This is a genomic window from Pseudomonas sp. NBRC 111130 (assembly GCF_001320485.1).
Lineage (GTDB): Bacteria > Pseudomonadota > Gammaproteobacteria > Pseudomonadales > Pseudomonadaceae > Aquipseudomonas > Aquipseudomonas vlassakiae.
On the sequence record NZ_BCBG01000042.1, the window covers coordinates 1 to 46,867 of the forward strand.

The 46,867-nt window shown below is 63.6% G+C and carries 46 protein-coding genes; 20 read left to right on the plus strand and 26 right to left on the minus strand.

What is annotated here, in order from left to right; all coding sequences use genetic code 11:
• The first annotated feature begins 159 nt into the window (after positions 1-159).
• On the plus strand, positions 160-597 hold the full coding sequence (locus APH33_RS17910; RefSeq protein ID WP_054886435.1) for a CBS domain-containing protein: 438 nt from the start codon (positions 160-162) through the stop codon (positions 595-597).
• A gap of 6 nt (positions 598-603) precedes the next feature.
• On the opposite strand, the gene APH33_RS17915 is transcribed toward APH33_RS17910, so the two are convergent.
• The 3 genes from APH33_RS17915 to APH33_RS17925 all read right to left on the minus strand — a co-directional run bounded on the left by APH33_RS17915 (position 604) and on the right by APH33_RS17925 (position 2,073).
• Positions 604-1,242, minus strand: coding sequence for a hypothetical protein (locus APH33_RS17915; RefSeq protein WP_054886436.1), 639 nt, complete (start codon positions 1,240-1,242; stop codon positions 604-606).
• A 68-nt stretch (positions 1,243-1,310) separates the two neighbouring features.
• The gene (locus APH33_RS17920; RefSeq protein WP_054886437.1) at positions 1,311-1,553 is read right to left on the minus strand and encodes a DUF2789 domain-containing protein; all 243 of its coding nucleotides are present in this window, start codon (positions 1,551-1,553) and stop codon (positions 1,311-1,313) included.
• 61 nt (positions 1,554-1,614) lie between these two features.
• A complete protein-coding gene (locus APH33_RS17925; RefSeq protein ID WP_027916942.1) occupies positions 1,615-2,073 on the minus strand; it encodes an aminoacyl-tRNA deacylase in 459 nt (152 codons plus the stop codon).
• A gap of 97 nt (positions 2,074-2,170) precedes the next feature.
• On the opposite strand from APH33_RS17925, the gene APH33_RS17930 reads away from it, so the two are divergent.
• Together APH33_RS17930 and APH33_RS17935 are read left to right on the plus strand one after the other, a co-directional pair.
• On the plus strand, positions 2,171-3,517 hold the full coding sequence (locus tag APH33_RS17930) for a nodulation protein NfeD (RefSeq protein WP_054886438.1): 1,347 nt from the start codon (positions 2,171-2,173) through the stop codon (positions 3,515-3,517).
• 2 nt (positions 3,518-3,519) lie between these two features.
• Positions 3,520-4,272: a slipin family protein gene (locus APH33_RS17935; RefSeq protein ID WP_054886439.1), complete on the plus strand. Its 753-nt coding sequence runs from the start codon at positions 3,520-3,522 to the stop codon at positions 4,270-4,272.
• A 115-nt stretch (positions 4,273-4,387) separates the two neighbouring features.
• Here the strand turns inward: APH33_RS17935 and APH33_RS17940 are convergent, their stop codons facing one another.
• Both APH33_RS17940 and APH33_RS17945 read right to left on the minus strand, forming a co-directional pair.
• Positions 4,388-5,020 (minus strand): LysE family transporter, encoded by a 633-nt coding sequence (locus APH33_RS17940; RefSeq protein ID WP_054886440.1) that lies wholly within the window; start codon positions 5,018-5,020, stop codon positions 4,388-4,390.
• A 152-nt stretch (positions 5,021-5,172) separates the two neighbouring features.
• Positions 5,173-7,083, minus strand: a complete 1,911-nt coding sequence (locus APH33_RS17945; RefSeq protein ID WP_054886441.1) for an ATP-binding cassette domain-containing protein — start codon at positions 7,081-7,083, stop codon at positions 5,173-5,175.
• 50 nt (positions 7,084-7,133) lie between these two features.
• On the opposite strand from APH33_RS17945, the gene APH33_RS17950 reads away from it, so the two are divergent.
• On the plus strand, positions 7,134-7,616 hold the full coding sequence (locus APH33_RS17950) for a TIGR02444 family protein (RefSeq protein WP_054886442.1): 483 nt from the start codon (positions 7,134-7,136) through the stop codon (positions 7,614-7,616).
• On the opposite strand, the gene APH33_RS17955 is transcribed toward APH33_RS17950, so the two are convergent.
• Positions 7,592-8,650, minus strand: coding sequence for an AlgP family protein (locus tag APH33_RS17955; RefSeq protein ID WP_054886443.1), 1,059 nt, complete (start codon positions 8,648-8,650; stop codon positions 7,592-7,594). The genes APH33_RS17950 and APH33_RS17955 overlap by 25 nt on opposite strands.
• A gap of 224 nt (positions 8,651-8,874) precedes the next feature.
• On the opposite strand from APH33_RS17955, the gene APH33_RS17960 reads away from it, so the two are divergent.
• Positions 8,875-9,540: an FKBP-type peptidyl-prolyl cis-trans isomerase gene (locus APH33_RS17960; RefSeq protein WP_054886444.1), complete on the plus strand. Its 666-nt coding sequence runs from the start codon at positions 8,875-8,877 to the stop codon at positions 9,538-9,540.
• 9 nt (positions 9,541-9,549) lie between these two features.
• Here APH33_RS17960 and APH33_RS17965 read toward each other — a convergent pair whose 3' ends face one another.
• From APH33_RS17965 to APH33_RS17995, 7 genes are all read right to left on the minus strand, one after another.
• Entirely contained in the window at positions 9,550-10,020 is a 471-nt protein-coding gene (locus APH33_RS17965; RefSeq protein ID WP_054886445.1) for an Rsd/AlgQ family anti-sigma factor, read from the minus strand.
• A gap of 231 nt (positions 10,021-10,251) precedes the next feature.
• Positions 10,252-10,758, minus strand: coding sequence for a disulfide bond formation protein B (locus APH33_RS17970; RefSeq protein ID WP_054886446.1), 507 nt, complete (start codon positions 10,756-10,758; stop codon positions 10,252-10,254).
• Between the two features lie 221 nt (positions 10,759-10,979).
• Positions 10,980-12,218 (minus strand): heme biosynthesis HemY N-terminal domain-containing protein, encoded by a 1,239-nt coding sequence (locus APH33_RS17975; protein WP_054886447.1) that lies wholly within the window; start codon positions 12,216-12,218, stop codon positions 10,980-10,982.
• Positions 12,215-13,315 carry a uroporphyrinogen-III C-methyltransferase gene (locus tag APH33_RS17980; RefSeq protein ID WP_054886448.1) on the minus strand — a complete coding sequence of 367 codons (1,101 nt, stop codon included), beginning with the start codon at positions 13,313-13,315 and terminating at the stop codon, positions 12,215-12,217. The genes APH33_RS17975 and APH33_RS17980 overlap by 4 nt, the downstream gene beginning before the upstream one ends.
• 31 nt (positions 13,316-13,346) lie before the next feature.
• Complete coding sequence (locus APH33_RS17985; protein ID WP_054886449.1) at positions 13,347-14,129, minus strand: uroporphyrinogen-III synthase; 783 nt, start codon at positions 14,127-14,129, stop codon at positions 13,347-13,349.
• On the minus strand, positions 14,126-15,067 hold the full coding sequence (hemC, locus tag APH33_RS17990) for a hydroxymethylbilane synthase (RefSeq protein ID WP_054886450.1): 942 nt from the start codon (positions 15,065-15,067) through the stop codon (positions 14,126-14,128). The genes APH33_RS17985 and hemC overlap by 4 nt, the downstream gene beginning before the upstream one ends.
• A 172-nt stretch (positions 15,068-15,239) precedes the next feature.
• Entirely contained in the window at positions 15,240-15,989 is a 750-nt protein-coding gene (locus APH33_RS17995) for a LytTR family DNA-binding domain-containing protein (protein WP_054886451.1), read from the minus strand.
• 309 nt (positions 15,990-16,298) lie between these two features.
• On the opposite strand from APH33_RS17995, the gene argH reads away from it, so the two are divergent.
• Positions 16,299-17,693 carry an argininosuccinate lyase gene (gene argH, locus APH33_RS18000; protein ID WP_027916957.1) on the plus strand — a complete coding sequence of 465 codons (1,395 nt, stop codon included), beginning with the start codon at positions 16,299-16,301 and terminating at the stop codon, positions 17,691-17,693.
• Positions 17,694-17,827: 134 nt separating this feature from the next.
• On the opposite strand, the gene APH33_RS18005 is transcribed toward argH, so the two are convergent.
• Entirely contained in the window at positions 17,828-18,490 is a 663-nt protein-coding gene (locus APH33_RS18005) for a glutathione S-transferase (protein WP_054886452.1), read from the minus strand.
• A gap of 147 nt (positions 18,491-18,637) precedes the next feature.
• On the opposite strand from APH33_RS18005, the gene APH33_RS18010 reads away from it, so the two are divergent.
• From APH33_RS18010 to APH33_RS18020, 3 genes are all read left to right on the plus strand, one after another.
• Complete coding sequence (locus APH33_RS18010) at positions 18,638-18,937, plus strand: hypothetical protein (protein WP_054886453.1); 300 nt, start codon at positions 18,638-18,640, stop codon at positions 18,935-18,937.
• Positions 18,938-19,006: 69 nt separating this feature from the next.
• Positions 19,007-19,252: a TIGR02647 family protein gene (locus tag APH33_RS18015; protein ID WP_054886454.1), complete on the plus strand. Its 246-nt coding sequence runs from the start codon at positions 19,007-19,009 to the stop codon at positions 19,250-19,252.
• A gap of 209 nt (positions 19,253-19,461) precedes the next feature.
• A complete protein-coding gene (locus tag APH33_RS18020) occupies positions 19,462-22,326 on the plus strand; it encodes a class I adenylate cyclase (RefSeq protein WP_054886455.1) in 2,865 nt (954 codons plus the stop codon).
• A 118-nt stretch (positions 22,327-22,444) separates the two neighbouring features.
• Here the strand turns inward: APH33_RS18020 and rnk are convergent, their stop codons facing one another.
• The 3 genes from rnk to cyaY all read right to left on the minus strand — a co-directional run bounded on the left by rnk (position 22,445) and on the right by cyaY (position 23,534).
• The gene (rnk, locus tag APH33_RS18025) at positions 22,445-22,855 is read right to left on the minus strand and encodes a nucleoside diphosphate kinase regulator (protein WP_054886456.1); all 411 of its coding nucleotides are present in this window, start codon (positions 22,853-22,855) and stop codon (positions 22,445-22,447) included.
• Positions 22,856-22,987: 132 nt separating this feature from the next.
• Positions 22,988-23,200 (minus strand): DUF1289 domain-containing protein, encoded by a 213-nt coding sequence (locus APH33_RS18030; protein ID WP_054886457.1) that lies wholly within the window; start codon positions 23,198-23,200, stop codon positions 22,988-22,990.
• Between the two features lies 1 nt (position 23,201).
• Positions 23,202-23,534: an iron donor protein CyaY gene (gene cyaY / locus APH33_RS18035; protein ID WP_054886458.1), complete on the minus strand. Its 333-nt coding sequence runs from the start codon at positions 23,532-23,534 to the stop codon at positions 23,202-23,204.
• A 216-nt stretch (positions 23,535-23,750) separates the two neighbouring features.
• Between cyaY and APH33_RS18040 the strand changes: the two genes are divergently transcribed.
• The 6 genes from APH33_RS18040 to APH33_RS18065 are packed head-to-tail and all read left to right on the plus strand — an operon-like array spanning position 23,751 to position 28,355.
• Positions 23,751-23,954 (plus strand): lipoprotein, encoded by a 204-nt coding sequence (locus APH33_RS18040; RefSeq protein WP_054886459.1) that lies wholly within the window; start codon positions 23,751-23,753, stop codon positions 23,952-23,954.
• 9 nt (positions 23,955-23,963) lie between these two features.
• Positions 23,964-25,211, plus strand: coding sequence for a diaminopimelate decarboxylase (gene lysA, locus APH33_RS18045; RefSeq protein WP_054886460.1), 1,248 nt, complete (start codon positions 23,964-23,966; stop codon positions 25,209-25,211).
• A 4-nt stretch (positions 25,212-25,215) separates the two neighbouring features.
• Entirely contained in the window at positions 25,216-26,046 is an 831-nt protein-coding gene (gene dapF, locus APH33_RS18050) for a diaminopimelate epimerase (RefSeq protein ID WP_054886461.1), read from the plus strand.
• Positions 26,047-26,059: 13 nt separating this feature from the next.
• Entirely contained in the window at positions 26,060-26,764 is a 705-nt protein-coding gene (locus tag APH33_RS18055; protein WP_054886462.1) for a DUF484 family protein, read from the plus strand.
• Complete coding sequence (xerC, locus tag APH33_RS18060; RefSeq protein ID WP_054886463.1) at positions 26,764-27,663, plus strand: tyrosine recombinase XerC; 900 nt, start codon at positions 26,764-26,766, stop codon at positions 27,661-27,663. Before APH33_RS18055 ends, xerC begins: the two co-directional genes overlap by 1 nt.
• Positions 27,660-28,355 (plus strand): HAD family hydrolase, encoded by a 696-nt coding sequence (locus tag APH33_RS18065; protein ID WP_054886464.1) that lies wholly within the window; start codon positions 27,660-27,662, stop codon positions 28,353-28,355. Before xerC ends, APH33_RS18065 begins: the two co-directional genes overlap by 4 nt.
• A gap of 107 nt (positions 28,356-28,462) precedes the next feature.
• On the opposite strand, the gene sutA is transcribed toward APH33_RS18065, so the two are convergent.
• The 3 genes from sutA to glnK all read right to left on the minus strand — a co-directional run bounded on the left by sutA (position 28,463) and on the right by glnK (position 30,940).
• Positions 28,463-28,792: a transcriptional regulator SutA gene (sutA, locus tag APH33_RS18070; RefSeq protein WP_054886465.1), complete on the minus strand. Its 330-nt coding sequence runs from the start codon at positions 28,790-28,792 to the stop codon at positions 28,463-28,465.
• 428 nt (positions 28,793-29,220) lie between these two features.
• Positions 29,221-30,555 carry an ammonium transporter gene (locus tag APH33_RS18075; RefSeq protein ID WP_054886466.1) on the minus strand — a complete coding sequence of 445 codons (1,335 nt, stop codon included), beginning with the start codon at positions 30,553-30,555 and terminating at the stop codon, positions 29,221-29,223.
• 46 nt (positions 30,556-30,601) lie between these two features.
• Complete coding sequence (gene glnK / locus APH33_RS18080; protein ID WP_002555808.1) at positions 30,602-30,940, minus strand: P-II family nitrogen regulator; 339 nt, start codon at positions 30,938-30,940, stop codon at positions 30,602-30,604.
• A 375-nt stretch (positions 30,941-31,315) separates the two neighbouring features.
• On the opposite strand from glnK, the gene APH33_RS18085 reads away from it, so the two are divergent.
• Positions 31,316-31,579, plus strand: coding sequence for an accessory factor UbiK family protein (locus tag APH33_RS18085; RefSeq protein ID WP_054886467.1), 264 nt, complete (start codon positions 31,316-31,318; stop codon positions 31,577-31,579).
• A gap of 59 nt (positions 31,580-31,638) precedes the next feature.
• On the opposite strand, the gene APH33_RS18090 is transcribed toward APH33_RS18085, so the two are convergent.
• Complete coding sequence (locus APH33_RS18090; protein WP_054886468.1) at positions 31,639-33,651, minus strand: DUF4034 domain-containing protein; 2,013 nt, start codon at positions 33,649-33,651, stop codon at positions 31,639-31,641.
• 250 nt (positions 33,652-33,901) lie between these two features.
• Between APH33_RS18090 and APH33_RS18095 the strand changes: the two genes are divergently transcribed.
• Positions 33,902-35,392: a YifB family Mg chelatase-like AAA ATPase gene (locus APH33_RS18095; protein ID WP_054886469.1), complete on the plus strand. Its 1,491-nt coding sequence runs from the start codon at positions 33,902-33,904 to the stop codon at positions 35,390-35,392.
• Positions 35,393-35,421: 29 nt separating this feature from the next.
• Here APH33_RS18095 and APH33_RS18100 read toward each other — a convergent pair whose 3' ends face one another.
• The 3 genes from APH33_RS18100 to APH33_RS18110 form a co-directional block, all read right to left on the minus strand.
• Positions 35,422-35,850, minus strand: a complete 429-nt coding sequence (locus tag APH33_RS18100; RefSeq protein WP_054886470.1) for a DoxX family protein — start codon at positions 35,848-35,850, stop codon at positions 35,422-35,424.
• Between the two features lie 73 nt (positions 35,851-35,923).
• Complete coding sequence (locus tag APH33_RS18105; RefSeq protein ID WP_177332421.1) at positions 35,924-36,289, minus strand: response regulator transcription factor; 366 nt, start codon at positions 36,287-36,289, stop codon at positions 35,924-35,926.
• Positions 36,286-37,266: a response regulator gene (locus APH33_RS18110; protein WP_054886472.1), complete on the minus strand. Its 981-nt coding sequence runs from the start codon at positions 37,264-37,266 to the stop codon at positions 36,286-36,288. Before APH33_RS18110 ends, APH33_RS18105 begins: the two co-directional genes overlap by 4 nt.
• A 239-nt stretch (positions 37,267-37,505) precedes the next feature.
• On the opposite strand from APH33_RS18110, the gene APH33_RS18115 reads away from it, so the two are divergent.
• A complete protein-coding gene (locus APH33_RS18115) occupies positions 37,506-42,554 on the plus strand; it encodes an ATP-binding sensor histidine kinase (protein ID WP_054886473.1) in 5,049 nt (1,682 codons plus the stop codon).
• Positions 42,555-42,608: 54 nt separating this feature from the next.
• Here APH33_RS18115 and ycaC read toward each other — a convergent pair whose 3' ends face one another.
• Positions 42,609-43,235 carry an isochorismate family cysteine hydrolase YcaC gene (gene ycaC / locus APH33_RS18120; RefSeq protein WP_054886474.1) on the minus strand — a complete coding sequence of 209 codons (627 nt, stop codon included), beginning with the start codon at positions 43,233-43,235 and terminating at the stop codon, positions 42,609-42,611.
• An 84-nt stretch (positions 43,236-43,319) separates the two neighbouring features.
• Entirely contained in the window at positions 43,320-43,682 is a 363-nt protein-coding gene (locus APH33_RS18125) for an AraC family transcriptional regulator (protein ID WP_054886475.1), read from the minus strand.
• 179 nt (positions 43,683-43,861) lie between these two features.
• On the opposite strand from APH33_RS18125, the gene APH33_RS18130 reads away from it, so the two are divergent.
• Both APH33_RS18130 and APH33_RS18135 read left to right on the plus strand, forming a co-directional pair.
• The gene (locus APH33_RS18130; protein ID WP_054886476.1) at positions 43,862-44,836 is read left to right on the plus strand and encodes a GlxA family transcriptional regulator; all 975 of its coding nucleotides are present in this window, start codon (positions 43,862-43,864) and stop codon (positions 44,834-44,836) included.
• A gap of 131 nt (positions 44,837-44,967) precedes the next feature.
• Complete coding sequence (locus tag APH33_RS18135) at positions 44,968-46,755, plus strand: monovalent cation:proton antiporter-2 (CPA2) family protein (protein WP_054886477.1); 1,788 nt, start codon at positions 44,968-44,970, stop codon at positions 46,753-46,755.
• Positions 46,756-46,867 lie beyond the last annotated feature (112 nt).

Consider the following 46,867-nt stretch of genomic DNA (forward strand, 5'->3'; position numbering starts at 1 on the left):
ACCTGTGGGAGCGGCTTTAGCCGCGAAGAGGCCGGTACAGGAAACGACCATGACGTTTTTCAATCGACTCCATGCCGTTTCCTGCATTGCCGTGCAGGCTGGCGTGCCGGATGCTTTATTTACTCAAAGCGCTCGTCTTTTCCACCCGCAGAGGCCCGTATGAAGACCGTCGAACAAATCCTCAAGACCAAGTCCCAGCACCAGACCGTGTACACCATCGGCCCGGATGACTCGGTGCTCGACGCCCTGAAACTGCTGGCGGAGAAAAACGTCGGTGCCTTGCCGGTCGTCCAAAACGACCAGGTAGTGGGTATCGTCAGTGAGCGGGACTATGCACGCAAGCTGGTGCTCAAGGGCCGCTCCTCAGCCGCCACGCCGGTGCGCGAAATCATGAGCGCGCCAGTGATCACGGTGGAGCCGAAAAAGAGCCTGGACTACTGCATGCAACAGATGACCGACCGCCATCTGCGCCACCTGCCAGTCGTCGAGGACGGCAAGTTGCTCGGGCTGCTATCGATCGGTGACCTGGTGAAGGAAACCATCGCCGAGCAGGCCGGCCTGATCAAGCAGCTGGAAGGCTACATTCGCGGCGAATAGCCGGCCTCAGTGGTAGGCGCGCTCCAGTTCGTCCAACTGATGGTCGAAGCTGCGCAGGCGCGCCGACCAGGTGTACACCAACACTTCCAGATCCCGGTTGAGCACGGCGGTATTGCCATGGCCGTTGCTCGACGGCTCGCACAGATCCAGCTGATACCGCTCGCGGGCCATGGCCGTGGCCACGCTGGACAGGTCGCGGGCATTGGCCAGCCAGTGGTGATGATGGTCGTGGATTTCCCGGTCGAGCGCCCGGCATTGCCGCTTCAAGGCATCCAGGCTCTGCTCCAGCGGTGTACCCTTGAGCTCGCCCATCACTTCCTCGAAGGTGCGCCCGGAATGCCAGTAGCTGCCCCAGAAATAGCGGTCGAACACCGTCTCGACGCGGCGCAGTGCAACCTTGGTGTCCCAGATGGTGAGCAACGTTCGCCCCTGAATCACTTCACGCTTGTTCAAGCGTAACTGCTGCCAGGCAATCCAGGTCAGGGCCAGCAACGCCACCGCGCCAGTGACGGCGGCGGCGGCGTAGAGAAACTGGATGGCCTGGTTCATTTGCTGGGTGTGGCGTATGCCGTAGAAGTAGCCGGCCGTCAGGGTGCCCAGGATCGTCACGGAGCACCAGAAACCTGGTGCGTAGGGATCTTTCATCACGCTATCCCCTGTTGTTTTTCCTGAGCATAGCAACGGCCGATCACTCGTCAGGTGCCGCTCGGCACTTATTTTTTCTTGGGATGAAGTGCCTCGTTCAATTGGTCGATCATAGGTATCCAGTCAGCATCGGCGGTATAGCTTTCCTTGAGAAACGCCCGCTGTCCTTCTGTCCAGAAAGGCGCATCCACCAGCTTCACACCGTCATCCAGCGGCGAGTGCGTGGTGATGAAGCGCTCGATTTCGACTGGGTCGTCAGGCAGGCCCAGTTGCTTGAAGATTTCCGAGAAGTGGTGGTTCGGTTTTTCCATGTTGCCTCCTTAGCACCGGGCCGGCCAGCAATACGCCCGGCCCGGCATGGGTTGGTTGTCATCAGCACAGTTCTCGTACTTCGGCTTGCGGTACCAGTTTCAGGTACTGCTCCATGCTCATGTGGATCAGGTGATCGTGGTCACCTGCCTCCAGGTAGACATCGCCTTGGCGGGTAAGACTCGAATCGAGCAGCATCTTTATCTGATAGGCGTCACCCATAGCCGGGATGGCGCCCCTTTCGCAATCGCCGAACAGCATCGGCAAGGCGCTTTCGCGGGTCAGTTGCCAGGCGCCAGACATGCGCACCTTGCTCATGTCCATGTGCCGATTGGCCGGCAGCACGGCCATGATGTAGTTGCCATGACGGTCGTCCAGCATGACCGACTTGGCCACCCGCTCGGCAGGTACGCCCGCCGTGCGCGCTGACTCCAGGCTGGTGGCCGAGTGTGGGTGGGGAATGATGTCGTAGTCGCAGTTGGCCTGGTCCAGGCGCTGCTGCAGGGTCTTGGCCATACGCATGATGCACCTCCGGTTTCGCTCCCCCAACCTTCAATTTTAGGCCGTGCCGGCAGGCATGGCTAAACTTAAAGCAGAGAGGTCAACGAGGTGACGACAGGTGATCACTCGATGTTGCCGCTGGCTGCTGCTGTTGCTGCTCGGCCTTGCCCCGGCGGGCCTGGCAGCGCCCGGTAGCGTCTGGGTATTGGGCATTGATGACGCCATCGGCCCGGCCAGCGCTGACTACCTGATTCGCAACCTTGAACAGGCCAAGGCCCAAGGTGCCCAGTTGGTGGTGCTGCGCCTGGATACCCCCGGCGGGCTGGACAGCGCCATGCGCCTGATGATCAAGGCTATTCTGGCAAGCCCCGTGCCGGTCGTCAGTTACGTTGCCCCCAGCGGCGCCCGTGCCGCCAGCGCTGGCACCTACATCCTCTATGCCAGCCACGTCGCCGCCATGGCCCCCGGGACCAACCTCGGCGCCGCCACACCCGTGCAGATCGGTGGCCTGCCCGGTGCGCCGAAGGACGACAAGGCCAAGCCGAGCGACGATGAACAGACCCTGGCCCGCAAACAGGTCAACGACGCCACCGCTTATATCCGGGGCCTGGCCCAGCTACGCGGGCGCAATGCCGACTGGGCGGAGCAAGCGGTGCGTGAGGCGGTCAGCTTGCCGGCCTCTGAAGCACTGCGCCTGAACGTGATCGACCAGGTAGCCAACGACCTGCCTGCCCTGCTGCACCAGATCGACGGCAAGACCTTGGTCGCCGCCGGCCAACCACAGCGGCTTCAGACCCGGGATGCTGCCGTGATCGAACACCTGCCGGACTGGCGCACGCGCCTGCTGGCCGTGATCACCAATCCCGGTGTGGCGCTGATCCTGATCATGATCGGGGTATACGGCCTGTTGTTCGAGTTCATGAACCCAGGTTCCGCACTGGGCGGAGTGGTCGGCGGCATCTGCCTGCTGCTGGCGCTGTATGCCTTGCAGCTATTGCCGGTGAGCTTCGCTGGCGTGGCACTGATCCTGCTCGGCATCGCCTTCATGGTCGCCGAGGCGTTCCTGCCCAGTTTCGGCGTGGTCGGCTTCGGCGGCATCGTGGCCTTCATCGCTGGCGCCGTGATCCTGATCGACACCGACGCCCCGGGTTTCGGCATCCCCTTGGTGCTGATAGGCACCCTCGCCGTCCTTTCGGCCCTGCTGATCGGCGGCGTAGCAGGCATGGCCATCAAGGCGCGCCGACGGGCGCTGGTCAGCGGTGACGCCGGCCTGGTCGGCAGCCTAGTGACGGTGACCCAGGTGATGGCGGACAACCCGTTCTGCGGCTCGGTCCATGCCCAGGGCGAACAATGGCAAGTCCAGTGCACCACGCCGCTGCAGGCCGGGCAGAACGTCCGGGTTACAGCACGCCATGGCGTGACGCTGGAAGTGAGTGCCGCCGCGCCCGCGGCGCAAGGAGACTGACGATGTTCATGCAAGTGGGTTTTGGTGCCGTGCTGATCGTGCTGGCGATGCTGTTGCTGTCGACATTCCGCATCCTGCGCGAGTACGAGCGGGGCGTGGTGTTCCAGTTGGGGCGCTTCTGGCAGGTCAAGGGGCCGGGGCTGATCCTGCTGATCCCGGTCATCCAGCAGATGGTCCGGGTCGACCTGCGTACCGTGGTGCTGGATGTGCCGCCACAGGATGTGATCACCCGCGACAACGTGTCGGTGAAGGTCAATGCGGTGGTGTATTTCCGCGTGCTCGACCCGCAGAAGGCGATCATCCAGGTCGAGGATTTCCTCGTCGCCACCAGCCAACTGGCCCAGACTACTTTACGTGCGGTACTGGGCAAGCACGAGCTGGACGAATTGCTGGCCGAGCGCGAGCAGCTGAACCTGGACATCCGCCAGGTACTGGACGCACAAACCGACGCCTGGGGCATCAAGGTGGCCAACGTCGAGATCAAGCACGTCGACCTCAACGAGTCGATGGTCCGCGCCATCGCCCGTCAGGCGGAGGCCGAACGGGAACGGCGGGCCAAGGTGATCCATGCCGAGGGCGAGCTGCAGGCGTCGGAGAAGTTGATGCAGGCCGCGCAGATGCTCAGCAAGGAGCCTGGGGCGATGCAGTTGCGTTACATGCAGACGCTGGGGACGATTGCCGGGGACAAGAGCTCGACCATTGTCTTTCCGTTGCCGGTCGACTTGCTCAAGGGGTTGGTCGACAGGCAGAAATAGCTGGGGGCGCTTTGCGCCCCTTTCGCGACACAAGGCCGCTCCTACAGGAGATAGCGTTCCCTTGTAGGAGCGGCCTTGTGTCGCGAAAGGGCTGCAAAGCAGCCCCACGGATTTGTCAGATTGGCGCCCGGCGCAGCGTGGCGAGGAAGGTCGCCGCGCCGATGAACAATCCGGCAAATGTACGGTTCAGGCGCTTCTGCTGCTTGGGCGTGCGCAGCAGGCGCAACACCCGCGAAGCCAGCCCGGTGTAACCCGCCATCACCAGCATGTCGACGCTGACCATGGTCACGGTGATCGCGATGTACTGTGGCAGCAGTGGCGCGTGCGGGTTGATGAACTGCGGCAGCACCGCCAGCATGAACACCAGCGCCTTGGGGTTGCTGACGTTGACCAGGAAGCCACGGAACACCAGGCTCAGCGGCTTGCCGATCGGGCGCACGCCCGATTCATCGGTCATGTCCATGGGCAGGGCACGCCATTGCTTGTAGGCCAGGTAGACCAGATAGCCCACGCCGAACCATTTGATGACCTGGAAGGCGGTGGCGGAAGCGGCGAGGATGGCGCCGACGCCGGCGGCAATGATGGCGATCTGCACGATCAGGCCCAGTTGCAGGCCCAGGGCATTCCAGTAGCCACGCCAGAAGCCGTACTGTAGCCCGCTGGACATCGAGGCAATTGCCCCGGCACCTGGCGACAGGCTGATCACCCAGCACGCAGCAAAGAAGCCCAACCACACTTCCATCGACATCACACACCTCGCCTCAACGATTGTTGCAAAACGTTAAGCTAAGGCGTTGGCGAAAAAATAACCAGTAAATTCTGCGGGATTCCATCGCCTGCACTGGCCTCTGTGGGAGCGGCTTTAGCCGCGAAGAGGCCAGTGCAGACGATAGTTGCCTGTCAGGACAGTGCTTCCAGTTCAGCCTGCATGCTTTCAAGGGTTTCCAAGGCCTCCATCCAGGCCTCTTCCAACTCACCCTCGCGCTGCTTCAACTTGGTCTGCCGCGCCAGCAGATCACGCAATTCATCCTTGCGCGCCGCCTCGTACACACCACCGTCACTCAACGCAGTCTCGATCTCGGCCAGTTGCGCATGCACCTGGTTGAGCTCGGTCTCCAGCTTGTCGGCCGCCTTCTTGTGCGGTGCCAACTGCTGGCGCAAGGCTGCCGCAGCCTGGCGCTGGGCCTTCTTGTCGGTCTTGTCCGGGTTGACCGGGGCGTTGCTGGCCGGCGCACTACGCTGGCGGTACTCGACCAGCCAGCGGCTGTAGTCGTCGAGGTCGCCATCGAAGGTCTCGACCTTGCCATCGGCCACCAGCAGGAAGTCGTCGGTGGTGCTCTTGAGCAGGTGACGGTCGTGGGAAACCACCACCACGGCACCGGCAAACTCCTGCAGGGCCATGGTCAGCGCCAGGCGCATTTCCAGGTCGAGGTGGTTGGTCGGTTCGTCGAGCAGCAGCAGGTTCGGCCGCTCCCAGGCTATCAGCGCCAGGGCCAGGCGGGCCTTCTCACCACCGGAGAAGTTCACCACCGGCTCGTCGACGCGGTCGCCGTGGAAGTCAAAGCCACCCAGGAAGTCGCGCAGCGTCTGCTCGCGCTCGGTGGGTGCGATGCGCTGCAGATGCAGAAGCGGGCTGGCCTTGTCGTCCAGCGAGTCGAGCTGGTGCTGGGCGAAGTAGCCGACGGCAAGGTTCTCGCCACGTACCAGGCGGCCCGACAGCGGCTCGAGTTCACCCGCGAGGTTCTTGATCAGGGTCGACTTGCCGGCGCCGTTGGGCCCGAGCAGACCGATGCGTGCTCCCGGGACCAGTTGCAGCTTGACCTTGTCGAGGATCGCCTTGTCGCCATAGCCCAGGCGACCTTCGGACAGGCTCAGCAGCGGGCTGGAGATTTTCTGCGATTCGCGGAAGACGAAGTCGAACGGCGAATCGACATGCGCCGCCGACAGCTCTTCCATGCGCTCCAGGGCCTTGATCCGGCTCTGTGCCTGGCGGGCCTTGGTGGCCTGGGCCTTGAAGCGGGCGATGTATTTCTCCATGTGCGCGCGCTGCGCTTGCTGCTTCTCGTAGGCCTGCTGCTGCTGCGCCAGGCGCTCGGCACGGGTGCGCTCGAAGGCGGTGTAACCACCTTTGTACAGGTTGAGCTTGCGCTGCTCGACGTGCAGCACATGGTCGACCACGGCATCGAGGAAATCGCGGTCGTGGGAAATCAGCAACAGCGTGCCCGGGTAACCCTTGAGCCAGTCTTCCAGCCACAGGATCGCGTCGAGATCGAGGTGGTTGGTAGGTTCGTCGAGCAGCAGCAGGTCAGACGGGCACATCAGCGCCTGGGCCAGGTTCAGGCGCATCCGCCAGCCACCGGAGAAGTCACCGACCCGGCGGTCCATCTGCTCGTTGGTGAAGCCCAGGCCCGCCAGCAATTTACGAGCGCGGGCATCAGCGGTGTAACCGTCGGCAACTTCCAGCTCACTGTGCAGGCGCGCCAGCGCAGTGCCGTCATGGGCCTGCTCGGCAACGGCCAGCTCGGCCTGGACCTTGCGCAGGCGGGCGTCACCGTCGAGCACATAGTCCACCGCCAGGCGGTCGAGCGTATCGACCTCCTGGCGCATGTGGGCAATGCGCCAGTCGCCGGGCAGCTGGCAATCGCCGGCATCAGGCGACAGCTCGCCGCGCAGCAGGGCGAACAGGCTGGATTTTCCGGCGCCGTTGGCGCCGATCAGGCCGGCCTTGTGACCGGCGTGCAGGGTCATCTCGGCGCCTTCTAGCAAGCGCTGCGGACCACGCTGTAAAGTGAGGTTGGATAGTCTGATCATAGTGGTCGCGGAGTCTACCAGCTTCCTCGGCCCGCAGCGTGAGTGGAATCATGTACACCGACCTGTGGAATCACGCCTTGGCGCTGTATGCCCGCCCGGGAGTGGAAGCGGCTTGTCTGAATGTTCAGGCGATGGGGGGCGACGTCTGCCTGCTGCTGTGTGCAACCTGGTTGCAGGCGCGTGCAGTGCCCTTCAGCGAAGAACGCGCCCAGGCCCTGCGTGCGATTGCCGGACCATGGCAACACGATGTGGTGGCCCCTTTACGTAGCCTGCGCAAGCAATGGCGTTCGCCTGCACAACACGATACGCACCTGGCGGCGTTGCGTGAGCAGTTGAAGAGGCTGGAGTTGGAAGCGGAGAAGCAATTGCTGCAGCGGCTGCAAACCTGTGCGCAACAATGGCCCGTAGGCTCGCTAGAGCCTACGGACGATTGGCTTGACCGGCTGGCACCGGCCCAGGCACGCGGCCACGACGCGCTGGTTGACTTGCGCGTCGCGGCGGCAGCGCTTCAGGAAGCCGAAGACGGCGTCTGAGCTGGAGTGCTGGTGGATACCGAGGCAGTAGCAGGAGCGGCCGAGTTGGTCGCTGGCGCACTGGCAGCAGGTGCAGCCGGTTTGGCTTCTGCAGGTTTGGCGGCAACGGGTTTTGCAGGGGCCTTCGCTGCAGGTTTTGCAGCGGGCTTGGCCGGCGCTTTGGCTGCCGCTGGCTTGGCCGCCGCAGGCTTGGCTGTTGCTGGTTTGGCTGCCGGCTTGGCGGCCGCTTTGGCTGCTACCGGTTTGGCTGCCGCAGGCTTGGCTGGAGCCTTGGCAGCAGCAGCTTTGGCGGCTGGCTTGGCAGCAGTGGATTTTGCAGCGACAGGTTTGGCGGCCGGCTTCGCCGAGGCGGTTCTCGCCGGCGCTTTGGCTGCTGCAGGCTTGGCGGCCGCTGACTTGGCTGGGGTTTTGGCAGCAGCAGGTTTGGCGGCAGCGGTTTTAGCTGGGGCCTTGCTGGCAACCGGCTTGCCATTGGCAGCGCGAGCAGGTGCCTTGGCGGCGACTGGCTTGGCAGCAGCGCGGGCTGGAGCCTTGGCAGCGGCTGGTTTGGTCGGGGCCTTGGCGACCGCTGGCTTGGCGGTGCTGCGGGCCGGTGCTTTGGCAGCAGCGGGTTTGGCAGTCCTGGCCGCCACGGCACGCTGGTCGAGTGCCTTGCCTGCAGCCTCGCGCACCTTGCCCACTCCTTGAGCCAGTTTCAAACTTTCCTGGGCATCACGCTTGAGTTGTTGAATGTAAGTACGGGTCTGGGTCTGGCGTTCCTTGAGCGAATCGAGCAGTTCTTCAAGTTCACCGATCACCTTTTGCGCCTTGTTCTGCGCCTTGGCTTTGCCTGCCTTCGCCGCGTCCTGCAACTTCAGGCGGCCGTTATGCAGTTTTTCCTGGGCTTTGCCGCGCTGCTTTTCCAACTTGGCCAGCAATTTCTCCGCATCAGCCAGCGCTTGTGAGCAGGCCTCTTCCAAGTGTTCGAGCAGGCTGCCCGAAAGTTGCTGGAGCAGGTGTAACGGCGTACTTACTGGCTTCTTTTTAGCCGACATGGTTTACCTCCTGGCTGACGAGATTGCGGCTCATACTATGCTTCTGCTGCTACCGCCGCTAGGGCATGTTGACAGTATTGAGGGTGCCGCGTTGCATGCCTGGGCAAAGTTGTTATCTTGCAGCTCCGTGCAAGTGTAGTTGCTCAACAAAACGTTGCTGATATTTACACATGTCGAGGCAACAACGCTGGCATACTTCCTTGCTCATCGAGCTGGAGTTACCCATGCCGCGTTATCTTGCTTTTGGCCTGTACCTGATGGCGCCATTCGCCCTCGCCGCCAACGATACCGCCCCTGCCAACGATCATGATCTGGCCTACAGCCTCGGCGCCAGCCTGGGGGAGCGCCTGCGTCAGGAGGTGCCCGGCCTGCAACTGGATGCGCTGGTAGAAGGCCTGCGCCAGTCCTATCAGGGCCAGCCTTTGAAACTCGACAAGGCACGGATGGAGACCATCCTCCAGCAGCATGAGGAACAGGCCGGTGCCGCCGCCGAACAAGCCGAGGTGACCAAACTCCAGGCCATGGAAACACGCTTCATGGCCAACGAACGGGCGCGTGCCGGTGTGCACGAACTGCCCGAAGGCGTGCTGTACAGCGAACTGAAAGCGGGGAATGGTGCGCAGCCCACAGCCGGCGGCAAAGTGCAGGTGCGCTATGTCGGCAGGCTGCCGGATGGTTCGGTGTTCGACCAGAATCAGCAGCCGCAGTGGTTCAGCCTGGACTCGGTGATCGACGGCTGGCAGGTGGCCCTGCCGCACATGAAAGCCGGTTCGACCTGGCGCCTGGTGATCCCATCGGCACGGGCCTATGGTGCCGAGGGCGTAGGTGATCTGATCGCGCCCTACACGCCACTGGTATTCGAAATCGAGTTACTGGCGGTCGGCAACTGACGCCGACCTTCAGGCTTCGACCGCACCCTCTTCCTTGTGCGCGTTATGCAGCACTTCGATCAGGCAGTCTTCCAGCTCGAAGCGCTCGTGCAACAGGCTGCCCAGCTTGCCGAGCTTCTCGGCGAAGCGCTCGGTGTCCTTGCACTCGCCCTTCTCGCAATGATCGTTGAAGGCCAGTGCGATCTGGGTAATGTCGTTGATCCGCGGGTTGATCTCTTCAGCCAGTTTCAGCGCCTTCTCATCCCCGAATGCCTTGGCTTCGGTGACCAGCTGCTCACTCACTTCGAAGTGCCAGGCTGACACGTAGTCGACCAGCACCGCACAGAAGTCGCGGTTCTTTTCCTTGTCGGCAAAGGCCGGCTTGGCGACGCGCAAGGTACGGAAAGCCTGGACAAGCTCCTCTCGCTCCTCGAGCCAGCGGTCGATCAGCTTGTGAACCCCGCCCCAGCGTTCCTGGGCGTTCTGACAACTATCGAGCATGGCGATCTCTTCCCTTCTGGGTAGATGCCGCTGCACCTCGCACCAAGACCGTGCAGCACAAAGGTGACATCAGCAGGACGGCATCGAGCAGTTGTGTTTTCAGTATGCGTGCTGGGAGATTATTCCCGCGCGTGCTTAGCATCAAGGTACGCAGCGGACAAAGTTCATACAAGCGTTTAATACCGTGAGACACCACCATTGGTCCGCTATTGGCCACCGGCATGCGCCAGGTCAAGGATTGCCAAGTGAGCGGAAACGATACGCCAGCAGGCAACTCAAGGGCAGCGCCGCCAGTAGCAGAAACGCCACCAGGCTCCATTCCGGCAGGGTCAGGTCGAGGAAGCTCCAGGACAGCGAGCGGCAATCAGGACCACCGAGCAGCAGTTGTCGCACAGCTTCACGCCAGGACAGCTCGAACATGCGCCCGATCGGCAAAGGGCACAGGTGGCTCGCATCACCTGCACCCTGCAACCACACATGCCGCGCCGCCAGCAAGGCGCCGCTGGCCGCGCTGAGCATTGCCGCTCGCGCATAAAGCCGAACCCCGGTTATACCGGGTGCATGCAGCGCCGCGCTCAGACAGACCAGCGCATAGATCCCCAACAATAGCCGCTGGCTGAAACACAGCGGGCAAGGCACCAGCTCAAGGACACTTTCGAGATAAAAGGAAGCGCCCAACACTGCCAGCGAAGCAAGGCATGCCGGAATGAAAAGCGTGCGCAGACTGGCCATCGGCATGGGGAAGAAAGGTCCCGGAAAAGTTGAAGTGGCTTGGAACGGTAGAGGAAAGGGCGGGCTTGTTTCAAGGCACTACTGGAGTGACAAGTCGCTGTATTGGAAGGGAAGTGTCCATAGACGCTGTAGGAAACTTCCCAAGAAGAGACTGCAAATCCAACTTATAACGCAGAACACGTTACCCGACCCATGAGCCCGCGCCGTTGCGCGGGCTCATGCAGGGCTCAGGCGCGTACAGCTTCTGGCAACGGCAGGGCCAGAAGACGCTCATCGAGCAGCCCAAGGCCCTCCTCGAACAACTGATTGCTGCGTTCGGTCTCGCCCAGGCTGGCGAGCAGGCGCGCAAGCTCGGCACAGGCTTCCGGATTACGCTCCATTCGCAGGCTGCTTTCGAGATAGTCGCGCGCCTTGCCCCACAGGCGGTTCTGCAAGCTCAGGCGGCCGAGGGTCAGCAGCAGGCTCGGATCGTCCGGGTGGGCCTTCAGCCAGCCTTCGGCAGCCTGTAGCTGACGCGCCGGATCATCACCCCGTACCAGGCCATACAGGCGCGCCAGATGGCTTTCGTACTCACGCTTGAGTGCGGTGCGCAGCACCTGCTCGGCTTCGCCCTGGGCACCCACCTGACGTAGCTGTTCGGCATAGGCCAGGACCAGTTGCGGCTCTTGGCGCTGGGCAGCGGTCAGCTGCTGCCAGGCACGCTCGAGGGCCTGACGGGCGCTTTGCGGATCCTCACCACGGGTGCTCGCCAGGCCAAGGTTCTGGCCCCAGGCGCGTTTCTCCAGCGCGGCCAGCTCATCGGCCGGCAACACCTTGTTCTTGCGCAGGTCGGGCAGCAGGCGGATCAGCGCCGACCAATCGCCACGCTCCAGATGCAGGCGTTGCAACAGGCGCAGGACCTGGGTGTTGTGCGGATGGCGCTCCTGCATGGCGAGCAAGGTCTCCAACGCAGCATCCCGCTCGCCACGGTCCATCTGCAGTTGCGCATGGGTCAAGGCAATGGCCAGTTCAGCCTGGGGCTGGCGCTCCAGCGCACGCTCCAGCAGGTTGTCGCTGTCCTCCTTGCGCCCCAGTTCGTTGGCGGCACGGGCGGCGCCAAGGTAATACAGCAACGGCTGGCGCTCGGCCTCGGCAGCACGATGCAGGTGGCGCTGGGCACTGGCCCAGCGGCCCTCGGCCAGGTCCAGCTGGCCCTGTTCGATGGCGATCCGCACGCGCCGGCTGCGGTTACGCCGCGACCACGGATTGACCACGCCACTGGAGGTCAGGACCAAGCTGACCAGATAACGCAGCAACAACAGCAAGACGACCACCGCCGCCAGCGCCGCGAGCGCCGCCCACAATCCGGACTGGTAACGGAAACCACCGTAGGCGATCAGCACATAACCACTGTGCTTGGCCACCGCGATGCCCAGCGCTGCGGCAACCACGATCGCCAGTACGGCCAGCAGGTAGACACGCTTCATGGCTTGCCCCCTTCAGCCTCGGCTGGCAGATGGCGGCGTTGAATGTACGCCTGCACCGCCGCCAGGCTTTCGCTCAGGTCCGGGGTCACTACCGAGACGGGCTGCTCAGCCAACGCGTTGAGGCTGTCGAGCATCGCCTTGCTTTGCGGGTTGTCGGCATTGAAGTTGGCCAGCAGCACGCTGCGGGCATCATCCAGGGCCTGGTTGTATACCTTGGCCTCGCCATTGAGCGCAGCCCACTGCGCCTGCTCGATGGTCAGGCTCAGGGCCAGGCGCAACTGGTTCAGTTGCTGGCCAGCCAGCAATGGCCGCACATTGTCATCGGCGTTGAAGTCGATCTGGAAGTACTTGGAGATTTCTGCCCACCACTGCGACAGGCGACTGGCCCCATCACCATCGGCTGTCAGCGCACCAAGCGCATCGGCGTTGCCGGCGAATTCGGGAGACTGGGCGCTGAGCTGTTGCACCAGCTCACGCTGGGCGGCGAGTTTGAGGAACAGACCGGTGCGGTCCGGCTGCTGGGTACTGTTGAGCGTGGCCAGGCTGCGCGCCAGTTGCTCGCGGGCGGCAAAGGCGCCAGGGTCGCTCTGTTCACGGAGGATTTCGTCGGCCCCTTCGACCAGGGCCTTGGCGCTGGTGATGTCCTGCAGCGCCGACAAGCGCAGGGTAGCCAGGCGCAGCAGGTGCTCGGCCTCGGCCAGGCGCCACTCCTTGCGGCTTTCGCCGAGTGCGGTTTCCAGACGCTGGCTCAGACGCTGCTGGTCGCCTTGCAATTGCGCCACCAGGCGGCGACGGTCTTCCAGCTCACTGGCGGCCGGCAGGCTGGCCAGTTGGGCACTGATCTGCTGCTCACGCTGCTGCAGCGCCGCGGCGCGCTGGCTGAGGGCTTCAAGGTGCTGACCCTGGTTCACCTCGCTGCCTTGCAGCTGCCGCACCTGCCAGACACCCCAACCCCCTACTGCGACCCCGGCCGCACCCAGCAACAGCGCCAGCACGGCCAGACCACTGCCAGAGCGCTTTACAGGCTTGTCGGTGACGGGTTGCGCCGGCTCCTGCGCCGACGGCTGATCATTGTTGGGCAAGACAGTTTCGCTCACGTATCCATCCTTTGCATGGGGGCGCCTCGCGCTAGTGCGAAGCGCCTTGAGAGGCAGGTACAGCGCTGCGCTGCACGGCTGCCAGCAAGGCCGTGGCACTCGCGCCACGGCAATCCACAACCTGTTGGGCCCCGGCGGCCCGGGCCTGTTCGGCGACCCGCGGGCTGGGCACGAACAACGCCAGCCTGGCTATCTGCGGCCAGTCGGCGCCAGCCATTTGCTGCAAATGTTCAAGACCCTGCCCACTGCTGACCACCAGGCCATTGAGGCGTTCCGCTTCTATGCGGCGCATCAGCGTGCCCGCCGGGTACGCCGGCAGGCAGCGACGATACAGTTCCAGATATTCGACACTAGCACCTTGCTCTGCAAGACGCTCGGCCAGCAGTTCGCGACCTCCGACACCACGAACGATCAGCACGCGCGCCTCAGGCGCCGCAGTAGCCTTGCGCAGGCCCGGGAGTGCGAGCAAGGCCTCGCTGTCATCGCCTTGCATGGGGAATGTCACCTGAAGACCTGCGCACTGCAGCACTGCTGCCGTCGCCTCACCCACGGTAAACCAGCCTGCGGGGGGCGCTTGCAAGCCAGCGCCCTGCAGCTGCCCAAGCAGCAGCCGGGCCGCCGGCTTGCTGACCACGATGATCGCCTGGTACTGCGCCAGCGCGGCCAGCTGCCGACGCTGCCCGTCAGCCAGCGCGACGGGCTCGATGGCCAGCAACGGCAGGCAACTGCTGGCCACACCGGCAACGGCCAGGCTCTGCGCCAGTGCCGCGCAGTCCTCTTCAGGCCGGGTCAGCAGCAGGCGCCAGGGGCTCACGGATGCCCGGCCTCGCCGTAGACTTCGTTGAGTATGGCTTCGGCACCCTGGCCCAGCAGGGCTTCGGCGACCTGCACGCCCAAGGTCTCGGCAGCCGCACGCGGCGCACGGGCATCCGCCACCAGCAAGGTCCCGCCACTTGGCTGGCCAACCAGGCCGCGCAACCACAGCTGATCGCCTTCGAGCACCGCATAGCAGGCGATCGGCACCTGGCAGCCGCCGTTGAGGCGCTTGTTCATGGCACGTTCGGCGACTACACGGTCGGCGGTATCGGCATGGTGCAGAGGCGCCAGCAGGGCATGGATTTCAGTGTCGGCGCTGCGGCACTCGATACCCACCGCGCCCTGGCCACCGGCTGGCAGGCTGTGGTCGACGCTGATGGTATCGCTGATGCGGTCCTCGAAGCCCAGGCGGATCAAGCCCGCGGCGGCGAGGATGATGGCGTCGTATTCGCCGGCATCGAGCTTGGCCAGGCGGGTGTTGACGTTGCCGCGCAGGAAGTGGATTTTGAGGTCCGGCCGACGCGCCAGCAACTGGGCCTGGCGGCGCAGGCTGGAGGTGCCGACGATGCTGCCGGCTGGCAGGGCGTCGAGGCTGGCGAAGGTGTTGGAGACGAATGCATCACGCGGGTCTTCACGCTCGCAGATGCAGAACAGGCCCAGGCCATCGGGGAAGTCCATGGGCACATCCTTCATCGAATGCACGGCGATGTCGGCCTCGTTGTCCAGCAGCGCTGTTTCCAGCTCTTTGACGAACAGCCCCTTGCCGCCGATTTTCGCCAGCGGTGCGTCGAGCAACTTGTCGCCGCGACTGACCATGGGTACCAGGGTCACCCGCAGACCGGGGTGCGCCTGTTCGAGGCGGGCTTTGACATATTCGGCCTGCCACAAGGCCAAGGCACTTTTACGGGTGGCAATGCGGATTTCGCGAGTGGACATGAAACGCCCCGATCCAGAGAAATACCGCTGATGATAACAGCATCACCGGCATCGCCAGCAGATGTGGATCAGCGTAACGGCCCTTCGCGGCTAAAGCCGCCCCTACAGGCGGCGCCGTACCTGTGGGAGCGGCTTCAGCCGCGCACAAGGGCGCAGCCGTTGCCATGCAGGCTCAGCCTTGGAGTGTTTGCATCATCTTGCGCACGCCCGCCACATGCCGGCGGCTGACAGTCAGGGCGTCGCCATCGAGGCCCTTGAGGAATAGCTGGAAATGCCCCAATGGCGTGCGCTGCAGGCGTTCGATGCGTTCGCGCGCGACCAGCGCATTGCGGTGGATACGCACGAATCGCTCGCCGAATTCGTCCTCCAACGCCTTGAGCGGCTCGTCGAGCAGCACTTCGCCCGCTTCGTGGCGCAAGGTCACGTACTTGTGGTCGGCAATGAAATAGATCACCTGGGGCAATGGAATCAGCTCGATACCCTTGCGCGTACGCGCACTGATATGGCTGCGCGGCCCACCGCCTTCGCTGCCAGGCCGCGTCAACGCCGCCAGCTGGGCACGGTTGGGCTTATCGGCCTTGCGCAAGGCATCGCGCAGGGCCTGAGGCTGGATTGGCTTGGTCACGTGGCTGAGGGTGCTGTCCTTGAACGCCTCGGCACCGTATTCGTCGTCGCCGGTACAGAACACCACGGACGGTGGCGCCTCGCGTTCGCACAGGCGAGCAGCGACCTGCAAGCCATCCAGGCCTGGCATGCCGATGTCCAGCAGAACCACATCCGGCTTGAGGCTTTCGATCAGTGTCAGAGCCTCCTCGCCGTTGGTGGCGCTGGGCTCCAGCACGGTGTAACCCTCCAGTTCAGCGAATAGCCGTGTGAGGCGTTCACGGGCTTGGGGTTCGTCATCAACGATCAGGACATTCATAATTGCTCTGGATTCCTGAGTGAGTCTCGCACAGGTATAGCGTAGACAAGAGCAGGTCGAGCGACGCTGCGGTCACGCTCTAGACCGATACGAAGGCCAAAGATTCACTGAGCCAGCAGAATAGCTGCCAGTCCTCTGTCCAACTGTAGACGGTCCGTGGAACACTGCCGTTCAATCGGTGATTATCGTCTTCGCCCACCTTTACCGATGTTTGCCACCGGTTTCTGTCGACCGATGTCCTGCGGTGTCAGGCCCAACCCTGCTATTATCGGCGCCACTTTTTCGTTCACGCCTGCATAGAGTGAATCCATGAGCACCGACAAGACCAATCAGTCCTGGGGCGGCCGCTTCAGTGAGCCCGTCGACGCCTTCGTCGCCCGTTTCACCGCCTCGGTCGACTTCGACAAGCGCCTGTACCGCCACGACATCATGGGTTCGATCGCCCACGCCACCATGCTGGCGCAGGTCGGCGTCCTCAGCGATGCCGAGCGCGACACCATCATCGATGGCCTGAAAACCATCCAGGGCGAAATCGAGGCTGGCAGCTTCGACTGGCGTGTCGACCTCGAAGACGTGCACATGAACATCGAAGCACGCCTGACCGACCGTATCGGCATCACTGGCAAGAAGCTGCACACCGGCCGTAGCCGCAACGACCAGGTGGCCACCGACATCCGTCTGTGGCTGCGTGACGAGATCGACCTGATCCTGGCCGAGATCACCCGTCTGCAGCAGGGTCTGCTGGAGCAGGCCGAACGTGAAGCCGAAACCATCATGCCTGGCTTCACCCACCTGCAGACTGCCCAGCCGGTCACCTTCGGCCACCACCTGCTGGCCTGGTTCGAAATGCTCAGCCGCGACTACGAGCGCCTGGTCGACTGCCGCAAGCGCGCCAATCGCATGCCGTTGGGCAGTGCCGCGCTGGCCGGCACCACCTACCCTATCGACCGTGAGCTGACTTGCAAGCTGCTGGGCTTCGAAGCTGTGGCCGGCAACTCGCTGGACGGCGTCTCGGACCGTGACTTCGCCATCGAATTCTGCGCGGCCGCCAGCGTGGCAATGATGCACCTGTCGCGCTTCTCCGAAGAACTGGTGCTGTGGACCAGCGCCCAGTTCCAGTTCATCGACCTGCCTGATCGCTTCTGCACCGGCAGCTCGATCATGCCGCAGAAGAAGAACCCGGACGTACCGGAGCTGGTGCGCGGCAAGAGCGGCCGTGTATTCGGCGCCCTGACCGGCCTGCTGACCCTGATGAAAGGCCAGCCGCTGGCCTACAACAAGGACAACCAGGAAGACAAGGAGCCGCTGTTCGACGCCGCCGACACTCTGCGCGACTCGCTGCGCGCCTTTGCCGACATGATCCCGGCGATCAAGCCCAAGCACGCCATCATGCGCGAAGCGGCTCTGCGCGGTTTCTCCACCGCGACCGACCTGGCCGACTATCTGGTTCGCCGCGGCCTGCCGTTCCGTGATTGCCACGAGATCGTCGGCCACGCTGTGAAGTATGGCGTCGACACGGGCAAGGACCTGGCCGAGATGAGCCTGGACGAACTGCGCCAGTTCAGCGACCAGATCGAGCAGGACGTGTTTGCCGTGCTGACCCTGGAGGGGTCGGTGAATGCCCGTAACCACATCGGTGGTACCGCGCCAGCCCAGGTGCGTGCTGCCGTCGTTCGCGGCAAGGCCCTGCTGGCTTCGCGCTAAAGCCCATTGCGAGGGCTTCGCCCTCGTTCGCGGGCATGCCCGCTCCCACAGGTATGGTGCAAGACTCAGGCAATGCACAATCCATGTGGGAGCGGGCGCGCCCGCGAATGGGCTGCAAAGCAGCCCCCGGTCATTCAGCGCTTGCCGCTGCGTACCATCTCCAGGAAGGCCGGCATCGAGGCCTCCTTGTCCGCCACGATCCGCGCCATGTGCGGGTTCTCGCCCAGCAGTTGCAGCAACGCCTTGGCCTGCGGGAAGTCCGCCAGGAAGTCGATACCCAGCACTTTCTTGCCTACTGCGCACGCAAGGTCCACCGAGAAGCAGAACATCAGGTCGGCCAGGGTCAGTTGCTCCCCCGCCACATAAGGCGCGAAACGGCCATTGCGCTTGAGCGTGGCAAACCCCGCCAGCAAGTCGGTACGCGCGCGCTCCTTGACCAGCGGCTCCACCGGCATGCCGAAGAACGACTCGGCGTAGCAGGTACGCGCCGGCAGCTCGATGTACAGTTCGATTTCCTTCACCAGTTCGCGCACCTTGGCCTGGCCGAACGGGTCGCTGGGCAGCAGCGCCTTGCCACCTTGGGTCTGCTCGATATAGTCGAGTATTACGCTGGTTTCGCTGAGGAAGCCGTGTTCGGTTTCCAGCACCGGCACCTTGCCCCGCGGGCTGACTTCCAGTGCCTGCGGCGCCTGCCCGCCGTAGAAGGTGACTTCCTCGAAAGGCAGGCCTTTCTCCAGCAGGGCCAGCTTGACCATGTTGTAGTAGTTGCTGACCGAGAATCCGTGAAGCTTGAGCATGGGGTTACAGCCTCCAGGCCGTGTGGGGATGGCTCGGCTGTTATAGACGCTACGCCGACGCCTGACCAGCGTCATGCACCCGGTCGATGACCGGGCATTGCCGACGCGGGCATGGCAAACTGTGCATCCCACCACAGGAGTAGCGCCATGAGCGAACACGACGAAATCGACAATGACGACGAAGCCTTCGCCGAAGCGACGCTGACCGAAGCCATCGAAAACCAGATCGAAAGCGGCGAGCCGCCAGCGGCCAAGGCCACCTTCAATAAACTGACCCTGGTCGGCTATGAGCGCGAAGACATCCTCAACCTCATGGCCCACGTGCTGGCCTTCGAGATCGACAACATGCTCCAGGAAGACCGCCCATTCAACGGCGAGTGGTATGAAACCGCCCTGCGCGCCCTGCCCGAGCTGCCGCCTGAGATGGATCAAGGCGACGACGAATAACCCGACTACACTCCAGGATCAGGCACCGCTGGCGGTGCCGCCATCCTTGTCTGAAAGTCAGGAGTCGCCATGTCTTTTACCCCCGAACTGATCGCCGAACTGGAAGTGCTCGCCCTGTTCAACCTGGACAACCACCAGGAAGGCATCAAAGTTCACAGCGGCGCGGCGCCCGCCCAGATCGCTGCGGCCAAGCGTCTTCATGAAAAAGGACTCACCGACCAGCCCGATGGTGGCTACCTCACCAGCCTCGGGATTGATGCGGCTGAAAGCGTCCAACAGTTGCTTAGCATCCTCAAATCCACACAGCCCGCTTGATTCTGTACCGGCCTCTTCGCGGGCACGCCCGCTCCCACAGGTTATGCACCGCTCTCAAGTACGGCGCAGTACCCGTGGGAGCGGGCTTGCCCGCGAAGAGGCCAGAACAGGCGCTATTAAAATGACGTCAAAAACCCAATTGACGCTTATCCGACTGCCCCACTCAGGCTAAACTCGCCACAGCTTTCCTGGCCCGCCCTGAGTGTGCAATGAACCACCCCCACGAAATCCGCCCTGACCTGGACGAAGGCATCGACCGCAAGGTGCTGGCGACATTGCGTGCGCGCTTTCTGCACATCAACCAGTGCCGGCTAGAACGCGCAATGGAGGGCCTGTCGAGCCGCCAGCAGCTGGTCCTGACCCTGCTGCCGCTGCTGTTCCACGTCAACCACCCGCTGTTGCCCGGTTACGTATCCGGCGCCACACCGGCCGGGGTGGCGGGGTTCGAGCCGGATGCCGAACAGGTCGCCGATGCCCAGCGCCTGGCTCGCTCGTTCGCCTACAAAACCCGTCATGGCAACCCGCCACGCCCGATCCACGGCCTGTTCCTGATGGGCAGTCTCGGTACGCTGGCCCAGGCCGAACAGAGCGACATGGACCTCTGGGTATGCCATGCCCCTGGCCTGAGCGAGGCCGAGCGCGAAGAGTTGCGCCGCAAGTGCCAGCTGCTGGAGGCCTGGGCGGCCAGCCAGGGTGCCGAGGCCCACTTCTTCCTGATCGACCCGCAAAGCTTCTCCCAGGGCCAGCGCGACAGCCAGCTCAGCTCCGACGACTGCGGCACCACGCAACATTTCCTGCTGCTCGACGAGTTCTATCGCACCGCCATCTGGCTGGCCGGGCGAACGCCGCTGTGGTGGCTGGTGCCGGTCTATGAAGAGCACAACTATCAGGCCTACACCGAGACCCTGCTATCCAAGCGTTTCATCCGCAACCAGGACGCCCTGGACCTCGGCAACCTTGCCCATATTCCACCAGGCGAGTACCTCGGCGCCGGGCTTTGGCAGTTGTTCAAGGGCATCGATTCGCCCTACAAGTCACTGCTCAAGCTGCTGCTGACCGAAGTCTATGCCAGCGAGCACCCGACCGTGCGCTGCCTGTGCCTGGACTATAAACAGGCGGTGTTCGCCAACCGTCTGAACCTCGACGAACTCGACCCCTATGTGATGGTGTACCGGCGCATCGAGCGCTATCTGCAGCAACGCGGTGAAACCGCTCGGCTCGAGCTGGTCAGGCGCAGCCTTTACCTCAAGGTCAACAAGAAGCTGAGTGGCCTGGACCGCAGCCGTAACAACGGCTGGCAGCGCCAACTGTTGCAGCGCCTTACCGATGAGTGGGGCTGGGACGAACGCCAGCTGGTCATGCTCGACAGCCGCAGCCAATGGAAGGTGCGCCAGGTCGCCCTCGAACGCCGTGAGCTGGTGGCGGAGCTCAACCATAGCTATCGCTTTCTCGGCCAGTTCGCGCAAAACCAGGGTGCCACCAGCCGCGCCGACCAGCGTGACCTGAATGTCCTGGGCCGGCGCCTGTACGCCGCCTTCGAACGCCGCGCCGGCAAGATCGAAGTGATCAACCCGGGCATTGCCCCGGACATTGCCGAAGATACCTTGACGCTGGTCCAGTCCCCGAACCGCAAGGAGCCTGGCAGTCATCACTGGGGCCTCTACAACGGCAACCTGGGCGTATACGAATGGGAGCATTTCAGCCCGATCAAGCGCTGCCGTGAACTGCTCGAGCTGCTGACCTGGGCCCACCGCAATGGCGTCATCGACCACACCACGCGCCTGGCGCTGCACCCCGGCGACAGCGACCTCAGCGAATTCGAGCTGTTCAACCTGCTGGGCAGCCTGCAGCAGAGCATCCCGCTGCCACTGGCCAGCGTCAGCGAAGCGCGCCTGCTGCAACCGAGCGTAGCTGACGAGATCCTGCTGCTGGTCAATGTCGGTGTCGATCCACTGCGTCATCACCGGGACCTGAACATCCTGATGACCACCGAGCGCACCGATTCGTTGAGCTATGCCGGTGTGCGCGAGAACCTGGTGCTGACGCTTGATCAGGTCACCCTCAACAGCTGGAACGAAGTGCTGGTGCAGCGCTACGACGGCGAGCACGCGCTGCTGCGCTGCCTGCGTGACTTCCTCAACAGCCTCGGCCAGCGCAGCCACCGCCCGCAGGTGCGGGTGCGCTGCTTTTGCCACAACCGCGCCCAGGCCATCAGCCAGCGGGTCGAGGAAATCTTCGACACTGCGCAACTGCTGCTCGACCAGGGGCTGAATCACCGCTACCTGCTGCAAGTGGCACAGTACACTCACGTGCTGGAACTGTTGCCAGGCCAGGTTAGCCTGGCGACCCTGTCCGAACATGGCGCCGTGCTCGATCACCTGGGTGAAGTGCGCAGCCACTACAGCCCGTTGCACCTGGATGGCAATGCACTGCAAGACTACGACTTGCCCCTGGTGCTGGAACAAGGCCGGCGTAATTGCATCCAGGTGTTCTACCGCCTGCTCGACGGCTGGGCCGACCTGTACGTGCTGGACGAGTACAACGCCCTGTGGCAACAGCGCCTGCCATTGTTTGACGAAAGTCACCTGCTGCTGCCGTTGCAACGCTTTCTGCGTTCGGTGGTGGTGCGCCACGATGCCCGCCTTCCACTCGACCATCTGCAACAGGCTTCACTGGCTATCCACTATGCCCAGCTGCTGCCTTCCGGCCCGGGCAACGCGCGCACCATCGAGCCGCGCCCGGCGCCCAGCGCTGGCCTCGACCAGCCATATTATGAGGTTCAGGCCATTTTGCAGGCCGGCACGGGGAATGGGGTGCATGTGACGCTGTATTGCGACCAGCAGGAGTTTTCCGAGCTGGAGCATGGCGACCAACTGTATGAGGTGGTCGCCCGGCAGATCCTTGGCCAGCGGCGTAGCGCCGGGCATTACCGCTGCTATATCACCGACCTGGACTTGTCCGAGCTGCTCGAAGATGAGCAGGGGTCGACCAGCCTGTACCTGCGCTACAAGCGCGAGCTGGAACAGGCGCTGAACGATGGATTGGCGAAGTTGCAGGCTAAGGTGGAGCCTTGAGGATGCCGGGGCTGCTTCGCAGCCCTTTCGCGACACAAGGCCGCTCCTACAGGAGATCGGGTATTCCTGTAGGAGCGGCCTTGTGTCGCGAAAGGGCCGCAAAGCGGCCCCGGGGATTTCAGAGTTCGAAATCGCCAGCCGCTTCTGGCTGGTATTCAACTTCCAGCAACTTCAGCTTGAGCGTCTTGCCTCCGGGAGCCGGCCAGTCGATCTGCTCGCCCACCGACAAGCCCAGCAGCGCACAACCGATTGGCGCGAGGATCGAAACCGTGCCTTCTCCACCGGCATCTTTCGGATATACCAGGGTCAGGTGGTAGTCCTTGCCACTGGCCTCTTCACGGCAATGCACCCGCGAGTTCATGGTCACCACTCCGGCGGGCACTTCCTCATGGCCGACCACCTGAGCGGCACGGTCCAGCTCCTCCTGCAAGGCGAGCACACCCGGCGTATTTTCGTCGAGGCTGTCGATCAGGCGCTCGAGACGTTGTACGTCCAATCGGGTGAGGATGAGGGAAGGCTTGGTGCTCATGATCCAGTCAGACTCCTTTGAACAGGCGGTTTGCTGCGGGCAGATAAAGCAAAACCCCGCCCAAGGGCGGGGTTTGTGGATGCTTTTGCGTCACCGACGCACAACCCGACACTACCACAGCCGGGCAAATACTCAAGCCCGTGCGCGCAGCGCCTCGGCTTCGCGGCAGATCTGCCGGCGCCGTTCGTCGTCGGCCGAGCGCCATTCGCGAATGTGCTCGACATGCCGGTGGCAGCCGGTGCATACCCGCTGCTCATCCAGCCGGCAGACGCTGATGCAGGGCGACGGCACCGCCGGGCTGACGTTGCTGTACAGCGGCTTGGGTGGCCGCGCCTGGCTGGTCATGTCAGATCTCGTCGAAGTCCAGCTTCTCGCCGGCCCGCTCCCAGACGATACGCTCGAGCATTTCGTTCAGCAGTTCTTCGCTCTTCTCGCACACCCACTTGCCGCTTTCCTCGTCGTAGTCGAAGTGGAAGCCGCCGGAACGGTCGGCCAGCCACAGCTGGCGCAACGGCTCCTGGCGACTGAAGATCAGCTGGGCGCCGCCTTCGAACTTGACGGTCAGCACGCCGCCAGAATTTTCCATGTCCAGGTCCAGGCCGCTCTCGTCGAACAAGTCTTCCAGGGCCTGTTGGGTCGCGTCGACCAGATCATGGAAACGCGCTTCGCTCAAACTCATTGCAGGAACCTCGAATTGGCTGCTTTACGGGCAAGCCGGCAAGATACGGGCGCCGGGCCATGAATGCAAAGGTTTAGCCGCGCTCGCCAGCGGCCCGATTACCGTGGCGAGCGCCCCTGAGCATAGCCCGCCCGACGGACCGGCTCTTGCATAGGCAATCCGCCGGTCGCTCGGTATACTCGGGCGCAATACTGCATATTTCAAAGGATTTCACCCATGAAGCGCCTGATTTCCTCGCTCGCGGCGCTGGTCGCGGTTGCCTGCCTCGTTTCGGCCTGCGGTCAGAAGGGCCCCCTGTACCTGCCAGAAGACGGCAAGGACGGCAAAGGCCCGAAAAAGTCGCACCAGCACCAGCATGCTCCAGCGGTCCAGCCGCAGGAAGAGCAGCCAATCCAGCCCGAGCAGACGCCAGAGCAGTAAGGAATTCAGATGAACGCTTTCAACTACCGCGACGGTGAACTGTTCGCGGAGGGCGTCGCCCTGTCGGCCATCGCCGAACGCTTCGGCACCCCGACCTACGTGTACTCGCGCGCTCACATCGAAGCCCAGTACCGCAGCTACACCGATGCCCTGCAAGGCACCGATCACCTGGTCTGCTTCGCCGTCAAGGCCAACTCCAACCTTGGCGTACTGAACGTCCTGGCGCGCCTGGGCGCAGGCTTCGACATCGTCTCCGGCGGTGAGCTGGAGCGCGTGCTGGCCGCTGGCGGGCGCGCCGATCGCGTGGTCTTCTCCGGCGTCGGCAAGACCCGTGAAGACATGCGCCGCGCCCTGGAAGTCGGCGTGCACTGCTTCAACGTGGAGTCCACCGACGAACTCGAACGCCTGCAAGTGGTAGCCGCCGAGATGGGCAAGGTTGCGCCGATCTCGCTGCGCGTGAACCCGGACGTCGATGCCGGCACTCACCCGTACATCTCCACCGGCCTCAAAGAGAACAAGTTCGGCATCGCCATCGCCGACGCCGAAGCCATCTACGTGCGCGCCGCGCAGCTGCCGAACCTGGACGTGGTCGGTGTCGACTGCCACATCGGTTCGCAGTTGACCACCGTCGACCCGTTCCTCGATGCCCTCGACCGCCTGCTGGCCCTGGTCGACCGCCTGGCCGAGTGCGGCATCCACCTGCGCCACCTGGACTTGGGTGGCGGCGTTGGCGTGCGCTATCGCGACGAAGAGCCGCCGCTGGTGGCCGACTACATCAAGGCCATCCGTGAGCGCGTAGGCAGCCGTGACCTGGCGCTGGTGTTCGAGCCAGGCCGCTATATCGTGGCCAACGCCGGTGCCCTGCTGACCCGCGTGGAATACCTCAAGCACACCGAACACAAGGACTTCGCCATCATCGATGCAGCGATGAACGACCTGATCCGCCCGGCCCTGTACCAGGCCTGGATGGGCGTCAGCGCGGTCACGCCACGGGCGGGCGAAGGCCGTGCCTATGACCTGGTAGGCCCGATCTGCGAAACCGGCGACTTCCTCGCCAAGGACCGCGTGCTGAACCTGGCCGAAGGTGACCTGCTGGCCGTACAGTCGGCGGGCGCCTATGGTTTCGTCATGAGCTCGAACTACAACACCCGTGGCCGTTGTGCGGAAATCCTGGTCGACGGCGACCAGGCTTTCGAAGTCCGCCGCCGCGAGACCATCGCCGAACTGTACGCTGGCGAAAGCCTGCTGCCGGAGTGAGCCCATGCTGCTGCGCTTTACCAAGATGCATGGGCTGGGCAACGACTTCATGGTCCTCGACCTGGTCAGCCAGCACGCGCACATCCAGCCCAAGCACGCCAAGCAATGGGGTGACCGCCACACCGGTATCGGCTTCGACCAGCTGCTGATCGTCGAGGCGCCGAGCAACCCGGAAGTGGACTTCCGCTACCGGATCTTCAACGCCGACGGCTCCGAGGTCGAGCAGTGCGGCAACGGCGCGCGCTGCTTTGCCCGCTTCGTGCTGGACAAGCGCCTGACCGCGAAAAAGCGCATCCGCGTGGAAACCAAGGGCGGCATCATCGAGCTGGACGTGCAGAACGACGGCCAGGTGTGTGTCGACATGGGCCCGCCGCGCTTCGTCCCGGCAGAAATCCCCTTCATTGCCGATGAACAGGCAGTGAACTACCCGCTGGAGGTAGACGGCCAGGTGTATTCGATTGCCGCCGTGTCCATGGGCAACCCGCATGCCGTGCTGCGCGTCGATGATGTGCACACCGCGCCGGTCCATGAGCTTGGCCCGAAAATCGAAAACCACCCGCGCTTCCCGCAGCGGGTGAATGCCGGCTTCCTCCAGGTCATCGACCGCCATCGCGCCAACCTGCGGGTGTGGGAACGTGGCGCTGGCGAGACCCAGGCCTGTGGCACCGGCGCCTGCGCCGCAGCCGTCGCCGCCATCAGCCAGGGCTGGATGGACTCTCCGGTGTCCCTCGACCTGCCAGGTGGCCGCCTGCACATCGAATGGGCCGGCCCTGGCAAGCCCGTGTTGATGACAGGCCCAGCCGTACGCGTCTTCGAAGGACAGGTTCGTCTCTAAGCGAGTAACCGCCATGACCGATCAGCCAGTACCCCAGCAGCCCGATGAGCTCGATGCCGATGCGGTGGTCGCCTACCTGCGCGCCCACCCCACTTTCTTCGCCGAGCACGACGAGCTGTTGATCGACCAGCGCATCCCCCACCAGCGCGGTGACAGCGTGTCGCTGGTGGAACGCCAGCTCAAGCTGCTGCGCGACCGCAACATCGAGATGCGCCATCGCCTGTCGCAACTGATGGATGTGGCCCGGGACAACGACCGTTTGTTCGACAAGACCCGTCGGCTGATCCTCGACCTGCTCGATGCCGGCAGCCTGGAAGAAGTGGTGATGGCCGTCGAAGACAGCCTGCGCCAGGAATTCCAGGTGCCTTTCGTCAGCCTGATCCTGTTCGGCGACAACGCAGCGCCCGTAGGCCGTTGGGTCAGCAATGCCGAAGCTCAGCAAGCCATCGGTGGCCTGCTGGGCGGTGGCAAGACGGTCAGCGGCAATCTGCGCGAGCACGAGCTGGCCTTCCTGTTCGGCAAGGAGCAGCAGCAGGAGGTCGGCTCCAGTGCGGTTGCCGCCCTCGAATATCAAGGGCTGCATGGCGTGCTGGCGATCGGCAGCCGCGACCCGCAGCACTACAAGAGCAGCGTCGGCACCTTGTTCCTCGGCTACATCGCCGAAGTGCTTGGCCGCGTGGTGCCGCGCGTGACCCAGACCCTGCGTCCGGTGCGCTGATGGAACGCCAGCTGGAGGCTTATTGCGCACACCTGCGCAACGAGCGCCAGGTGTCCGAACACACCCTGCTGGCTTATCGCCGCGACCTCGACAAGGTCATCGAATATTGCAATAGCCAAGGCATCGCCGGCTGGGGCGCCCTGCAGATTCAGCAGCTGCGCCAGCTTATCGCCCGTTTGCACCATCACGGCCAGTCCTCGCGCAGCCTGGCGCGATTGCTGTCGGCGGTGCGCGGCCTGTACCGCTACCTCAATCGCGAAGGCCTGTGCCAGCACGACCCGGCCAACGGCCTGAGCGCGCCCAAGGGCGAACGCCGGCTGCCCAAGGTGCTGGACACCGACCGAGCCCTGCAGCTGCTCGATGGCGGCGTCGATGACGACTTTATCGCCCGCCGTGACAAGGCCATCCTCGAATTGTTCTATTCCTCCGGCCTGCGCCTGTCCGAACTGAACAACCTCGACCTCGAGCAGCTCGACCTGGCTGCCGGCCTGGTGCAAGTACTCGGGAAGGGCAGCAAGACCCGCGTATTACCGGTCGGGCGCAAGGCCCGTGAGGCGTTGCAGGCCTGGTTCAAGCTGCGTGGCATCGGCGCGCCGCGTGACAGCGCCGTATTCATCACCCGCCAGGGCAATCGCATGAGCCCACGCGCCATCCAACTGCGGGTCAAGGCTGCCGGCGAGCGCGAGCTTGGCCAGCACCTGCACCCGCACATGCTTCGCCACTCCTTCGCCAGCCACGTGCTGGAATCGTCCCAGGACCTGCGTGCGGTGCAGGAAATGCTCGGCCACGCCGACATCAGCACCACGCAGATCTACACCCACCTGGACTTCCAGCACCTGGCCGCGGTGTACGACAGTGCCCACCCTCGGGCCAAACGCAGCAAAGGCACAGACTCATGAGCATCAAGCTGATCACCTTCGACCTCGACGACACGCTGTGGGACACCGCGCCCGTGATTGCCAGTGCCGAGGTCGTGCTGCGCGACTGGCTCGAAGCCAACGCGCCAGTCCTCGGCGGCGTGCCGGTGGAACACCTGTTCGCCATTCGCGAACGCCTGGTGCAAGCCGAGCCGGGCCTCAAGCACCGCATCAGCGCCCTGCGCCGACGTGTGTTGTTCCACGCCCTGGAGGAAGTCGGCTACAGCGAGAAGCAGGCGCAGGAGCTGGCGAACGAGGGCTTTGAAGTTTTCCTGCATGCGCGCCACCAGATCGAAGTGTTCCCCGAGGTACAGCCGGTACTGGAGATCCTGCGCCATCACTACACATTGGGCGTGGTCACCAACGGCAACGCCGATATACGCCGACTGGGGCTGGCGGATTACTTCCGCTTTGCCCTTTGTGCGGAGGACCTGGGCATCGGCAAGCCGGACCCGGCACCGTTCATGGAGGCCCTCAAGCTCGGCGAGGTCGAGGCCAGTGCGGCAGTGCACATCGGCGACCACCCGGGCGATGACATTGCCGGGGCCCAACGCGCCGGTTTGCGCGCCGTATGGTTCAACCCGCAGGGCAAGGCCTGGGCTGGCGACCGGGCGCCGGATGCAGAGATCCAGCGTTTGTCCCAGCTGCCTGACATTCTGGCCAGCTGGCGCTGACATTGTGGGAGCGGCCTTGCCGGGGCGCTCCCACACAGACCGCGTAACCCTGAAAGACAGGCACAAAAAAGCCCGCAGCGACGGCGGGCTTTTTTGCACTCAGCCACTCAGATAGGGCGGCTGCCGTACTTGTTGTCCGGCTTCTTGGGCGGGTCGGCGACCACGTTGGCCTCGACTTCCTGCACCTTGCCACCGCGCGAAAGAAATTCTTCCATCGCCTTGGCCAGGGCATCACGCTCCTTCTGCTTGGCTTCCATGCTCGGCATCTCGTCTACCGAGACAGCGGCCTTGGATTTGCCCTTGGCAGTCGGTGCCGGGCTGCTGTCGTCATCGCCAGCATCTTCCACGCCATCGTCAGCCGCCGCTTCGAGGCCTTCATCAGCCTCGTCTTCGTCGCCTACTTCGAGGTCATCATTTTCCAGATCGTCGTCGCTCATGTTCTACCTCATGACTTGCGAAAAGCAGGTTAGTTATAGACCGGTGCAGCCGTAGACCGGCAGCCACCAGTGAAAATTCAACTGGCCGTGGGTTAGGCCACTGCCCTTGGGTCGGCGCTCCTGATGGGAGGCGGCACCCAGCAGGCCCTACTCCTGGCAAGACCTGACAAATCCTTGAACCCTGCTGGCCACACGCTATTGGCAAGCCTAGCAAAGGCTGGAGAAGCGTGGGGGCTACTCACCCAACACTCTTTGGCGCGCATTCTAGCGCGCTCGTGGAAAAAGCAAAGCACCATAAATGCCCGAAGACTTGTAAGTTTTTGGCCTGCGTCGCGAACGTGAGTGATAAACCGTTTGCACTGCGCGAAATCGCAAAAAACAGACAAAAAAATGCCCGGCGAACCGGGCAAGTTTTACCAGCGTCGCGGTTACAGGTTGTAGCCGCGTTCGTTGTGCTGAGCCAGGTCGAGGCCGACCGACTCTTCTTCTTCGTTGACCCGCAGGCCCATCACCACATCCAGCACCTTGAGGATCACGTAGGTGACGATGGCGGTATAGACCACGGTGAAGATCACGCCCTTGGCCTGAACCCAGACCTGGGCACCGATATCGGTGACTGCACCGAAGCCGCCCAAGGCCGGTGCTGCGAACACGCCGGTCAGGATGGCACCGATGATGCCGCCGACGCCGTGCACGCCGAAGGCGTCCAGGGAGTCGTCATAACCCAGCTTGCGCTTGAGGGTGGTGGCGCAGAAGTAGCAGATCACACCGGAGATCAGACCTATCACCAGAGCGCCCATAGGGCCCACGGTCCCGGCGGCCGGCGTGATGGCGACCAGGCCGGCGACCACACCCGAGGCGATGCCCAGGGCACTGGGTTTGCCGTGGAAGATCCACTCGGCGAACATCCAGCCCAGCGCAGCGGCAGCGGTGGCAATCTGGGTCACCAGCATGGCCATGCCGGCAGTGCCGTTGGCAGCGGCGGCGGAACCGGCGTTGAAGCCAAACCAGCCGATCCACAGCATGGCCGCGCCCATCAAGGTGTAGCCCAGGTTGTGCGGAGCCATCGGGGTGGTCGGGTAGCCTTTGCGCTTGCCCATCACCAGGCAGCAGACCAGGCCAGCGATACCGGCGTTGATGTGCACCACGGTGCCGCCAGCGAAGTCGAGCACGCCCCAGTCCCACAGCAGCGCGCCGTCACCACTCCAGACCATGTGCGCGATCGGGGCGTAGACCAGGGTGAACCAGATACCCATGAACACCAGCATCGCCGAAAACTTCATGCGCTCGGCAAAGGCACCGACGATCAGTGCCGGGGTGATGATGGCGAAGGTCATCTGGAAGGTGATGAACACTGCCTCAGGGAACAGTGCAGTGGCCGAAGTCAGGTTGGCCGGCGTGACGCCGCTCAGGAACGCCTTGGAGAAGCCGCCGACGAACGAATTGAAGTTGAGCACGCCTTTTTCCATACCGGTGGTATCGAAGGCCATGCTGTAGCCATAAATGACCCAGAGGATGCTGATCAGGCCAGTGATGGCAAAGCACTGCATCATCACCGACAGCACGTTCTTGGAACGCACCATGCCGCCGTAGAAAAGGGCCAGACCTGGAATGGTCATGAACAGCACCAGCGCTGTCGAGGTGAGCATCCAGGCGGTGTCGCCGGAGTTCAGCGCTGGGGCAGCTGCTTCCTCTGCCAGGGCGAGCCCGGGCATTACGAGGGACAATAGGGCTCCTAGCCCTGCGATCTTACGCAGAGTCATGTTGTTTTCTCCTGGGGCGTTGGGTTTGGTGAGGCTTTTTCGGCGCTTAGATCGCGTCGGTATCGGTTTCGCCGGTACGGATGCGGATCGCCTGCTCCAGATTCACCACGAAGATCTTGCCGTCACCGATCTTGCCGGTGTTGGCCGCCTTGGTGATGGCTTCGATCACTCGATCAAGGTCCTTGTCGTCGATGGCGACGTCGATCTTTACTTTGGGCAGGAAGTCGACCACATATTCCGCGCCGCGATACAGCTCGGTGTGGCCCTTCTGCCGGCCGAAACCTTTGACTTCGGTGACGGTAATGCCCTGCACGCCGATTTCCGACAGCGACTCGCGCACGTCGTCCAGCTTGAACGGCTTGATGATGGCTGTGACTAGCTTCATGAAACTCTCTCCCGATTTGGTGGACTTGCCCCAGGAAAACAAACCCGTCTCAAGTCTAAGCGCAGCGGTTGGCTTTGTAACGCGTCGTCGGCATCCGGCTCCGCGTGCGCACTGCCTGGTCACAAGGAACTGCATCAGTGCATGGCTCGTACAGGTCTTTGCAGAAACCTTGCCAGTTCCGTTAAACCGGCGGAAAACAGCGGGTTATGTGAATCAGTCGGGATTGGCCAGTCGCCAGCATGGCAATCATGCACAACTTCGGTGCAGGCGGACTTGGCCAACTGCTCAAAAAGCGTGCAGTGGCCCGCAGTCCAGGAAGCGGGTTGGCCCGTGCTACACTGCGGGCCATTTCTCAGTTTCAGTGGACAGCCGAACATGCTCGCGCCCAAAGCCCTTCTCGACGCCCTGAGCGACCAGGCCTCGCGCCTGTTCAGCAGCGATACCGCCCAGCCCCGCGCCGAACTGGAAAGCCAGTTCAAAGTATTGATGCAAGGGGCCTTCAGCAAGCTGGACCTGGTCAGCCGCGAGGAATTCGACAGTCAGATGGTCGTCCTGGCCCGCACCCGCGCCCGACTCGAAGCCCTGGAAAAGCAAGTGGCTGAACTGGAAGCCCGGCTGCCAAGCGCTGCGCAGGAATGACAATCGCCAAGCAAGACGTCCGGTAAAACACGGGGGCTGCATTGCAGCACCCGTTTCAATCAGGCCGAAGCCCGGTGCTGGCCGCTGGCCTTGGGCGGTAGCTCGCTGGCACGCAAGTCGCCACGGAACAACGCCGCACCGCACACCGTGAACAGCGTCTTGACCCGGCTGTGCGAATTGCGGATCTCGGCCTGTATTTTCTCGATGAGCGGATCGCTCGACTGCAGCGCAACGGCACGATCAACCCATTCGATTGCCGCGAAGCGACTCTGCTTGCGCGTGCCGCAGCCCTGCATCCAGGCCAGCCCAAGCTCCGCGCAGGCGCGCGCGGCGGTCCAGGCATCAGGGTGCTCGGCCAACTGGAGCAAATAGCTCACCGCCTCGACACGCTCTCGCGCATCACCGTACTGGCGCAACAAGATGGCTAACTGCAACTGTGCCCTGGCATGGATGTTCGGCTCGGCCATGGCGTCGAGCAGCAGCCGCTTGACCGCCAGCATTGCTTTGCGGTCCTCCAGCCCTTTGAGCGCGCTCATGCGTTGGCAGGCCAGGTCAAACTTGGCCTGCAGGTGCCCAGACTCCGCCGCGCACAGCAGCCAGTGCTCAGCAGCCTTGCCATTGAGGTAATGCGCTGGCGTGTTGTCCAACCAGCCACGGTGCAGATCGTACAGCGCGATGGCAGCATTTGGCAGTTTCAGCTCCGCACAGGTTTCATACAGGAAATACGCGGCCTCATGCAGGCTGGCAGCCCAGAGCAGGCGCGGCACATCGAGCACATCGAAGCCCTGCCCGTCGCCCCCGCACTGGCGCCTGACGGCCATGAGCAACCACGTGCGTGCCTGCTCGGCGGATTGCCCAAAGCCCCACAGTCCAAACTGGTGCCCTACCGCCCGCAGCGCACAGGCCGCTGCCTGTCGGCGGTCATCGCACAGCCGCTCGATGACGGTGCGCAGCACCTGCGAATCGTCCTCCGCCTCGTGGAACAGCACCAGGCACACCAGACTGTGGAAAGGCTCGCCAATGGTCGCGACGAAGCCGTGGTCAGGGTAGAGCGCGACGCTATCGACAAAGTCGCGCATCGCCCCGGCGTAGTCACGCACCGAACAGCGCCTCAGAGCCCCACGCCAGGCCAGCAGCGTGGCACGCTCCTTGGGCCGGAGTTCGCGCTGTCCCCATTGGCCAAAGGTTGTTTGCCAAGCCGCGATCTGCGGCAGTTGCCTGGCATGCGGCAGCCAGAATGTTTCTTGCAGCACCAGCCAACGAATCGCATTGCGCTGTGCTTCAGGCCAAGCGCGGCACAGCGGCCCATTGGCCAGTGCATCGATCGCCTCATCGCTGCCTCCCCAGCGTGGGGTCAGGTAGGTGGCATAGGCCTCGATCGCCTCGAAGCAGCCGGTGAACCAGGCCAGCGCATGGCGCAGCCAGTAATCCCGGGCGCTCTCGCCCCGCTCGTGCAAGCGCGCGCCCAACCTGCCAGGCAATGCCTGCGGCAGCACCTGCAAAGGCGTCAGGCCGAATTTGACCAACAATGGCGCTGCGGCCTCCTGCACCTCCACATCGGCATGCGCGCTGGGCCGATAACGCGCCACCTGGCCATCGAACAGTTCGACCAGCCAGCCTGGCTCACCCAAGCGCGAACTGATGTGCAGCATGCCGATCACTGCCGCCACAGGCTGTGCGCTAAGCGCCATGGCCCGCAGAAAATGCGCCGCGGCCTTTTCGCAGGCCTGTTCAGCAGCCAGCCAGCGTTCTTCCGACACTTCATGGCAGCCAGCCGGCCCACGGATCTGGCAGGCACGGCTGAAGCAGTGAAAACCCATCACCACATGCGGGTGATATGCCTTGGGGCAGGCGTCGATCCACGCCTTGAGGGTTTGCGTCAGGGCCTTGCTGCCCTGTCTGTCCCAATCCAGCAGGTGGCCTTGCACAGCTTCGAGGTAAACCGGGCATTCACCAGGTGGCGCCTGCAGCCATTGCGTCTCGAGCGCATCGAAAAGGCGGTTAAGCTCAGCGTATTCATTGGCCTGCACCCATTCTCGGAGCTGCTGGCGGGTGAGATTGAGGGTTTGCACGGGCAGTACCTTAAGTCCATTTAAGGGTCGCGTTGCCATCCACTGGCAACAACAGTCGCTCTTGAACACTAAGCCATAGCCGGGATCTTCGCAAAGTATTGGATCCAGTATTTGTCAGGACGTGAAAAGCAGGGGAAAAACCTGTCGTGCAACGTTAAGTCGCATTTCTCTTGCGCTCGCCTTGCAGATACTCACTAGGCTGTGACAACCCGCAGGAAGCGGTTTTATATCAAGCGACAACGGAGCGTCCATGTCCCTCGCCCTCGTCCATAGCCGCGCCCAGGTCGGCGTACAGGCCCCGGCGGTCAGCGTCGAAACGCATCTAGCCAACGGCCTGCCCCAGCTCACCCTGGTCGGCCTGCCGGAAACCACGGTCAAGGAGAGCAAGGACCGTGTGCGCAGCGCTATCGTCAATTCCGGGCTGAATTACCCGCAGCGGCGCATCACCCAGAACCTCGCCCCGGCCGACCTGCCCAAGGACGGCGGGCGTTATGACGTGGCTATCGCCCTGGGCATCCTCGCCGCCGATGGCCAGGTGCCGTTGCCGGCCCTCGCGGAAATGGAATGCCTGGGCGAGCTGGCCCTGTCGGGAAAATTGCGCCCGGTGCAGGGCGTGTTGCCAGCAGCACTGGCGGCGCGCGAGGCCGGCCGGGCGCTGGTGGTGCCCCGGGAAAATGCCGAGGAAGCCAGCCTGGCCGGCGGGCTTGCGGTGTATGCAGTGGGTCACCTGCTCGAGTTGGTGGCGCACCTCAACGGGCAGGTGCCACTAGCCCCGTTTGCCGCCAATGGCCTGGTCCTGAAGCAACAGCCTTATCCGGACCTCAGCGAGGTACAGGGCCAGGTCGCGGCCAAGCGGGCATTGCTGCTGGCCGCGGCCGGCGCCCATAACCTGTTGTTCACCGGGCCACCCGGTACGGGCAAGACATTGCTCGCCAGCCGCCTGCCCGGCCTGCTGCCACCGCTGGATGAGCATGAGGCGCTGGAAGTCGCGGCGATCCAGTCGGTCAGTGGCCATACGCCGCTGAGCAGCTGGCCGCAGCGGCCGTTTCGCCACCCGCACCATTCGGCCTCGGGGCCGGCGCTGGTAGGCGGCGGCAGCCGGCCGCAGCCAGGCGAAATCACCTTGGCGCACCATGGCGTGCTGTTTCTCGACGAACTGCCAGAGTTTGAAAGGCGCGTGCTGGAAGTGCTGCGCGAACCGCTGGAATCGGGCGAGATCGTGATTGCCCGGGCGCGCGACAAGGTGCGTTTTCCGGCGCGCTTCCAGCTGGTGGCGGCGATGAACCCCTGCCCTTGCGGCTACCTGGGTGACCCGACTGGCCGCTGCCGCTGCAGCACCGAGCAGATTGCACGGTATCGCAACAAGCTGTCGGGGCCGTTGCTGGACCGCATCGACTTGCACCTGACCGTGGCCCGCGAGACCACCACGCTCAGCCACCAGCCAAGCGGGGAAACCAGTGCCGACGTGGCCGCCAAGGTAGCCCAGGCCCGCGAAGTGCAGCAGCGACGGCAAGGCTGTGCCAATGCGTTTCTGGACCTCGACGGGTTACGCAGCCATTGTCAGCTGGCAGCGGCAGACCAGGCTTGGCTGGAAAGTGCCTGCGAGCGGCTAACGCTTTCTTTGCGGGCGGCGCACCGGCTGTTGAAGGTTGCACGTACATTGGCGGATCTGGAAGGTAGCCAGGCGATCCGCCGGGGGCATCTGGCCGAGGCGTTGCAGTACCGGCCGGGGAGCAGCTAGCGCTTTGGGGCTGCCTTGCCGCCACAAGGTCAGGACAATCTGTTTCGACCGATCAATCCAGACACCGAGTACAACCCAGGCCCGGTCAATGCCAGCCCGCCATACAGGGCCACCAGCAACCAGGCAAACTGCCCTTGCTCCAGTGACCACTCTGGATGCACCACCACCAGCGCCACCAGCAACACTGCCAGCACCGGCAGGCAGGCCAGCCGCGCCACCACGCCCAGCACCAGCAACACCGGGCAAACCACCTCGGCAAGCACCGCCAGGCCCAGGGTCAGCGGCGCACCCAGGCCAAATGGATCTTCGATGCGCTGCAATTCCCCGCTCCAGTCCAGTAGCTTGGGCAACCCGTGGATGGAAAACAGCAGCACAGCAGCCATCACCCGCATGAACAGCAGGCCGCTGGCAGTCAGGGCCGCCGATTTCGGCTCGAGGAAGGGCTTGAGGCGTGGCATGGCAAAGGTCTCGGGCTTCTATCAAGCCAGCGAGCATCGCCCGCCTGCTCGGCGATTGATTGTTCAGGTGTGCTCATTCACCTGCCAACGCCTCTTCGACCAGCTTGAGCAGCACCTCTTCGGAAAACGGCTTGCCCAGACAACCCCGTGCGCCATTGCGCAGCGCCGCCTGCAGCGCCCGCTCGTCCCAGTGCGCCGACATGCAGATGACTGGCAAAAGCCAACCCCGCCGCACCAGTTCCTGCTGCACGTCCAGCCCGTTCATCCCCTGCATTTTCAGGTCGAGCAGCACGCAGCCTGCCTCGCGCACCTGGTTCGAGGCCAGGAACACCTCCCCCGTCGCGAACGCCAGGCACTCGAACCCCGCTGAGCGCAGCAGGTTACCCAGGCTTTTGCGCACCGAAGCATCATCATCAACGATGCACACCGCTCTGTTCATGCGCCGGGCCGGGCGTCGATGACGTTGTGCATGGCTACCAGCTCCAGTAGCGAGCGGGATTGCATCTTGTTCATGATGTTCTTCTTGTGCACCTTGGTGGTCACTTCACTGGTGCCGATTTCCCTGGCGATCTGCTTGTGCGACAAGCCGCCGACCACCAGCGAGAACACCTGGCGTTCGCGCTGGGTGAGGTGCTGGTACTTTTCCTCGACCTGTCGCGCATGCTGCCATTTGCGCCCCTCGATCACCGCGCGTGCGCGTACCGAATCAAGCAGCACCAGCAACTGGTCTTCGTCGAAGGGCTTGGTCAGGAACTCGACGGCCCCGGCGCGCATGGCCTGGACCGTCATGGGGATGGTGCCGAAGCCGGTCATGAACATGATTGGCCAGGGTAGCGCTAGCCGGCGCAACGTAGCCTGAACCTCAAGGCCGGTGGTTTCGGCCAGATGCATATCCAGCAGCAGGCAGGCGCAGGGGCTTTCCAGGCGAGCGTCGAACAACGCTTCGGCACTGGCGAACAACCGGTGTGGAATATCCCGCGAACCCAGCAGGCGACCGAGCGCCTTGCGCACAGAAGGGTCGTCATCCACAACCAGCACAGGCACGTTGGCAACGTCGTAGCACGGTTCGCTGGTTTCGGCCATGGCGCACAACGGTGACTGGCCCAGCGCCAGGCAAGGGACATCGAAGCTCACCTGGGCGGCCAGGCGGTATCCCCGCCGCGGCACGGTCTGAATCAGCCCGCGGTCACCGAAGGCCTTGCGCAACAGCGACACCTGCACCTGCAGGTTGTTGTCTTCGACCACCGTGCCGGCCCACACCTGGCTGAACAGCTCATCCTTGCCAACCACCCGGCCTTTGGCCTTGATCAGCGTGGCCAGCACCTCGAATGCCCGCCCGCCCAACAGGATCGGCTTGCCATCGAGAAAGGCTTCTCGTCGCTCGAGCGACACCTGGGCGTTGCCTATTCGGATCATGGTTTCCTCTCGCGGGCATGGGCGTCTGCGCAGCCTCGGGCAGCCTAGGCGAGCACACGCATTCAGACAATTATCCCGAGGGATAGGTGGCCTTTTCACTATACAAGCGCCCTCCAGCCGCCAGGTATTGATAACGGACAACAGCGTGCCCGTTCCTGCCAAGCCGCCCGCAGCGCCCATTGTTGAGCGGGCGGCTGCGTATACTCGTGCGCCAGGATGTCGCTAGCAGGGGGTGCTTTATGCTTGATGAACGCCTCGCCAACAGGCCTATCGATTTCGACCAGTCGATCGACGACGGCTGGCTGAATCGCTGCAACATCACGCAGCTGGGCCAGGACGGTGAGCTCAGCTATTTCCGCTTGCATGACCCCGTCTCTCGCCAGGCCTGGATTGCCGTGCGCGCCCCGCTCGAAGCTCCCGCAGCCTGCCAGCGCCTGGAGCGTGACTATCGCCTGCAGCTGGACCCGCAGTGGGCGGTCATCCCCTCAGCGTTCGTCCGCTGCGCCGAAGGCCCGTTGCTGGTGTACCCGACCGGCCGCTCCATCGCCGACCTGATCAGTGAAGGCCCGGTTGACCTGCCCCTGTTCTTCGATATCGCGGTAAATGCCGCCGACGCCCTGGCTCAGGCCCACGAGCGCAATGTGCTGCACGGTGCGTTGCAGCCCGAACATGTTTGCCTGCAGGCGAACCAGCGGGTGCGGCTGGGCTGTTTTCGTGCCGACACACCAGAGCTGATCAGCGAACAGGGCAACGCGCTCGGCAACTGGGCCTACCTGGCGCCGGAGCAGATCTGCCCCCACGGCAGCAGCAGCGACCGGCGCAGCGACATCTACGCCCTGGGTGCGATTCTCTACCAGCTGCTGCTGGGCGAGCTGCCGCTGGCCGGGCGGGATGCCCAGCACTGGCGCCAGCTGCACGCCGGCGTTCAGCCACGCTCGGCTTGTGAGGTCGACAGCCAGGTACCGCTGCCACTGAGCCGGATCCTGGCCAAGGCCCTGGCAAAGGAACCTGACGCCCGCTACCAGAGCGCCCGGGCTCTGGCCGTAGACCTGGCCCATTGCCAACGGCAGTGGACCGCAAGCAAAACCATCGCCCCCTTCGAGCCCGGCTGCGCCGACCCGGTTTCGCCCAGTCGCGAGCGCTTGTATGGCCGCACTGCCGAACAGAAGCTGATCGCCCTGATGCTCGATACTCAGCGTCGCGACAGCAAGCCCCAAGTGCTGTTCATCAACGGCGCTGCGGGTCTGGGCAAATCCAGCCTGGTCGAGGCCACACTCAAAGCGCATGCCGAAGGCTACTGGGCTGTCGGCAAGTGCAACAGTCCGGACCAGGCCGTGCCCTATGCCCCCTGGGTAGAGATCCTCGGTTCACTGACCACCCAGCTCTTGGCCAAGAACAGCCAGGACCTCGACACCCTGCGCCGCGAGATCCTGCAGCGCATCGAAGGCCACGGTCGGCTGCTCGGCAAACTGGCACCGGACCTGCAATTGATTCTGGGTCCACTGCCCGAGTTGCCAGAAAAGCCCACGCGCCTGGCATTGCACAAAGAACAGCGGGCGATCGTTGAGTTCCTGCAGGTATTCAGCTACCCAGGCCACCCGCTGGTGCTGTGTTTCGATGGCTTGCAATGGGCTGACGATGGCACACGGCAGCTACTGGCACAGTTGCTTGCCCAGGCGCCGGACAACCTGCTGCTGATCGTCACCCGGCGCAACGATACGCCCACTGCTGGCGTGCCGCTGGCAGTTCCCGTAGCGCTGCGCTCCACGACACTGAACCTGCGCCCACTGGACGTCGGTGCAGTCACCGAACTGATCAGTGAGCGCTACCACGTCAGCCCAGACGAGGCGTTGCAGGTTGCCGGACTGGTGCACGACAAGACCGCCGGCAACCCGTTCTTTATCAACCAGATCCTCAAGGCCATGGTCGAGGACCGGTTGTTCACTTTCGACACCCAGGCCATGCGCTGGTCATGGTGCCTGCAGGCCGTGGCCCGGCAACGTTACGCCGACAACGTCGCCGACCTGATGATCCACCGCCTGGCACGCCTGCCGGCCCCCCAGCGCGATGTGCTGCGGGTCGCCAGCGCGGCAGGCAGCCGCTGCAATGAGCGCCTGCTGCACCTGCTGCTTGTACCGCCGCCGGATAAACCGCTGAAAGCCTTGATTGACATGGGCTTCCTGCTGCCGGGCCAGAAAGGCCTGAGCTTCGCCCATGACCGGGTGATGGAGGCCGCCTATCAACTCACACCCACCTGTGATCGGGCTCAACTGCATGCACGCATAGCCCAAGCCATGCTCCAGGTTTGGCACAACGACTTGCAGGAGGTGGTTTTCGAGATCGCCAGTCAGCTGCAACGCGCCAGCCCCCGCGGGTTTGCAGCGGATGAGCGCGATGTGTTCCTGCAGCTTTTGCGTGAAGCGGCGCTGCGTTCGCGCGACAGCGGTGCGTGTGAACAATCGGCAGCTCATCTGCAGGTGTGCGAGCAGTTGCTGATCCACGGCGCAACGCCGCAAAGCCACGCCACCCATGCCTTTGCTATCGCCTGTATGGCGGCGGAGTGTGACTTGCAACTGTCGCGCATGGCCGCTGCCCAGGGGCGACTCATCGAATGCCTTCAGCGCGCATGCTCGCCGCTGGACCGGGCGCGGGTATGCAAGCTGCAGGCACGCCTGCACACCTTGCGCGGCGACTACCAGGCCGCCATCACCACCGCCGTCGCCGGCCTCGAGCTTTTGGGCATCAGCCTGGCTCGCGGTGTCGCCCCACAGCAGGTGGAGGCCAGCCATGCGCAGGTAGAGGCCCTGATCGAACAGAAAGGGCGTCATTGCCTGGCCTCGCTACCGCGCACCGACTCGGAGGAAGTGGCCGTTGCCATCGGCCTGCTGGCCACCCTGTCGTCGTCGTTTTTCGTGCAGGACGATATCCGCTTCCTGCACCTGACCAAGCTCATGGAGCTGTCGTTGCTGCAGGGGGTCGCCCCGGGCAGCACCTACGGTCTGGCCTGGTACGGGGTGATGATCGCCGATCGCTTCGGCAACTACCACGACGGCCACGCCTGCTGCCTGGCAGCGCTGAAGCTGATCGAGCGACACGGTTTCGAAGCTGATCTCACCAGCGCCCTGCTGGCCTTGGACCGGGTCAGCGCCTGGACCTCACCCATGGAGTTCGCCCGCCGCACGGCGCTGGAGGCAATTGATTCGACCCGCTTTAGCGGCGACCTGGCGATGACCTGCCATGCCTGCAACCATCTGGTTTCCGACTCACTGGTCATGGGCCGCTACCTGCCACAGGTCGCCGAGGAAGTGGTACAGGGTCTGGCCACTGTGCGCAGTTTCGGCTACAGCGATATCGAACAGATCCTGCACGCCCAACAGGGGTTCGTCGCCAGCCTGAGCGGAATGCCCGGCACAGCCTCGCCCCTGCATGCCCAGTCACCCACCACGCTGTTCTTCCAGCACCTGTTCAACGGTATGTCAGCGTTCTACCTGGGTGATATCGCGCAAGCCATGCGCAGCCTGAGCGCAGCGGGCGACAGCGCCTGGGCGGCACCTGCGCACATCAACCTGGCAGACTATCACCTGTTCCGCGGCCTGGCCTTGGGCAGCCCGGAAGCCCCCGGCCGCCTTGCCGACAAGCTGGCCGTACTGCAATCCCTGCGCGAGCGCTTCAGCCGCTGGGCCTGTTTCAACCCTGTGACCTTTCGCAACAAGCTGCTGCTGATCGAAGGGGTGATCGCCAAGCTCGAAGGCGACGGCCTGACGGCCATCCGCTGCTTCGACCAGGCGCAAATCGCCGCGACCGCTGCCGGTTTCATCCACGAACAGGCGCTGGCCCATGAACAGCTGGCCGAGGTCTGCATCCCCAGCGGATTGATCTCCGGCGCCAACCTGCACCTGCGCATCGCCCGCGATTGCTTCCATATCTGGGGCGCGACCGGCAAGGTGCACCAGCTGGAGGCCCTTCACCCGTTCCTGCGCACCCAGCCCGTTCAGGAGACCCACCGCGCCACCCAGCAGGCCAAGCTGGACCTGGAGGCCGGCATCGAGGCGGCGCGGGCGTTGTCTGAAGAAGTGCTGCTCGAAGGCCTGATCGAAACGCTGATGGGTCACCTCACCCAGCATTCCGGCGCCGATCACGGTGCACTGCTGATCGTCAGTGGCGCTGAGTTCCAGATGGCCGCCCTCGCCTATATCGACGATGCCGGCTTGCACGTGAATATGGACAATTGCCAGAAGTTCATGACCCAGGCGCCACGGTCGATCATCAACGCCACCATGCGCACCAAGAAGCCGCTGGTACTCAACGACGCCCAGAGCGATTGCCCCGAGGCCTTCCGCCAGGAGCTGCACACGCGCAACGCCCGCTCGGTGTTGTGTCTGCCGCTGGTGATCCAGGGGGTCCTGATCGGCCTGGTGTACCTGGAGAACCGCCTGGTGCCTAACCTGTTCGGCAGCCAGCGCCTGGCCATGCTGGAGATCCTCGCCTCGCAGGCGGCGGTGTCGCTGCAGACCGCCAAGTTGTATACCCGCCTGGCCGAGGACAACCAGGTCCGTGCGCAAATGGAAGAAGAACTGCGCCGATCACGCGCCGAACTTGCGCGCAGCGCCCATCTGCAGGTGATGAACGAGCTTTCGGCGTCCATTGCCCACGAGATCAGCCAACCGCTGCTGGGGATAGCCTCCAACGCTGCTGCCAGCCTGCGTTGGCTCAAGCGCGCCGAACCCAACCTGGAAGAGGCGATGGCTGGCCTGGAAGATATCCGTAACGACAGCGAGCGCGCCGCCAACATCGTCCGCGCACTGCGCTCGCTGGCCAAGCAGGCACCGATGCAGCTCAAGGTGGTCAAGGTCGACGAGCTGATCCGCGAGGTGCTGCGCCTGACCTCGGCCGACGCTGCCAAGTACACGGTCGACGTGCAGACACAACTACAGGCTGGGGTGAGCGTGATGGCCGACCCGGTGCAGTTGCAGCAGTTGGTGTTCAACCTGATCACCAACGCGCTGGAGGCGCTGGCGGGCTATCGCAGTGATGGTGTGCTGCGGATTGCGTCTGTCGTTACCGGCGATGGGATCGAGATCTGCGTCGATGACAACGGGCCTGGCATTGCTGCAGAGGAGCGGGCACGGGTGTTTGACCCATTCCATACCACCAAGCAAGCAGGGCTGGGGATGGGGTTGGCGATCTGCAGTTCGGTGGTGCAGGCCCATGGCGGGCAGTTGCAGGCGTTGGTCTCAGAGTTCGGCGGGTGCCGGATCCGCTTCACGCTGCCTGTGAGTTCTTCTTGACCTGTACCTGCCCTTTCGCGGGCGTGCCCGCGAAAGGGCAGGTACAGGTTCAGCTCAACGCGAGCTCAACGCCGCATAGCTGTTCATCAGGTTGCGGTAGTTGGGGATCCGCTGCGACAACAGGTTGCCCAGCCCTTCGATGTCGTTGCGCCAGTCGCGGTGCAGCTCACAGGCCACCGAGAACCAGTTCATCATCTGTGCGCCCGCCTGGGTCATGCGCACCCACGCCGCCTGCTGCACGGTCTCGTTGAAGGTGCCCGAAGCATCGGTCACCACGAACACTTCAAAGCCCTCGGCCAGCGCCGACAACGTCGGGAACGCCACGCACACATCGGTCACCACACCCGCGATGATCAGCTGCTTGCGGCCAGTGGCCTTGATCGCCTTGACGAAGTCTTGGTTGTCCCAGGCATTGATCTGGCCTGGGCGAGCGATGTACGGCGCGTCCGGGAACATCTCTTTCAACTCCGGCACCAACGGGCCATTGGGGCCTTGCTCGAAGCTTGTGGTGAGAATGGTCGGCAGACCGAAGAACTTGGCCAGGTCGCCAAGGGCCAGCACGTTGTTCTTGAACTCGTTGGGCGAAAAGTCCTGCACCAGCGAAATCAGGCCAGTCTGGTGGTCGACCAGCAGGACCACGGCATCGTCCTTGTTCAGGCGCTTGTAATCAGGTTGGCTCATGGGGTGACTCCTTGGGTTGGGAAAACGGAGCGGGACTTACCGGGTGGCTTGTCCCAAGGGCTTATACCGGCGGATAGAGCCGGCTTAAGAAAATGCCTGTGCCAGGCGCCAGGCCTTGGGCGGTTGGCCGACCAGGCGGCTGAAGGCACGGGTGAAGTGGGCCTGGTCGCAGAAGCCGCACTCCAGGCTCACGTGGGTGATCGGCGCCTCGGTGACAAGCAGGCGCTTGGCCTTTTCCATGCGCGCCAGCAGGCGCCAGGCCTGGGGCGAGAGGCCGGTATTGACCTTGAAGGCACGGGAAAAATGGCTGCGGGTGAGGTTGCATACAGCGGCGATTTCGATGATCGACAGCGAACTGTGCAACATCAATTCCTTGGCCTGACGCAGCCGCGCGGGGGTCAGCGCGCCGGGAGTGTGCAGAAGCGCTTGGGGCGTCCCAGGGTGCATGGCGACTCTCCTGTTCAATGAAGAAAGTCTCGCCGCCGGGGCATGACAAAGTCCTGAGGCAAACCTGAATTGTTGTTAATTGTGCGCTGCTGGCCCTGGCCTTTTGGCCGATACCTTAAGATGCGTTTCTTACTCAGCTTCATGCCGCACAAGCGGTCAGCATTCAAGGCGAAAGAGGTATGCAGGAAAACCACACCCAACGCACCGTGGCCATGGTGCTGTTCGATGATGTGCTGATGCTGGATGTGACCGGGCCGATGGATGCCTTTGCCATTGCCAACCGGTTCCTGCCTGAAGACCAGCATTATCGGTTGGTGACCGTGGCCGAAGGCCAGGGGACCATCCGCGGTTCTTGCGGCCTGAAGGTGATGGCCGACCTGCGCCTGGAGCAATTGCCAGCCCGCATCGACCTGCTGCTGGTACCGGGTGGGCCGGGGGCCTACCACGTCGCGCTGCCGGCGATCGAGCGTTGGCTGCCTGCCGCCGTTGACAGGGCACGGCGCTTCGGCGCGATCTGCACCGGGGCGTTCGTGCTCGGGCGTGCCGGGTTGCTCGACGGCTATCGCTGCACTACCCACTGGAACTACGTGGAGCGCCTGGCCCAGGCGTTTCCCGAGGCCAAGGTCGAGTCTGACCAGATCTACGTGATCGACCGCTGCCTGATCACTTCGGGAGGGATCACTGCAGGGATCGACCTGGCGCTGGCGGTGGTGGCCGAGGACCACGGCAAGGCGCTGGCCCTGGAGGTCGCCAAGGTGCTGCTGGTTGCCCGCCATCGCCAGGGCGGGCAGACGCCTTACGGGCCGCTGCTGGCCGCCGTACCGCGGGATGATTCGCCGATTGCCCGGGTGCAGGCCTATATCGTCGACCACATCGACCAGGCGTTCACCGTGCAGAAGATGGCCGACCTGGTGGCCATGAGCGGGCGCAACTTTGCCCGGACCTTTCAACGCGAGATCGGGATCACGCCGCTGCAGTACCTGCAGAATGCGCGGATCGACCAGGCGCGCAAGCTGCTCGAATGCGGCGATCTGCCGTTGAAGGTGGTGGCGACCCGATGCGGGTTTGGCAGTGACCGGCATATGCGCAAGGTGTTCTGCGAGCGGATCGGCATGACCCCGGCGCAGTATCGGGCGCAGTTTGGCTGCTTGTAGGAGCAGCTACTGTCTCTTTTTCAGGGACAATGTTTCTCCGTCCAGGCTTATTGTCTTGCCTTTCCCCAGCCTCCAGAATTGTCCGTCAAACTGTTCAAACGCTGCCCCGGCAGCTCATGGAGTACGAGCCAATGCCACACGAAGGCAGCCTTCTACAAACCGCGGTGATCTTCCTGCTCGCCGCAGTCGTCGCCGTCCCACTGGCCAAGCGCCTGCAACTGGGGGCCGTGATCGGTTACCTGCTCGCTGGCGTGGCCATCGGGCCTCAGGCCCTGGGCCTGATCCGCGATACCGAAAGCGTCGCGCACATTTCCGAACTGGGCGTGGTCCTGCTGCTTTTCATCATCGGCCTTGAGCTGTCGCCCAAGCGCCTGTGGCTGATGCGCAAGTCGGTATTCGGCGTCGGCACCGCACAGGTGCTGCTGACCGGCGCGGTGATCGGCGCCATTGCCCTGTTCGGTTTCGGCCAGTCGCTGCCGGCGGCGGTCGTGCTCGGCCTGGGCCTGGCGCTGTCGTCCACCGCACTCGGCTTGCAAAGTCTGGCCGAAACCAAGCAGCTCAATGCGCCCCATGGCCGCCTGGCGTTCGCCATACTGCTGTTCCAGGACATCGCCGCGATCCCGCTGATCGCCCTGGTCCCGTTGCTGGCGGCCAGCGGCCCGGACACCAGCCACGGCGACAGCCTGCAACATGGCCTGAAGGTCTTCGCCAGTATCGCAGTGGTCATCATCGGCGGCCGCTACTTGCTGCGCCCGGTGTTCCGCACCGTGGCCCGCACCGGCCTGCCGGAAGTGTCCACCGCCACCGCGCTGCTGGTGGTGATCGGCACCGCCTGGCTGATGGAGGAAGCCGGCATTTCCATGGCCCTGGGCGCCTTTCTCGCCGGCCTGCTGCTGGCCGACTCGGAGTACCGCCACGAGCTGGAATCGCAGATCGAGCCGTTCAAGGGCCTGCTGCTGGGGCTGTTCTTCATCAGCGTCGGCATGGGCGCCAATCTGAGTCTGCTGCTGGAAATGCCGCTGGTGCTGCTGGGCCTGACTCTGCTGCTGGTGGCGGTGAAGCTGGTGCTGCTAATCGCCGTCGGCCGCCTGGCCGGTGGCTTGAACAGCGCCAGCGCGCTGCGCCTGGGCATGGTGCTGGCTGCCGGTGGCGAATTCGCTTTCGTGGTGTTCAAGCTGGGCAAGGACCAGGGCCTGTTCGATACCCAGACCTACGACCTGCTGCTGATGACCATCACCCTGTCGATGGCCATCACCCCACTGCTGATGCTCGGCTGCGCCCGCGCCCTCAAGCGCCCGCAACCGGCGCGTGAAGTGCCCGAGCAGTACAAGGCCATCGACGCTGGCACACCGCGGGTGGTGATCGTCGGCATGGGCCGCATGGGCCAGATCGTCGCGCGCATCCTGCGGGCGCAGAAGATCCCGTTCATTGCCCTGGAAACCTCGGTGGACGCCATCGAGATGACGCGCATGTTCGAGCAAGTGCCGGTGTTCTACGGCGACCCTCTTCGCCCCGAGGTGCTGCATGCGGCCAAGGTCGGTGAGGCGGAGTACTTCATCATCACCATCGATGACCCTGAGGCCGCCATCCACACCGCTGAACGGGTGAAGCGCCAGTATCCACACCTGAAAGTGCTGGCCCGGGCGCGTAACCGCCAGCATGTGCACAAGCTGGCGGATGTGGGCGCAGAACCGATCCGCGAGACCTTCTATTCCAGCCTGGAGATGACCCGTCGGGCGCTGGTCGGGCTGGGCTTGAGCGACGAGCAGGCGGCGGACCGGATCGAGCGGTTTGCCCAGCATGACGAGGAAGTGCTGGAGGCCCAGGGGCTTGTGCGCGATGACCGGGCCAAGGTGATGCAGACGGCCAAGGAGGCGCGGGTGGAATTGGCGCGGTTGTTTGATTCGGATGCGGATTGAGGGTTGGCGCTGTGATATGAGAAGAGGGCTTAGTCCCTCTTTTTCTGTGTTTGGATTCAGGAGGTAGGACAGGTGCCTGCCTCTGAACAGTGTCAGGGCTGACAGGTGCATA

Coding starts and splice junctions, on each gene's coding strand:
- APH33_RS18135 (WP_054886477.1), top strand. CDS start 44,968: ATGCCACACGAAGGCAGCCTTCTACAAACCGCGGTGATCTTCCTGCTC.
- APH33_RS18005 (WP_054886452.1), bottom strand. CDS start 18,490: ATGCTCAAGCTTCACGGATTCTCGGTCAGCAACTACTACAACATGGTC.
- APH33_RS18125 (WP_054886475.1), bottom strand. CDS start 43,682: ATGCACCCTGGGACGCCCCAAGCGCTTCTGCACACTCCCGGCGCGCTG.
- argH (WP_027916957.1), top strand. CDS start 16,299: ATGAGCACCGACAAGACCAATCAGTCCTGGGGCGGCCGCTTCAGTGAG.
- APH33_RS17910 (WP_054886435.1), top strand. CDS start 160: ATGAAGACCGTCGAACAAATCCTCAAGACCAAGTCCCAGCACCAGACC.
- APH33_RS17925 (WP_027916942.1), bottom strand. CDS start 2,073: ATGCGTATGGCCAAGACCCTGCAGCAGCGCCTGGACCAGGCCAACTGC.
- APH33_RS18130 (WP_054886476.1), top strand. CDS start 43,862: ATGCAGGAAAACCACACCCAACGCACCGTGGCCATGGTGCTGTTCGAT.
- APH33_RS17945 (WP_054886441.1), bottom strand. CDS start 7,083: ATGATCAGACTATCCAACCTCACTTTACAGCGTGGTCCGCAGCGCTTG.
- APH33_RS17995 (WP_054886451.1), bottom strand. CDS start 15,989: ATGAATGTCCTGATCGTTGATGACGAACCCCAAGCCCGTGAACGCCTC.
- APH33_RS18040 (WP_054886459.1), top strand. CDS start 23,751: ATGAAGCGCCTGATTTCCTCGCTCGCGGCGCTGGTCGCGGTTGCCTGC.
- APH33_RS17960 (WP_054886444.1), top strand. CDS start 8,875: ATGCCGCGTTATCTTGCTTTTGGCCTGTACCTGATGGCGCCATTCGCC.
- APH33_RS18110 (WP_054886472.1), bottom strand. CDS start 37,266: ATGATCCGAATAGGCAACGCCCAGGTGTCGCTCGAGCGACGAGAAGCC.
- sutA (WP_054886465.1), bottom strand. CDS start 28,792: ATGAGCGACGACGATCTGGAAAATGATGACCTCGAAGTAGGCGACGAA.
- lysA (WP_054886460.1), top strand. CDS start 23,964: ATGAACGCTTTCAACTACCGCGACGGTGAACTGTTCGCGGAGGGCGTC.
- APH33_RS18010 (WP_054886453.1), top strand. CDS start 18,638: ATGAGCGAACACGACGAAATCGACAATGACGACGAAGCCTTCGCCGAA.
- APH33_RS17970 (WP_054886446.1), bottom strand. CDS start 10,758: ATGCCGATGGCCAGTCTGCGCACGCTTTTCATTCCGGCATGCCTTGCT.
- APH33_RS18055 (WP_054886462.1), top strand. CDS start 26,060: ATGACCGATCAGCCAGTACCCCAGCAGCCCGATGAGCTCGATGCCGAT.
- APH33_RS17935 (WP_054886439.1), top strand. CDS start 3,520: ATGTTCATGCAAGTGGGTTTTGGTGCCGTGCTGATCGTGCTGGCGATG.
- APH33_RS17940 (WP_054886440.1), bottom strand. CDS start 5,020: ATGTCGATGGAAGTGTGGTTGGGCTTCTTTGCTGCGTGCTGGGTGATC.
- APH33_RS18015 (WP_054886454.1), top strand. CDS start 19,007: ATGTCTTTTACCCCCGAACTGATCGCCGAACTGGAAGTGCTCGCCCTG.
- APH33_RS18115 (WP_054886473.1), top strand. CDS start 37,506: ATGCTTGATGAACGCCTCGCCAACAGGCCTATCGATTTCGACCAGTCG.
- cyaY (WP_054886458.1), bottom strand. CDS start 23,534: ATGAGTTTGAGCGAAGCGCGTTTCCATGATCTGGTCGACGCGACCCAA.
- glnK (WP_002555808.1), bottom strand. CDS start 30,940: ATGAAGCTAGTCACAGCCATCATCAAGCCGTTCAAGCTGGACGACGTG.
- APH33_RS17950 (WP_054886442.1), top strand. CDS start 7,134: ATGTACACCGACCTGTGGAATCACGCCTTGGCGCTGTATGCCCGCCCG.
- rnk (WP_054886456.1), bottom strand. CDS start 22,855: ATGAGCACCAAGCCTTCCCTCATCCTCACCCGATTGGACGTACAACGT.
- dapF (WP_054886461.1), top strand. CDS start 25,216: ATGCTGCTGCGCTTTACCAAGATGCATGGGCTGGGCAACGACTTCATG.
- APH33_RS17915 (WP_054886436.1), bottom strand. CDS start 1,242: ATGAAAGATCCCTACGCACCAGGTTTCTGGTGCTCCGTGACGATCCTG.
- hemC (WP_054886450.1), bottom strand. CDS start 15,067: ATGTCCACTCGCGAAATCCGCATTGCCACCCGTAAAAGTGCCTTGGCC.
- APH33_RS17920 (WP_054886437.1), bottom strand. CDS start 1,553: ATGGAAAAACCGAACCACCACTTCTCGGAAATCTTCAAGCAACTGGGC.
- APH33_RS18100 (WP_054886470.1), bottom strand. CDS start 35,850: ATGCCACGCCTCAAGCCCTTCCTCGAGCCGAAATCGGCGGCCCTGACT.
- ycaC (WP_054886474.1), bottom strand. CDS start 43,235: ATGAGCCAACCTGATTACAAGCGCCTGAACAAGGACGATGCCGTGGTC.
- xerC (WP_054886463.1), top strand. CDS start 26,764: ATGGAACGCCAGCTGGAGGCTTATTGCGCACACCTGCGCAACGAGCGC.
- APH33_RS18095 (WP_054886469.1), top strand. CDS start 33,902: ATGTCCCTCGCCCTCGTCCATAGCCGCGCCCAGGTCGGCGTACAGGCC.
- APH33_RS18030 (WP_054886457.1), bottom strand. CDS start 23,200: ATGACCAGCCAGGCGCGGCCACCCAAGCCGCTGTACAGCAACGTCAGC.
- APH33_RS17965 (WP_054886445.1), bottom strand. CDS start 10,020: ATGCTCGATAGTTGTCAGAACGCCCAGGAACGCTGGGGCGGGGTTCAC.
- APH33_RS18105 (WP_177332421.1), bottom strand. CDS start 36,289: ATGAACAGAGCGGTGTGCATCGTTGATGATGATGCTTCGGTGCGCAAA.
- APH33_RS18075 (WP_054886466.1), bottom strand. CDS start 30,555: ATGACTCTGCGTAAGATCGCAGGGCTAGGAGCCCTATTGTCCCTCGTA.
- APH33_RS17975 (WP_054886447.1), bottom strand. CDS start 12,218: ATGAAGCGTGTCTACCTGCTGGCCGTACTGGCGATCGTGGTTGCCGCA.
- APH33_RS18065 (WP_054886464.1), top strand. CDS start 27,660: ATGAGCATCAAGCTGATCACCTTCGACCTCGACGACACGCTGTGGGAC.
- APH33_RS17955 (WP_054886443.1), bottom strand. CDS start 8,650: ATGTCGGCTAAAAAGAAGCCAGTAAGTACGCCGTTACACCTGCTCCAG.
- APH33_RS18020 (WP_054886455.1), top strand. CDS start 19,462: ATGAACCACCCCCACGAAATCCGCCCTGACCTGGACGAAGGCATCGAC.
- APH33_RS18085 (WP_054886467.1), top strand. CDS start 31,316: ATGCTCGCGCCCAAAGCCCTTCTCGACGCCCTGAGCGACCAGGCCTCG.